Raw genomic sequence first — 57,671 nt, 5'->3', positions numbered from 1 at the left:
TCCAAAACTGCTCGGTACTTGGATTGGTAATCTTTTTGATCACGAAACTCTAGTTCCGTCTCACTCTGAATCCTATCAAGCAGATAGCCGCGGTGACATTCATCAACCACGATGCAGTCGTACTGACCAACGCCTGGTTTGGTATCACCATCATTCGGGTACAAAATACGTTTCACTAAGCCTTGTACAGTAGCGACATGGACTTTAGTATCGTCTTCAGGCTTAGCGACTGGTGGTTTATCTGCTTCCATACCAATAACATCGAATGTATCGGCAAAGGTATTTAAGTTCTCTAAGCGAACTTCTCCAAAGTCAGTGGTTGCCTGAACGCCAAGTGCAGAGCGATCAACCAAAAATAGAATTCGGCGAAAACGTTCCGCTTTGAGTAAGCGATACACTAAAGCAATACAGGTTTTGGTTTTACCGGTTCCGGTTGCCATTGCCACCAGCGCATTCGTCTTACCTTGTTTAATCGCCTGTTCTACTGACTGAATTGCCTTAATCTGATAGTCACGAAGTTTTAGGTCGTAATCAAACCCCATCTGGTCAAGTTCTTGCTCTGCTTGTTGTGGCGTTTGACGGAGGTAAGCTTTAATCTCACTAGGCGAGTACCAACCTTTCAGTGCTCTACGGCGATTAGTCGTGTCTCGAACATCCAAAAACCAAATGCCACTCTCTTGCTCTAGTTGTTCTAAGTAAGGTCGACCATTGGTCGCAAACACGACTGGCACTTTGAGCTCACCGTAAGTGGTTTCAATAACAATCCCACCTTTATTGGTTAAGCCTTTGGCATAGCGCTTTGCTTGGTCAATTGCGCCATAGACATTCTTCGCACTTTTTTTAGCTTCAACGATAGCTACAGGGGTTAACCCCATAAATAGAACGTAATCAGCCGGACCAGAGTTAGTCGGCCATTCAGCTATAGCGCGATTTTCATTGGCAACTGGTCTTGCCCCTTTTGAATATTTGAGGTTTACGCTGTCAGCTTTCCACTTCGCATCGTTAAGTTGCTCATCAATAAGAACTCGTGTTTCTTCTTCATTTAGCTCCAAACGTGACTTTTCAACTTGCTCAATGACTTTTGCTTGTGCTTGAGAGTCTTGCTGTGAAAACATCTTAAAGTACTTAACATTAGCCATGTCCATTTTGTGGCGGTAGTCAGCCAGAGTAGCTTCATGTTCAGTTGCAACCTCTTCCCATAACTGGCTTTCTGCCTGCATCTGCTCAGCTCGCTTTTTCTGCGCGTGAGCTTTTTCAGCTTCAACTTGTTTGAGTTCTTCAGCGACTTTTAATCGTTCAGAGGTTCTTTGCTGCGCAATTTCTAACGCTTGCAGTTTTTCTTCGAGCTGCCTTACATGTTCAGATGGGTCTTGAGGCTTTATAAATGGTTCCGGTTTGAATCCTTTTGCGTGAGAGCCGCCAAACAGAGTGTGGTACCAAGCACTAAGGGCATGCCCTAGCACCAAAGCTTTTAACGCATCTCTGTGACTAGAAGAAGTGAAGTCATGGTTAGCAGTGTTACCAAGCTTTCTTATTGTGTGGAAAGAATCACTAATACGCGGATCGAGGGTGAGTTTGTACTCTAGATTGCGCAAAAGGTCGACTTGTCTAATATCTCTTCCATCTTCATCTTTGCCATAACGAACGCCAACACGTGCAGCAACGTTTTGTGCTAGTGCTTCGCCTAGCTGACGAATCTTTACTAGAGTGGTGTTGGGGTCAGGAACAAAACATTGCTCTGCTCGATTTGCTAATTGAAACAGCAATTCATCATAATGCTTTAAAAACTCAAAATTACTTTTATCCACGCAAAGTTCCTTCATCAGCTCCAACAGGCTTTAACTGCAACTAGATTAGCATTTTACTATGTTTAAGACTGTTAGTTAATTCAGAGATTTAGCTAACCAACATCAACCTAACTGACACCATCGATAACGTAAAAACTAACTAATCTTGTTCTTGAGAGTACTTTTCAACATGCAGATTAAGGAAGTGCATACCTGCTGAGCTCAAAATGTAATGCTTATCACCACATTGATAGAGAAAGTTTCTGTCTGCGAGGTAGTTTAAGGCCTTATCCCATGTCTCTATTCCGAGAGCTTGACGAATATCATCATAAATCGTTTGTTCGGCGATTTCTTCTAGTGCCGTGCGCCCTAGCCCAATGACTGGCGTCATTAAATCGTCTAGGTCAAAACCTTTGTCTACCCAATAGCGGGCAATAATCAACAACATTGCCTGTATCTTAGTAGCATTTGTGTCTGCATCTTCTTCAGCTTCACTGCGGCTAATATAGAAAAACTCGCCCTCGACATTGAAGTTAAGCGTGTAACCTATATGAAGGTAGAGATCGGTAAAGTGATCTAAATTATTGTAAAGCTCGGTATAGAGTGGGCTCTCTAGAAAACTCTGCTGATAAAGGTCATAAACCTGCTTGGTGATCACCTTACCATTAACGAAGGTGGCGTATATCTGCTGGCTTTTCGCCATGTTGATTTGAGAAAAGGGGCTCATTACTGAATTACTCGCTCTGTTCGAATTTTGCGGTATAAATAAATATTGTCGCCTTGGGCGAGACGCTGACGAAAGTTAGTCATTTTGAGTGTATGTCCATCAAGCATTGCCTCACTTCGCAATATGAAGTTCAGACCTTCCAATAGGTCAACAAAGTGATAGTCAGAGAAATAATCTTTAAGGCGACGATGAAGTGAGAGTGTGAGATCCTGATACTCTGCCATTTTCATATCTTTAACTAACTCAAAGATCTGCTCTGCACGTGCAAGCCTTTGTTCAGTAGAATCATCTTTTACGCTGACTAAATCCACATAACGGCTCTGCTCTAGCAAACTCCTATCCACAACTCGCGCTTCAATATCACTGACTACGTTGTTTAAGTAGGCTTCTGAACTACTGATACGCAGCACTTTGGGCCTAGCTTGCTGCATTAAACCCATAAAGGTTCCGTTATCACGAGCAAATTGCCCATCAATCTGGCTGCGCTTGAGGTTTTGTTTTGTGGCATCTAATGCATTCACTAACTCATTAAACGCGCCTTCAATTGCATTAAACTGTTGAAGGCGTTTTTTGGAGCGAGCCAAAAACTGATCCACCGATTGAGAAACTTTGCTTATCTGTTTATGGAAGCTGTTAAAACTCACCTCATACCTTAGCATCGCATTAGCCCGCAGATGGTCTTGATGGAGGTCGAACTGACTGCGTAAGCTTTGCAGACATTCAAACAAGTTCGGGCCATCTTTCAAACGGCTTTTTTCATCCAAAAACTGCCTAGTTGGCAATATGTGGCGAGAAAGCAGTAAAGATATTTTTTCTATCGACTCTTGCTGAAGAGCAGAAAACACTTGTGGATTATGAGACTTCGCGGCAAGTTCACTCGCATCGCTGAGCTCTTGGTTGATGGTCTGCATTTTGACCAAGTTCAAGCGGATGCTGTTAAGCAGCTCACTCAATTGATGAAATAACTCGTCAATTAACTCCTTGAAATCTAGGTCACTATCGCTATACAACATCGAACCCGATTGGAGCTTTTCTAGGAGTAACCGTATGCCTCCGAGCTGGATCTTAAGTGCAACATCGGTAAGGTCTTGAAATAGACTGCGATCAAACAGACGGAATACCCCTATCACCGCACGATCAAAGATCAAGCGACTCTCGCCCCCGAACTCATCTTTATCCACCAAAATATGGGAAGCTAATAAGTTGTCGGTAGAAAAGGCTGTACGTAATTGTTTCTGCTTCTCTTTGCTTTGCCCCTTTATGTAACGGTGCAATCTAGAGATAAAGGAGGCTTCTCTCACATAAGGCTCACCGCTCTCATCCATTGTACGGATCACATCTCTCATGATGGTGTGATGTTCAAGCATTATGGCAAATGTAGGGATGGTTAGAAGTCGTTGATCACTCATATGCCTCTCCAAACATATCAAGCTGCTCTCTATCCAACGCACTTCCTTTTGTCACAAAACTTTCTGGCATACCAGTAAATGCAATGGTTCTTGCTTTGCTATAAGGTGTTGCTGTTCGCATGGCATCTAATCGAAAATGCTGCCCAAATTTGAAGATGATCTCACTGGATGCAGAATTAGTCGATGCGCTTAATACTCTAAATCCTGCTTGTTTCATATTGGGCAACAGCCAGTCAAATTGGGAGCTATCAACCGAAGCACCTTCGTCAATAACCAATGGAAACTGAGTAGAACAAGCGCTGTTTCTCAATCTACCAAGTAAAATTTCTACCAGTTTGATATTGATAAGCATAATGGTCGAAGTAGATTGTGATTTACTCTCCCAACCTTCTTGTCCCTGCTTTTTCACTCGGTATGAAATTCCAGATACTATCTGCTCCATCGTTAACAATGCGGCTGTGCCTTCTGGGAAGAACTTTTTACTAAAGGCCTTGAGACGTTCAATAAATTGTTCGGAGGCTTTTTGATCAGAATGAGTATCAAAAAACTCAATTTCATTCACCAAATCATCAAATCGAGCTTCCACTTTGATTTTGGCTTCTACTTGCGACAAATCATTAATCACTACCCCCTCAAACGCTCGATTAATACTTTGCTCAAATTGGCGAACCATTTCTCGATTGTTTTTTAGCTCATTGATAATGGCATGAACAGAGTGCTTATGTTCAATAAAGTGTTTACGCAGAATATCAAACTCCTCATCTAGGCCTTGATAGCGCGTTTGAAGCTGGTGAAATGCATGTTCTAGAAGTTCATCATCTAGGTGAGACAGCATCAACTTATCGTCATTTTCTAGCACTTGCTCTCTAACGAAATCTTGGAGCCTCTCTGTAATATCTGTCTTTGCTTGACGCTTACTGTTTAGACTCTCAATTCGCTTGTGCAGTGTTTCTTCCGACAAGTCCACTGTTTGGTCAGGTAAGACTGAAAAATCGCTTACTGGCAGATGATGCGCCTGAAGTTCCGCTTTGACCCTAACGTTGTATCTGGTTAATTTTTCTAGCTGTTCTTTTTTCTCGGTTAGTTTGTCAGTTTGCGCTCCAAACGAATGCTTCTCTTGTAACAACAGAGCATTTTGTGCATCAAACTGTTTTTTTAGCGAGTCACGAGCTTGCTCAGCTTCCGCGAGTTCTTTATTAATATCTGTAAGCTGATGAGTGTCATTGGTGTACGCAAGCAACAAACTGATTTCGTTTTGTGTACGTTTAATTTCAGCTTCAAGTGCAGATATATCTTTAACTCGCTCAAAACGGGACTGACTATCCATCGCGTTCAAGTCCAACATTCGCTTGCGTTTACGCCCTAGTGTCTCTTGTACCTTAGATAGGCGGATTTGATCTGATTCTCGATTGTCCACTTTGATAGGCTCAAGCTCTACCCCCCAAAGTGTATAATGCTGTTCTTTCTCCTCTAATAAATCCGTAAAAGATTCGATTGCCTGTTGTTCAGACAAAGTTAAAGGTCGTGTAGGGTTAGACTCCGCCACCTCAAGGTTCACAGCGGCTAATTTCATCCAGACACTCTCTGGTAACTGATTAAACAGCTTGTATTCCTGAGCGTTGACTGAAGTCAGATAGCGAGCTTCCATCTCTTCAAGTTTTCCGACTTCTTGCTTAAGAGCTTCCAATTCAGCTTGTCGCTTCTCCGCATCTTGCTTTAATGCTAATGCTTGTTCTTTGTCAGCTAAGTGCTCACGATGACCAGAGACAATTGATTCGATAGTCTCGCTTTCATCGTATTGATTAACAATTAAAATCGTTTTTTGTACGGCATCATCAAGCTTTTTCTGCCTACGAGACAGTACGTTAATTTCACCTTGTAACGTCTTTTGTTTATCAAGAGTGTCATCACACGCTTTCTTAGCCAAGTCTACCTTTCCTTTCTGTAACGTTAGCTGTATCTCTTCTTGCTTAAGAATTTGGTTTTCTTGATTAATTCGGCTACCTAGCATCATCGCGTACTGCATCAACGCATCTTCAGCATCTTTATTACTCACTAATTGTTGATGACTAAGAGCAAGCTTATCGAACTCAGGTCTTAGGCTTTCAATCTTTTTGAGTATTAGCTCTCGGCGTGACAACATGTCGTTATGATTAATAAAGGCATCAATATCGAAATTAAGCTCGTCTTTTCGCTCCTTTTTTCTGGATTCAATGATGTTGGCGACCGCTAAACGAACCGTGTCCGAACCGGTCTTCATATCGAATAACAAACGAACGAGTGCGCGAAAGGCATCGACATCTGCATCTTTAGTTGAACTCAGAGGGAACAAGCAAAAACGCATCGCATCAATATCGAGTAGTTGATTAGCGTAAATCACTTCTTTAATCGCAGATGAACGCACCAATGACTTAAAATGCTTGTCCTCACGCTTGAGAAAAGCCTGTACTTTGCTAAGCGTTAGATCATCTACTCGACCACCAATACCATCGTCTCCGGCATTGTCATCCCAAAAAAGGTGGCGTATTTGCTCATATCTTAGCGAGGTAAACATGCGGCGATAATCGAGTTTTTCTGAACTACCGCGATAAAGTATCTGACAGTGAGGTATAGGTCCGCCTAAATAGTTATCGCACTCTAAAATTAAAAAGCTGGTGCTGCTCGGAAAGTAGTGTTCAAAACACTCATCATTGGAGTAAAAGTTGCCTTCTTTATCTGAAAAGCCGAACTTGTTTTTTGAGTCTTTGAAGTTTTCTTCTGGTAATAAAAATAATCGGATCGCATTGAGGATCGACGTTTTACCAATATTCCCGCCACCAATTAAGATTCCTCCCTCTCTAAGGTCAATCTCTGCGATGGCCACCCCCGCCGAATCAATAGCAATTAAACGTGAAATACTAATAAGCAAATTGTCTATGGCATTCTTTAGCATAAATTAATCCTGTTTAAGCACAGGAAGGAAGGCTTCCTGCTCCATAAAATGACGAGTTTGGTTCATTAAATCGGCCTCAGTACTGAGATCTAGCTCTCTGGCAAGCTTAATTGCTTTAGCTAGATGGTTACTATTCTTAGGCTTTAACTTGAAGCTATCTCTGAAATCTTCCCAATTAGTGGGAGCTAACCACTTACACTGCGGCAGCGCATTTTTTAGTGACTTAAATGTAGTAAGCCCGCCAAGCTCAACATCTTGAGCACAATAAATATCTTCATAACTTGATAGAAACGAAATATTTAGGTGATGACATATTTGATTCCCAGAACCAAAAATAACATCACTCTCTTCTACCAACCTGGAGTGACCAAGAGCCTCTATAAACTCCTGGTATCTATAAAAATTTTCAATATTCTCAATCAGGACAGCTCGCTTGCCTACGAGCTTACCCCCAGCTCTGAACCCATTAACATCACATACAACGACGAAGGGAATTTGAGAGTCATTGACACGATTTAACACCAATAGATGAGAAAAATTCGTCTGAAAGTCATGAGATCGACCTAACTTAGAGGCACTCACTCGACTACTCGGTTTCTCCACATACAATTTTTTGTGAGCTTCAGTATCATCAATGGTTAACAGGTAGCCATCGCGTACTCGAACATAACTGTAAATCTTTCTCCATACGCCATCATCAGAAGATGGTAGACATCGCCGAAAATGTTCGAGATTAATTGGTTGACCTTGTTCTATCTTTCTTAAGTAACTATTTAGTTTCATTTGCTCGAACCCAAGTGATATCGAGAGTAGCGGGGAAATTATACCAAGCTCGCATAGACAGAAATGCGATCCCAGTAGATTAGAGCCAGTTGATCTCGGTTAATGATTGACTGAATTTATCGCTAAAAATAATATGACGCTATTGGCGACAGGTAAACACTGATTACATTAATTAGATGGTACGCCCCACACCTAAACTACACTCAGCATAATCGCTGCACTTCAGTCATGTCAGCTATCAAAACAATCGGTATCGATCTTGGTAAATCTACCTTTCACTTGGTTGGTCACGACCATTCTGGTCAAGAGCTTTATCGACATAAGTTCTCAAGGGCTAAATTAATTCAATTTATCTCTGCACATGAACCTGTAACTATAGTGATGGAAGCTTGTTGTGGTGCAAACTGGCTAGCTAGACGTTGCCAAGAATTTGGCCACAACGTTAAGCCTTATGTTAAAAGTCACAAAGATGACTTCATTGACGCCGACGCCATAACCGAAGCAGCGACAAGACCTAAAATGAGGTTTGTAACACCTAAATCTGAGCAAGCGCAGTTAGGAAGCGTAATTCGTCGAATTCGGACTTGCTATATAAGGGAAAGGACGGCTGTGATGAACCGAATTTCTTCAATTCTTGTTGAATTTGGTTTTAGCTTCCCTCGTGGTCATGCAAATATGAAACGGCTTTTTCAGTGGCTTGCTGACACTGGGCAGTCACTTCCTCCACTACTTGTTTTTGAGCTACGAGAACAACTCGATCATTACAACGAACTCAATGATAAGATTAAAAAACAAGATAAGAAGATTGAAACTCTTAATCATGAGAATGAACTGTTTACTTTGCTGCAATCTATTCCTGGAGTAGGTCCAATGACTGCTGCTTGTTGTCTGTCTGCCGTGTCAGATCCCAAAGATTTTTCCAACGGTCGTAATTTTGCTGCCTGGATAGGAGTAGTTCCATTTCAATATTCGACAGGGGGTAAGCCGAGGCTTCTTGGAATATCGAAACGAGGTAACAAAGAACTTCGCGAACTGTTTGTTCACGCAGCAAGATCAGTGCTGTGGCGAGATGCTACCGCGGAGAAATATTTTGGTACGTGGTTATTAGACTTGAAGCGTCGAAAACCTTTCAATGTAGCTTTAGTAGCATTGGCAAATAAGCTAGCCAAAATCGCTTGGTCAGTTATGGCAACTCATAAAACTTTCGAGATCAGAACATAAATCAAGTTTGCATATGAAAATGAAAGATGACAAAACGGTTAGACCACCAGATTGAAAACCTGATGTCCAGAACAGCAACCAATATGCTTTCACATTTTTGAGGACAATCTGGCGCGGATCTCATCGTGGAGCTGGGGCTAAAGATAAAGTCTCAATTAGACTCCGAATACATTAGCGCAAACCAGCTCCCGTTATTTTGAATTTTTACTTGCAAAACGGGGCGTACCATACATTGGACATTTATCAGTCGGAGTTAAACCCTTATACAAAACCGGTAGCATAACATTTATTTAAACGTAACGCTGGCTCTCCCCATTGTTAGATTGCATAAATATTCAAAAAAGCAAGATTCACATAGTATCCTCGTCATTACTCATACCAACCGTCAGCTATCACTTCAGCTTACTCAAGTACAAGCGTGATTGTCGATGAACAAAGTTATGTCAATCATCATCGCCAAATTCACCTACTGAGGACTAGTTTTCAATCAAAGAGCAGTAAAACACCACCTTATTTACAGAAAGGTTGGTGAGCTTAATAAACTGTACTGCATTTCCTTCGCTCACTAGATTCGCTCTTCAATGTTAAGATCGGAAGCAAGATTGACACCTCGGTGTCGAGATTGACGATGTCTTAAGGATTTCAGAGAATGGCGAGACGTGAGGAACCATTATTCAATACCCTGAATACGAAAAACACTTTGGTTGGGATTGAGTTAAAGATGAATGCATTGAGACAAACGAAGAGTCTAATTACCTATCTTAGAGAGACACTGCGTTACACCATGAATTAAAGCACTTGTTTCGGCCCTCTGCAGAAATTAGCTAGAGTAAAATGTTTACTTGTCGGAGTATTTCCCTATGACCACCACAACCCAAAGACGTGAAGAGATCCTTCACTACATTCAAAATCACCAAAAAGGCGAAGTTAACCATTTTTCTGAACTTTATAATGTTTCAGAGGTTACGATTCGCAATGATCTCAATTATCTTGAGAAACAAGGCTGTGTAAAAAGATGTTATGGGGGTGCGCTGCTAAATAATCAGTTTGCTTTTGAGCGTCCATTGAATGATAAGAAGCAGCTCAACAGTAATATCAAAGCTAAGCTCGGGAAATACGCTGCATCTCTTATTGCTGATGGCGATAAAGTCATTCTTGACTCAGGCTCGACGACCGAGCAGATTGCTTACCATCTTGACGCTAAGCATGACCTTGTTGTCATGACCAACGGTATCAATATCGCCTATCACCTTGCCAATAAAACTAATGTCACTGTTATGGTGACTGGTGGCACGATGCGTAAAAATTCCTACTCAGTTCATGGTGTCGGTGGAGAAGACTTAGTCACTGGCTATCGGTTCAATAAGGTGTTCTTGGGGGTTGATGGGTTTGATAAATCGGCAGGAATTACGACACCTCATCAAGGTGAGGCTGATATTAACCGGAAAATGTTAGAGGCTGCTCAAACCGTCATTGCGGTAACAGATTCGTCGAAGTTTGACCGTCAAAGCTTTTGTCTGATTGCTCGTCCAGAACAACTGAACATATTAATCACTGATAGCGGTATCCATCAAAGCTATGTCGACCACCTTACAGCATTGGGTGTTGATGTTCGAATCGTCGCATAATCTCACTCCTTAGTATTCCTTTATAAATCTATTTTAGTGCTTATAACGTGATTTTTTGAACCAGCCAAGCTCCGGTTGATTTAGCTGTTATTACGCTATAAAAATTCACTGATGCTCCAGTTTGTGATCTCAAACAGGTTGTATTTCGAAACCTAATCAATTGTGGCGGATTCATTCATTCTTTCAGTTTTAAAATAGTAAAAGTCAGCTTTTATGGTACTTACAAAGTACAAATTTAGACAAAAAGTGAAAGGCTAACCTTTCACTTTTTGTCAAGTGAAAGGTTTTTTGAGTCCAAACCGAAAGAAAACTGACTGTGATCCAGCTTTCACTTTTCCTCAACCCGTCCTGCTTTAATACCAATCAAAAGGAAATCGAAACATTTCATGCAGAAAATGAAATGTAACGAAAGAGGAATTGGTAGATGACCAGTGCAGAACGAAGACAGCAAATATTGGCATATATATGCAGCCATGGTTCAGGGAAAGTGGACGAGTTTGCAGAACAGTACAATGTTTCTGCGGTAACGATTCGCCATGACCTGAACTTGCTCGAGAAAGAAGGCTGTGTGTTCCGTTGTTATGGTGGCGCTACTCTCAATCCAAACTTTGCATTTGATCAGCCTCTTTATCGCAAAGATCAACTCAATCGCAGTGCCAAGCAGTCCATCGCGCAAGCCGCAGCCGAGCTCATCAATGATGGTGAGGTGGTGATCTTAGACTCAGGTACCACTATCGGTCTCATGCCTCAGTATTTAACTAACAAGCAGCAGCTCGTTGTTATGACCAATGCACTCAATACCGCTTATCAACTTAGCAAGCTAGAGAATATCGACCTCCATGTGGTTGGTGGCAGCCTGCGCCGCGCATCATGTTCACTAACGGGAAATCATGGGGAACAGCAAATTCGCTCTTACCTTTTTGACAAACTGTTTCTTGGCGTGGATGGATTCGATCTGCAAGCCGGTGTGACGACTCCTGATACTCAAGAAGCGCAAGTCAACCGAGCCATGTGTGAAGTTGCTCGCCAAGTCATCGCGGTTACTGACTCAAGTAAATTTGGTCGAAAAAGCTTTTGCATGATCCGTGCAGCTCACCAAATCGATGTGTTGGTAACTGATAGCAATATTCCCCATGCAACACATCGCGCCCTTCTTGAAATGGGTGTTGACGTGATTATTGCCGACCAAACCGTTAACTAGGAATAAAAATGAAAGCGTTACTTTCTCTAATCGAACAGCATAAGCAAGGTCAAGCAACGGGCATTTACTCTGTTTGCTCGGCGCATCCGCTAGTTCTTGAGGCTGCGATTAAGCAAGCTGCACAGGATCAACAGCTGGTGTTGATAGAAGCTACCTCAAATCAGGTCAATCAGTTTGGTGGCTATACGGGAATGACACCGCAGGATTTTTCAAACCATGTTCTCGCGTTAGCTGAGCGTCTCGATTTCCCTATTGAGAAAGTGGTGCTGGGTGGTGATCACCTTGGTCCAAATTGTTGGCAAAACTTGTCTGCAAGCCAAGCGATGGAATATTCAGCGCAAATGATCCATGACTACGTTTGTGCTGGTTTTAAGAAGATTCATCTCGACTGTTCTATGCCATGTGCTGACGATTCATTGCCTCTGAGTGAAGAGGTGATGGCATCGCGAGCCGCACAACTATGTTTGGTTGCGGAAAAGGCTTGGAAAAGCGTAGGTGGTGAAGCCCCTCTATATGTTGTCGGAACGGAAGTACCTACTCCGGGCGGCGCTCTTGAATCGTTGCAGGATGAGTGTATTGAAGTGACTAAGCCAGAACAGGCGTTAGCAACACTAGATGCTCACCATCAGGCATTCAGTGATGTAGGGCTTGGTTATGTATGGCCACGTGTGATTGGTTTGGTTGTTCAGCCAGGTGTTGAGTTTGACCACCATATGGTACACCACTATCAGAGTGATGAGGCTCAGTTGCTGAGCAAGATGATAGACACTCAGCCACACCTTGTTTTTGAAGCTCACTCTACCGATTACCAGAACCCACCGGCATACCACCAACTTGTGCGCGACCATTTCGCCATTTTAAAGGTTGGTCCTGCTTTGACATTTGCTCTACGTGAGGCCTTCTATGGTCTTGAACGAGCAGAAAAAGAGTGGCTTGGAACCCATCATTCTTCGCACCTACGCGACACCATCGAACAGGTAATGCACGAGCAACCAAATTACTGGCGTTCACACTACTCAAGCAAAGGGCATCAACAATACCTTGATTGCAGTTATAGCTTAAGTGATCGCATTCGTTACTACTGGACTCATCCAGAAGTGAAAGCGGCGCAGCAGGCTTTGTTTGACAACCTAACTGTCCATCCTTTGCCAGTGACAATCCTTAGCCAATATCTGCCAAATCAGGCTAAGGCCATTTCTCAAAATCAAATTCAAAATCAGCCCGCAGAGATTGTTATGCACAAGATTATGGAAGTGACGCAAGTCTATTCCGAAGCCTGTTATGCAAACATCGTGGCTAGCAAGGAGACTATAAAATGAGTTCATTTCTAGGCTATGAAGTTCCATGGTTAGAGCAACACAATGGTGTTCACACTGCTCAGGAAATTAGCCATCAACCTCGTTTATGGCGTGCACTGTCTGCAATATTAGAGCAGCAGTATGAAGCAGTGAGTGCATTTCTTACTCCACTGTTGCAACGCTCTGATTTGAGAATAATTTTGACAGGAGCAGGGACCTCTGCCTTTGTTGGTGATGCGGCAGCCCCATTTATTCAGCAAGGACTGGGCTTCCAAGTGGTGTCGATTCCAACCACCGATTTGGTTTCAAATCCCCAGCAGTATCTTGACCCATCGCGCCCGACTTTGTTGGTTTCTTATGCTCGCTCTGGCAACAGTCCTGAAAGTGTTGCAGCGGTAGCACTGGTCGATCAGTTGGTTACTGACTGTCATCACCTGTTTTTAACCTGTAATGGAGAAGGTGAACTTTCTCGCTATGCCCAAACGGCTGACAATGCTTACTGCATGCTGATGCCTGAGGGTTCAAACGATAAAAGCTTCGCTATGACTTCAAGTTTTACTTGCATGCTTATGGCAACGCTAACGTTATTAGGCGATCAGTCCCCAAGCCAGTGGAACGAACAAATTGAAGCGACAGCCACATTGTGTGAGCACAAGCTACATCAGTGGCAACCCGCCATTAAAGCGCTTGCTGATCTTCCTTATGAGCGTTTGATCGTTCTGGGCAGTGGTGGTTTTGCTGGATTAGCCCGAGAAGCTTCACTGAAATCACTAGAGCTAAGTGCGGGTAAAGTAATGACGACATTCGATTCCTCACTTGGTTTTCGCCATGGTCCAAAATTTACGATTAACGAAAAAGCAATCGTTATCCAACTGCTGTCCAGTCAGGCGTATACGCGCCAATACGACATGGATCTGTTCAACGAAATTCGTCGCGATAAACAGGCGCTTAGCCACGTTGCAATCTCAGAAATTGCTCTTAACGAAGAAGATGTCTTTGAACTTGGGCGACTAGGCTTGGGCGATCAGTGGCTCTGCTTCCCATTTATTCTCTTCTGCCAGATGTTGGCATGTGAAAAATCACTTCAGCTTGGCTTAGGGCCCGATAACCCTTGCCCAACTGGAGAAGTAAACCGTGTGGTGCAAGGCGTCACCATCTACCCATTCAATCAGTAAAGATTTCTATAAGGACATTAGACCATGCCAAATATCGTTTTAAGTCGTATTGATGAGCGCCTTGTTCACGGCCAAGTGGGAGTGCAGTGGGTAGGTTTTGCCGATGCCAACATCATTGTTGTCGTGAATGACGAGGTTGCTGAAGACAGTATTCAACAAAACCTGATGGAAATGGTGTTAGCCGATGGGATCGCTATCCGTTTCTGGTCAGTGCAGAAGACGATCGACACCATCCATAAAGCGTCTGATCGTCAACGAATTCTTCTTGTATGCCGCACACCAAAAGACTTCCGCCAATTGGTCGAAGGTGGCGTACCCATTAGCAATATCAACGTAGGGAACATGCACTACGTAGAAGGGAAAAAACAAATTGCCAAAACGGTTTCAGTCGGAACTGAAGACGTGGCGGAATTTGAAAAACTAAAAGCACTAGGAGTGAAATGCACCATGCAAGGTGTACCCACTGAAAGTGCCACAGACCTCTTTACTCTTATCTAATAATAAGGACACCAACCATGGAAATAGGACTCTTACAGGCGTTGATGCTCGGCATCTTAGCCTTCTTTGCTGGCCTAGATTTATTCAACGGTCTCACTCACTTCCATCGCCCTGTAGTACTTGGGCCGCTTGTTGGTCTAATTTTAGGCGACTTGCAAACTGGTATCTTAGTCGGTGGTACGCTAGAACTGATTTGGATGGGTCTTGCACCGCTTGCAGGCGCTCAGCCACCAAACGTCATCATCGGTACCATCGTCGGTACGGCTTTCGCTATCACCACAAAAGTTGAACCTAATGTCGCGGTTGGTGTCGCGGTACCTTTTGCGGTCGCTGTGCAAATGGGTATCACTCTACTCTTCTCGGCAATGTCAGCGGTCATGTCTAAGTGTGATGAGTACGCGCAAGATGCAGATATCAATGGTATTGAACGCGTTAACTACATGGCATTAGCTGTACTGGGTACTTTCTACTTCTTATGCGCATTCTTACCAGTCTACCTTGGAGCTGAACACGCAGGAAAGATGGTTGAAATCCTACCGAAAGATCTTATCGACGGCTTAGGTGTCGCGGGTGGCATCATGCCTGCCATCGGTTTTGCTGTTCTGATGAAGATCATGATGAAAAATGCCTACATCCCGTACTTCATTCTTGGTTTTGTAGCCGCAGCTTGGATAGAACTTCCAATATTAGCTATTGCTGCTGCTGCAACGGCTATGGCAATCATCGACTTTATGCGCAAAACCGAACCAACACCTGTAACTGCACCAGCTGAGGACTTTGAAGATGGAATCTAATGTAAGCAACGAACTCGACCTCCGTAGCCAAAACGCTGATGTGCAACCCGCTCCAGGCGTGGCTCAAGATGAATATGAAAACAAGGAAATTGGCGCAGAGCTAACCAAAGCGGACATTAACCGCATGGCATGGCGCTCACTACTGCTCCAAGCATCTTTCAACTACGAACGTATGCAGGCTTCGGGCTGGCTGTATGGCTTACTCCCTGCACTGAAAAAGATTCACACCAATAAAGCGGACCTATCTAAGGCAATGCAAGGTCACATGGGCTTCTTCAATACCCACCCATTCTTGGTGACATTCGTTATGGGTATCGTACTGGCGATGGAACGTTCAAAACAGAACATCAACAGTATCCAAAGTACCAAGATTGCGGTTGGTGCACCCATGGGTGGTATCGGTGATGCGATGTTCTGGCTAACCCTTCTTCCTATCTGTGGTGGTATCGGTGCTGACCTTGCGCTGCAAGGCTCGATCATGGGCGCAGTGTTCTTCATCGTACTGTTTAACGTGGTGCACTTTGGTCTTCGTTTTGGCTTGGCACATTATGCGTACCGAATGGGGGTCGCCGCCATTCCAGTTATTAAAGCAAACACCAAAAAGGTAGGGCATGCCGCATCAATGGTCGGGATGACGGTTATCGGTGCTTTAGTTGCAACATACGTTCGTTTGTCTACAACTGCAGAAATCACAGCGGGTGATGCCGTGGTTAAGTTGCAGGGCGACGTTATCGACAAGTTGATGCCAGCATTCTTACCACTGGTTTACACCTTGACCATGTACGCATTAGTTAAGCGCGGCTGGAGCCCTCTGAAGTTAATCGGTTTGACTGTGTTACTCGGAGTTGCTGGACGCTTTATGGGCTTCTTGTAAGGCATTGTTAACACAAGATAAACGGGGCTGAGCGTTCAGCCCCACTAAGGAACATAAAAATGATTGCAGTAATTTTATCTGGTCACGGTGGCTTCGCTTCAGGTTTAGCAAAAGCGGTGTTTCAAGTTATTGGAGAGCAACCTCAGTTCAAGTTTATCGACTTTCCAGAAGAGGCCACTACACCACAACTTGAACAAGCAATGCGTGAGGCGATTGAAGAGGTCGATTCTGGCGAAGGTATTGTTTTTCTGACTGATTTATTAGGTGGTACGCCTTTTCGTACCGCATCACTTCTAAGTCAAGAGCGAGATGACATTGAAGTTGTTACAGGCACCAATATGCAGATGGCAGCGGAAATGTTACTTGAACGAGATGAACTCAGTCTGGTCGAGTTTCGCAAGCAAGCTGTTGAATGTGGGTATAGAGGAATCACTTCATTGGCTGCGGAAATGGAACAAAGAGCGCTAATCGCGGATACGGTAGAAGAAGATGGAATCTGAACAACACACTAATGTGAAGCGGAGCTATCGTGCTCAGCGGATATTACATGGTGATAACTGGCTTAACGATGCCTTAATTACCGTTAATGTTGACGGAGTTATTGATGTTATTGAGCAATTCGAACCTCAGCAGCATGTAGATTTTATAGATTTGGGCGCCGTGAGTTTGCTTCCTGGCATGATTGACAGTCATGTCCACGGGGCACAGGGCTGCGACGTCATGGATGCCAACCATGATAGTCTAAATACTATGTCACGTTACTTTGCAAGTCTTGGCGTTACAGCCTTTGTTGCTACAACCGTGACAGCGCCAGTGGCAAAGATTCGATGTGCGCTAAAACAAGTTGCGAAAAGTAAGCGGCAGGGCGTTGACGGTGCTGAGCTTCTTGGGGCGTATTTAGAAGGGCCATATTTTACAGAGAAAAATCGTGGCGCACACCCTACAGCATGGTTTCGAGATTTATCAGTTGAAGAGCTTGATGACTGGATTTCTTATAGCGATAACCAGTTACTTAAGGTCGCTCTGGCTCCCGAAAAGACGGGGGCTTTGAAGGCTATCCGCCACCTCAATGAACAAGGCGTGCGAGTGATGCTTGGACACACTGATGCCAGTTACGATCAAGCTCAGAAGGCTCTCGATGCAGGGGCATGTGGCATCGTCCATTGCTACAACGGTATGCGTGGTTTGCATCACCGCGATCCGGGCGTGGTTGGTGCCGGACTTCTTAATCCTAACAGTTATGTAGAGATGATCGCCGACGGCCATCATGTTCACCCTGCGGCTATCGACGTCGCTCACCGTTGCTGTGGCACTCGCATGACATTAATTACCGATGCGATGTGTGCAGCGGGCATGCCAGATGGTGAGTACACCCTCGGCGAATACCAAGTGCAAATGCGAGATGGGGTCGTCACAACAGATTCTGGCAGTCTAGCTGGTAGCACACTGACCTTGTTAACGGCAGTACAAAACATTCAGCGCTGGCTCAACATTCCACTTGAGCAAGCGTGGCTGATGGCGTCTTTGACCCCAGCTGAATCATTAGGCTTACAACATCAATTAGGCACTTTAGAAATGGGTAAACGCGCTTCTATGGTGGCAATTCAATCAGATTTCTCAATTACAAAAACTTGGGTTAACGGACGTCTTGTATTCGAAACTAAACCCGTACCAAGTCAGGAGGCTTTATGTATCTAATATCTTCTCGTGAAATGCTAAAACGTGCTCAACTCGGTGGCTATGCAGTTCCTGCATTCAATATTCATAACTTAGAAACGGTACAGGTTATCGTCGAGACAGCATCAGAGATGGGCTCTCCCGTGATCCTTGCTGGCACACCTGGCACTTACGATTATGCAGGTACCGATTATCTAATTAGTATCTGTAAAGAAGCTGCGCATAAACACTCAATCCCACTCGTTTTGCACCTTGATCACCATGAAGATCTGCAGGATATCCGCACTAAGGTGGATCACGGCATTCGCTCTGTGATGATCGATGGCTCTCATCATGCCTTCGACCAAAACATAGAAATCGTACGTTCCGTAGTTCAATACTGCAACCGCTTTGACGCGAGTGTTGAAGCTGAGCTGGGTCGTTTGGGGGGACAAGAAGATGACCTGATCGTCGATAGTGCCGATGCGCTAATGACAGATCCTGCATCGGCAGCAGAGTTTGTGCGTCGTACTGGGATTGACTCATTAGCAGTGGCAATTGGGACAGCCCACGGCCTGTACAAAGCAGAACCAAAACTTGATTTTGACCGTCTGGACAAGATCCATTCAGTGGTTGACATTCCGCTTGTTTTACATGGTGCTTCAGGTGTGCCTGATGAGATGGTTCGCCGCTGTATTGGCTTAGGTGTGTGCAAAGTCAACGTTGCAACTGAACTGAAAATCGCCTTCTCAAATGCTGTTAAGCAGCATTTTGCTGAGCATCCGGATGCGAATGATCCGCGGAAATATATTACTCCAGGTAAAGCAGCGATGAAACAAGTCGTGATGGATAAGATTCATATGTGTGGCAGTGAAGGGAAACTTTAACTTTTATGTAATTTGGTAAACTCCCCCTATAACGTGTTTACCTGGGTGCTAGGATTTCTAGCACCCTTTTATTCTTTGGTGTCAGCCAGAGTCCAAGAAAGCATAAACATTATCCCCTTCGTAATAAACTTCAAGGAAACAGTTTGTTAGAAATAACTACTACACGTTATCACCTATCACACTCCTATCGCATCCACCTTCAGTTATATGTTATCTAGAAAAACGCAAATAACAGGCAATAGCGGCTTGTAGGTATAAATCTAAACCCTACAAGCCGTATTGTTACATCAATCGATATCGCTTCTAGCTGCTTCAACTGCTAACGAATCCGCTATTTCATTCCCTCTAACACCAGAATACGCTTTGACTTTAAGTACCTCAACACACTTTCTAGAACGTAATTCATCGACTTGCTTCCAGAGTTGACGATGCTCAACCGGTTTCTTATCCGCTCGACGCCAACCTCGGTCTTTCCAATCGTCCATCCAGATGTTGAAACCTTTCACACAATAATCTCTGTCCAAATAGATAACATCCCCATCTTCTGCGTATTCCAATGCTTCAATTAAGGCCAGTAGTTCTAGCCCAGTATTGTCGGTTTTTCGATTGATGGTAAAGCTCTCTTCATGAACAATCTCGTTGTCTTCATCCATGACCACCAGCCCAATGCCACCTCGTGTACATCCGTGTTGGTTGTTTGGTGCAGCGCCGTCTACGTAAATTGAATAGCTCATTTTTTATCTCTCTAATTGCAAAAAGGGCGCATGACTTTGCTTAGCCAGCGCCCCGTTGATGATGTGATTTGATGTTTGTGCTACTGAAAGGATTCTTGGTTGTCTCGCATGCTCAGACGAGATTCCATCCACTCCTGCACCTCACTCTCAACCCAAGCAACAGCACGCCCACCAAGCTGAACTTGTTCTGGAAACTGCTTTTCTTCAATCGAACGGTACATACTGGAACGAGACAGTCCCGTCATGGCTAGAACTTCGCTTAAACGGATCAAACGAATCGCGGTATTAGGCATAGATACCTCTCTGTGTAAGTTAATATCACAGATATGACATATGCCTGATTTTATTTAGATTCGATGGATATCTAAGCCTTGATTAAATGTAAGTACCCAGCACCAGCAACACTATAGCTTCCGTAGCTCGATTTTTCGATATGCTCACTCCACCAGCTCATTAACCTACGTCGTGAATCTAAATAATCTGTACGGTTGTATGCTTTACGTATTTGATTCTTATCAGTATGAGCAAGCGCTGCCTCAATGACATCAGGCTCAAAACCCTGTTCATTAAGAGTGGTGCTAGCCAAAGCACGAAGACCATGCGCAGTAGTTCTATCTTTGAATCCCATTCGGCTCAACGCTTTATTGGCCGTTTCTGAATCGGTAGGTACCTTCGGATTGCGACTGGATGGGAAAACAAACTCTCTATGACCACTGATAGGCTTAATCGCTTCAAGAATAGCCATTGTTTGGTCTGTTAGAGGCACTAGGTGCTCGCGGTTCATCTTCATTCGTTCTTTCGGGATGATCCATAGTCGATTTGCTATGTCGATTTCATCCCAACGAGCACCAGAGGCTTCATTAGGTCGCACCATCGTGTGAAGCTGCCATTCAATTAAAAATCGCGTCACGTGCTGTATATTCGCTGTAGCAACGGTGCGTATAAGCTCATGCATTTCATGCGGCTGTAACGCTTTCATGTGCACTACTTTGTGCTTCTTGAATACGTCACGGATACCAGATAGTGGATTAGAATGAATCACACCGCTGTTTACAGCATAGTTCATGATCTCGTTCATCAGTTGGGCGGTACGTTTTACGGTTTCTAGTAAGCCTTGTGTTTCAACGGGACGCAACGCCGCTATCGCAATAGGCGCCGTAATTTTGCTAACGGGTATCGTACCTAGCTTGGGAAAAGCATAGAGCTCCAGTTTGCGCCAGTTGCCATTGAGAGTCTTCTCTTTTATCTGCCCTTCTTTCGTAGCCTTCCACTGCTCAGCGACAAACTTGAACGTCGCATTTTGCTCAACAATAACTTTGGCTTTTTGCTCTTCTTTGGCCAACTGGGGATCAATACCATCCGCAAGCATCTTTCGAGCCTCTAGCGCTTTCTCTCGCGCTTCTGCCAATGACATATCTGGATAAGTACCAAAGGAAAGATAAGTGATTTTGTCCTGACCAGGTCGTTTATAACGAAACTGCCAAGAACGTGAATTGCTTGTACGCACACAGAAGTAGAGATTGCCGCCATCAGATAAGCGATAGAGCTTATCTTTGGGCTTTGCCGTTTGGATTTGCCTAGCCGTGAGATTATTCGCCATTTTGATCCCTCAAGTAATACCTGAACAAAGCTCAATTTTCGAAAAATCTAGGTATTACTTTTGGTCGATAACTGCTTAAATTACATCAAGTTAAAGATCGAACTGATAGGGGAAATGACAACAAAGTAATACCTGATTTAGTGCTCAAAAGTAATACTAGCATCAAGTAGGAATACTGGGTATTACTTTAGGTATTACTCTAGACAAGCGCTTTCACGACACTTTATGGAACGCTAAGAAACCATAACTCATTGATTTTATAATCTTTAGATAAGAAAAAAGACGTCCTGAGACGTCTTTAAACTTGAATTTGGCGGTGAGCAAGAGATTCGAACTCTCGATACGTTGCCGTATACACACTTTCCAGGCGTGCTCCTTAAGCCACTCGGACAACTCACCGTATTTGATTGTGTCAACTGCATCAGTCAACGAGGCGCTAATTTAATGATTATGGAGAGGCAGGTCAAGCCAAAATCTTAAAAAAGTCCACACCATCAGCGCGTTTGGTTACTTATTAGCTTATTAGTTGAAATCAACGACAATAGCTGCGTGCTAAATATGCAGTTACATACTTTGGTAATAGCCTGGCACACGAAACCATCGGCGGCACATATCCAAGAAATAACCATATAACACGCCCATTCCACATGAAACGATAGCGTTACTTGAAACAGCCGTAATAATTTGTTCTGTTGATGCCCCAACAACCAAAAGAATGGCCGCATAAACAGGTGATTGGAACAAAACGAATGCAATTAAATCTGAAATGCTCTTCATTAGGTTTGAATTCGACCACTTCCGCCCTAAACGTAAAACGAAATCTCGAAACACGCCATAAGGCCATGCGATAGCAATGTTGACAGGAATCGATAATGTTCGAGATGCTAACGATTGTTCAAAAGTCATCCCAGAGATAAAAATCTCAATGATCATCCCAGAAACAAAGCAAAAAACGACCATTGCAAATGTGTCAGCAGCAGCATGACGAATACAAAATGGGCCACGAGCTTTCATTACCTTCCTCAACAACATATATATCTACAAAAATCACCCACAGGCAATACATAAAACTGGGTCATAGCAAAAGCCCAGCCGATAAGGCAATTAGAACATATAAATTGTAGATTTAATCTCCAATTTTAATTGAGTTAGGTAAATTTATAACCAGTTTTGAAATTAAAACTAGAATCTAACGCTAATTTTTAAATAAATGTTAAATTAAACAATATTTAAGTCACTTATTAGTAAGTTAATTACAAAAATCAGCAAGTAAAACGGTTAAGACATCCACTTGTTGTGTATTGGGTAGCTTATCGTTTTCTAAGCTAATTTGGATACTCTGCAAAGCATCATGCAATGGCGATGACTCAGCAACGCAAACGTGCGCGGCTAACTTTTTGACGGTGGTTAATGCCAACTCAATTTCTTGATTTTCAATCGCCATATGAAAAGTAACCAGTGACTCTTCTATCGAACCAGCAGCCATCTGCATTGAGGATTTTGGCTGAAATTGGTACAGCTTTTCAGCGTATTGATAAAGTGCGTCATCAAGTTCATTTTCATGAACTGGCTTAGCGATAATATAGTCTGCACCCGCTGCTAGCATTCGCTCTCGAGTTTCTTTAAATACATCAGCGGTACAACCAAAAATTAATACATTATGATTAATTTCTGATAGAGACCTAATACAAGAAATGGCTTCGATGCCATCCATTACTGGCATATGGTTATCCATTAAAACAAGATCGAATCGCTCTTCAGTGAGTGCCTGTACGCCCAGTTCACCATTTTCAACACAGCGGCAAATAAAACCCTTATTTTTCATAAAAGTCTCAATGATGATCGAATTCGTTCGATTATCTTCGACGATTAATGCTTTAAGGCCTTGATAATCAAGTTTACGATGAGTTTTAACTTCGGTTGGACCTGCAGAAGCCTCTTCGATAGCGAGCATGACATGAAAACTACTACCGATACCAACCTCACTTGCTACCGTTATATTACCGTTCATAAGCTCTGTTATCTGTTTGACAATTGCCAGCCCTAAACCTGTACCACCAAAGCGCCTTGTGGTTGACGATTCAGCTTGTTCAAAGGGCCGAAATATCTTTTCTTGCGCTTCTTTAGCAATACCAATCCCAGAGTCTCTAACACGAATAGATAAATAGAGTTGCTCATCGACCCACTCTTCTTTTAAGTAGACATCAATGAAACCACTTGATGTGAATTTAACGGCGTTGTTCAGTAAGTTAAATAAGATTTGTCTCAGTCTCGCTTTATCCGAGAAGTACCAGCGATCGCTCGCTACCTCGTTATGGATATTAAATTGAAGCCCTTTTTCATTACACAAGGTGTGATAGACACTTTTGATACTGCCAATCAATGAATCAAGTGGGAAACGACTATTATCGAGTTCTAAATGACCTTGCTCGATCTTTGAAAAATCAAGGATCTCATTCAATAAGGTCATCATATGCTCACCTGACTCATACAAACTATTCAAGTTCTGTCGTTGTTGAGCCGAAAGTTGAGTTTTCAATAATATTTGCGCTGTTCCGAGTACACCATTCATTGGGGTTCGAATTTCATGAGACAACGTCGCTAAAAATGCGCTTTTAGCTCGGGTTGATGCTTGAGCTTTCACCTTTTCCGCTTCAAGGTAGACCGTTTTCTGATTAAAAGTATCAACTAACTGCTGTATTTCATCATTACTGCGGTAAGGTATCTCGATAATGCCACCTTCTTTTGAGTCAGCAACCTTTTTCGCAATAACGACGATTGGTGTAATCAAGTATTTGTTTAACAAGTAATAACCAATCATTACACAGGCTAAAAGAAAGGGAATAATACGCGCTTCTACATTAGTGACCAACTCATAAACCTCATCATTCACTAAACGGTTAGCGTTTATCACGTCAACTTGCCAGTGAAAATCACCAAAATCAAAACGACTGATATATGCTCCATTGCGAATGTGGAAGTTATGTTCAGAGATGATGGATCCATCAGAATCACTGAGCGACATACCGAGGTCATACCGCTCAGCTTGAGCAGCAAGAAGCTTAGTCAAGCCATGTAACGAGATATCAACAGTAGCGACACCAGCGAACTCTCCGTTGACATAGTATGGCGAAGAAGCGGTGATCATTTGAATATGGGTATAAGAATCAACGTAAACTTGTGACCACGCCACACTTCCTAATGGCTGCCCTTTTACCTCGGTATACCATGTCTCTTTATCGTACCCGCTCACTGCTGGATTATTCCAAGAGAGTAACTTGTCGACTTGACCATCAGATGCTCGGTTATAAAACAGGCTACTATATTGTTGAGCGGGATCGACACTATAAGGTTTTGGCCATAGCCCGCCACTCACAACGATATTATCGAGTATCGAGAACAGTGAATGTAGCAGACGGTCTTGCTCTGCTTGGCCGTTTGCAGACTGTCCAATGCTGACGACACTTTGCAGTATGCCTATTGAATTATTTAGTGGTTCTCTAATTTGTGCAGACAATATTTCAGCACGTAAATCTAAATTTTGTTTGAGTTCAGCACGCAGAGGAGATTCGACAACCCAGTAGGTAATCGTTCCGATGGTTGCAATAAAAAAGCAAAGATAAAACGCCAATGCGGTGATGCTTTTCTTTCTAAGTGAGCTACGTACTTTCATAAGCCTTTGAACTTTTTCTTTTGTACAAATTATAGTGAAGAATCCTGCCAAGCAAGATATTGATTGTATGAAACAAGTCTTTACCGCAATAACTTTTGTTAAATTGGCATACAACGACTATTTAGAGTTAAGATACTGCTAATTATCTAACAACTCATGGACTTTGTTTTGACCTTACAAACACTCCTATCGCAACCTGAATTAGAAGATAAGCTATTAAACGAAGCGAAAACACGTGGTTTTGTGACAGCAATGGCTTCTGCTCCTAATATTCTACCTCCTGAAGAATGGTTACCCTTCTTGTGGGGAGGTGAAGAAGTTGCACCTTTTACAGATGGTGAACAGCTAGAAACGTATTTTCAGCTTGTTATTGATATATGGAACTTATATCGCCCTGCTTTATTGAACGCCAATTGGACATGGCCAGAAGGCTGTTCCTTAGATGAAGAAGAAATTGTTACGGATGACGTCCGTGATTTTTGTGAAGGCTTTTTACAAGGTTGGCAACTGGCACGAGACGACTGGGAAACCTTGATGCCTGAAGATAGCCAAGACAATGCACTACTTGGTGGCGTACTACTGTCTTTAAGCATGCTGTATGACCCAGAAACATCATTAGTAACGCTTGCTGAACAAGGCCTACAAGGGTTAGATCAATTTGAAGAAATCTACAATGCAATACCTGTAATGTTGTGCGGCTTAACCCAACGCGGTGTACAGTTAGCTGAAAACCAATAACGGTAGCTTTAATTAACTTCGTTAATGGTACTCACATAAAAAGGCTCCAAGGAGCCTTTTTTGTATTGCTTCAAGTTAAAACTAAGCATTACCTTTAACTTGAAGGTTTAACTGTTCAGCGAAATCCAACATGCGATTAAGTGGGATCAGTGATTTTAATCGCAGTGCTTCATCGACAAAAATTTCGTGATCATCACCACCTTCTTTGAGCGCAGCTTCAATGGCTTTAAGGCCATTCATTGCCATCCAAGGGCAATGCGCACAACTACGACAAGTCGCCCCCGCTCCTGCGGTTGGTGCTTCAATAAGCTCTTTTTCAGGCACTAACTGCTGCATTTTAAAGAAAATGCCTTTATCCGTTGCTACTATCATCTTTTGCTGAGGAAGAGATTTTGCCGCTTTGATCAATTGGCTTGTCGAACCGACAGCATCCGCTAATTCAACCACGCTGGCTGGCGACTCTGGGTGCACCAATACGGCCGCATCAGGATATAGAGATTTCATTTTGCGTAAGGCGTCTGCGGAGAATTCATCGTGGACCACGCATTCACCTTGCCAAAGCAGCATCTCTGCACCGGTTTTATTAGCAATGTATGACCCCAAATGGCGGTCTGGTCCCCAGATAATCGGCTTATCTTCTGCATCTAGGTGTTCTACAATTTCAAGAGCAATACTCGATGTCACCACCCAATCAGCTCTTGCTTTTACAGCAGCAGATGTATTGGCATAAACCACGACGGTATGATCAGGATGAGCATCGCAGAACTCAGTAAATTTATCAGCAGGACAACCCAAATCAAGAGAACATTCAGCTTTTAGTGTTGGCATGAGAATGCGTTTTTCTGGGGTTAAAATTTTCGCAGATTCTCCCATAAAACGAACACCAGCAATGATTAGCGTACTTGCTGGGTGACGGTTGCCAAACTTCGCCATTTCTAATGAATCACCGACAAATCCCCCCGTTTCTTCTGCCAATGCTTGAATTTCAGGATCGGTATAATAGTGTGCAATTAGCACTGCATCTTTTTCTTTTAATAACTGTTTGATGCTAGCGGTATAAGTTTGCTTTTCTTCAACCGTCAAAGGAATAGGTTTAGGTGGAAAAGGATATACAGTTTCAATGGTGTCTAAAATGTGGCTCATTGCTCTTGCTCTATGCAACTTCCAAGAATTCGAGCATTGTACACCCGAACCTAAGTGTGAATCAAAAGTGATTCTTGTAACAATAAGCAAAAAAAAAGAGGCCTTCACGACCTCTTATTATTAATTCAAATTCTCTTTTGCAACATTTGCCGAAGCACTGGTCGGGTATTCATCAATAACTTGTTGATAATACTTGTTCGCTTGGGCTGAATTATTGTTACGTTTAGCAATATCACCTAACTTCACCAATGCGTCTGCACGTTTATTGGATTCGCTATAGGTGAGCACGGCTATAAAGCTTTGCGCTGCTTCCTTGTCTTGCTTTTTAGCAAAATAAAGCTGTCCTAACCAATAATGTGCATTAGGGGCAAAGTTTGAATCAGGATAATCTTTTTGGAACTGTTGGAACGCCGCAATGGCACCGCTGTAGTCACGCTTCTTCAGAATCAAATCAACTGCATTCTGATACGCTGTTTGTTCGTCCACATTGCTGCTGAATGTACCTTCCACTGCCGCATCAGGTGATGTAGTAGGAGGTGCACTACCCGTAGTTTTCATTTCACTACGAATACGGTCTAGTTCAATGAACAATTCACGTTGGCGCTCTAGCATTTGCTGCATATCATAGCTATTGCGCTCAAGCTGCCCACGTAATTCACTGATTTCTAAGGTCATATCGTCAAGCTGCTGCTGCATTTTCAACTGCACACGATTGCGGTTTTCAAGTAAGCGTTCAAGACGCTGTACATCCGTTTCAGACGAAGAGTTTTGAGCGCGAGTGGCGCTAGAAGAAGAGCTATTGCTGAGGTCAGATACTGGAGCTGGTGCAGCGAGCGTAGTGCTCGCTGCACTTGCCAGTAACGTAAGCGTAACAATGCGCTTTAAGTTACTGAACATGAGGCAATCCTCGATTAGTACACTAGAACAGCGCGGCGGTTCTTCGCGTATACATCTTCAGATTGACCTAGAAGAAGCGGTTTTTCTTCGCCGTAGCTGACAATAGCGATTTGATCAGCTTGAACACCTAGCGCTTGCAAGTATTTAGCAACAGCTTGTGCACGACGCTCGCCTAGTGCGATGTTGTACTCAGGAGTACCACGCTCATCAGCATGACCTTCGATAGTCACTTGCATCGCTGGGTTTTTGCTTAGGTAAGCCGCATGTGCAGCTAACATGTCTTCGTAGTCGCCAGCAATTGTCGCGTTATCGAATGCGAAATAGATGGTTTGAGTTTCACGAAGAGCTTGCTCTTTTAACTCTTGTTCAGAAAGTTGTGCATTCTCATCGATCGGAGAAACAACCGTTGTATCAACGTTGTTTGCTGAACCTGAAGTAGACTGGTTAGTTTCAGAACCAGAAGCGTTAGTTGCTTCATCGCTTGAACTACATGCAGTTACTGCAAGTACTGGTAGCGCAATTAGTAGCCCTTTAAGAACTTTGTTAAGTTGCATCTTATTTTCCTTACTTTTTATTACTTACTTGCTATAAAAACGGAGACCACGCAGGAGCTCTAACGCGCCCATTTGTTGCCGGTAATCTAGCTTTGAAACGCCCATCTATAGACACCATCGAAAGTACATTCGTTTGGTTATAAATTGAGCTGTATATGACCATACCGCCATTGGGTGCAATACTTGGAGACTCATCGAGCAAAGTCTTGGTAAGAATTTGCACTGAACCTGTTTCCAAGTCTTGTTTTGCCAGATTAAAACCAGAATTACTTCGATTCACCATCACTAAGAACCGACCATCAGGCGTAATTTGACCACCTAAATTTTGGCTGCCTTGCCACGTAATACGGTTGGTCGAGCCATTGGTCAAATTTACTTGATATATCTGTGGTTTACCACCCCGATCCGAAGTAAATATTAGAGATTTACCATCAGGATGCCAGAATGGTTCCGTATTATTTGATCTGCCACTCGTTATTGGTTTCAGTTTACGAGTAGCCAGATCCAAAGTGTAAACCTGCAAGCTGCCGGTTTTTGAAAGCACAAGAGCTAAACTCTTACCATCAGGTGAGAACCTTGGAGCGCCATTATGACGAGGATAAGACGTGATTTTTTCTCGTTCGCCAGTGTAGATATTCATTAAGAATATTTCTGCTTGGCCATTTTGAAAACTGACATAGGCTAATTGCTTGCCGTCTGGTGACCATGCAGGAGACATTAAAGGTTGCTTAGAACGTAAAACCAATCGCTCGTTATAGCCATCATAATCAGCAACCCTTAGCTGATAAGGGTACTGCTCTTTATCGTTTACCACGACGTAAGCGATACGCGTTAAAAATGCACCTTTATCTCCAGTTAACTCTTCATAAACAAGATCTGAAATTCTATGCGCGTACTCGCGCATGCGGTTCGCAGGAACTGTCGCGACTTTATTAAATAGCACATGATCTTTAGAAAGTACTAACTGTCCGTCATTGCTCAGAGCTTTGCTTTGACCTTGGGTCAATTGACCGCGCACTACGTCAACTAACTGATAGTTAATGACGTACTGACCATCCGCATTTTGCGTAATGCTGCCAGTCAATAGTGCATCCACCCCAATGCGGCTCCAAGCATCGAATTTGATATCTGTTTCGCTGTATGGCGTTTGCGGCATTTTACTGGTCGCAACAGGGCTAAATTTACCACTGCGTTGTAGATCAGAAGCGATAACTCCTGAAATATCTTGAGGAAGTTTTGTTTTACCTTCCCACTTAAACGGTACTATCGCAATTGGCCTTGCCGAGTTGATACCATCGGTAATAACAAGCTCCAATGCTGCGTTAGCAAGCTGTATACTACTTGTCAGTACAAGTAAGCACCCTAACATCAATCGCTTTAACACAAGCTCTTCCTTATTTACTCTGGTTCTACAGTTAAATTAATGTTCTTTAATTTCTCGACTACATCGGGATCATCTTTTGGTAATGGAAACGTCCCCACTTGGGCAACTGCACGCTTTGTTGCAGCGCACAATCGTGAGTCTCCATCAACAATGTTTAAGTTACCAACAATCGCCCCTGTTCCTGTTGGAATTAGGCGTAAATTCACCTTGCACTGTTTACCTTTAAAGCTATCTTCTAGTAGTAAGTTTTGCTGGATAAGCTGGGTGTATATTGCTCCATAGCGTTGCGCTTCAGTCATTACAAATTGAGAACGTGCTGAGCTATTTAGCTCGGTCTCCGTTTCTAAACCTGAAAAAATACTATTTAAAGCCGCTTCTTGCTCTTTACGTTCACGCTCTAGGCGTTCTAGACGTGCCTTTTCTTTGAGGGCTTTTTCTTGAGCCTCTTTAGCGGCCTTCTCTTTAGCTATACGCTCCTTCTCGGCTCGCTCTGCCGCTTCACGTTCTTTGCGCGCTTTCTCTTTAGCTTCAGCGGCCGCTTTTTCTTTCGCTATACGTTCTTGTTCTGCTTGTGTAATTGCGGCCTGCTTCGCTAGGCGTTCTTGCTCGGCCTTCTTGACCGCCTCTTCTTTGGTTTTTCGTTCTATTTCGGCTTTAGCAGCTCGTTCCTTTTCTTTGCGTACTCGCTCTTCTTCAAGTTTACGCTCTTGCTCTTTTTGAACGCGCTGCTTTTCTGCTTCTCTCGCCGCTTTTGCTTCTTTCGCTTGCTGCTCTTTGAGCTTTCTAATCCGCTCTTCTTCTGCCTTGCGATTTTTTTCCAACTGTTCACTTTCTCGACGTAATTTATCGAGTCGGTCTTGCTCTTTTTTCGCTGCGGCTTCACGTTGACTACGAATTTGCTGAGCTTGCTTTTGAACCAATTGAGGATCAATCACAACAGCCTGCACCATTTGTCCCGTTGGTTCCGGTTTCGATAATGTGAAATCAGTGCCCCACAACAAAACAACAATCAGAACCACATGCAAAATAGTGGAAATGATGATTGGCTTTTTGTAGTCGTTGTTTTTGGACTTATTATCTTTCATGAACAGTACAAACTATCCCTTTATATCGGTTAGTAGACCCACTTTCGGAATACCTGCGCGACTCAATTCATCTAAAACTAGTACGACTTCCGCATAGGGTGTTGCTGCATCACCGCCCACAGCAACAGGTGAGTTTGGTTTTAGTGAGAGTTCAGCTTTGACTCGAACAATAACGTCCTGTAATGACAAGCCTCTTTGAACCTCTTCATCATTGACGCTAAGCCCTAAATTACCTTCTTTATCTATCTCTACGATAATAAAGCTGCTATCGCTATCCCCAGCAAGTTCGGATGCTGGCTTTGCAGCAGAGGTTTTAGGGAGCTCGACATCGACACCTTGTGTCACAAATGGCGAGGTCACCATAAAAATAATCAGTAAAACCAACATCACGTCGATGTATGGCACAACATTAATTTCCGCGGTCAATTTGCGTTTTTTACGCTGATAACCCACCATGGTTTATTCCCTACCCGCCATAGCTTGGCGATGAAGAATACTGTGAAACTCTTCTGAAAATGTCGCGTAGTTATGCTCTAACTTACTCACTTTATTGCTTAATCGGTTGTAAGCCATCACCGCTGGTATTGCAGCAAATAGGCCCATAGCGGTTGCGATCAGAGCTTCAGCGATACCTGGGGCAACCATAGCAAGTGTTGCCTGCTTAACTTCACCTAACGCAATGAATGAGTGCATAATTCCCCATACCGTACCAAAAAGGCCAATGTATGGGCTGATAGAGCCAACGGTGGCTAAAAATGGCAAGCTCGTTTCCAATTCATCCACTTCGCGAGCAACAGCAACGCGCATTGCTCGACCAGTTCCTTCCATAATGAAGTCTGGTGAGGTCGCATTGGTTTTGCGTAAACGCGCAAATTCAGTGAAACCTGAATAGAAAATTTCTTCAGTACCTGAAATTTCATCTTTGCGCTTCTTCACATCTTGGTAAATTGCAGATAAATCGGTTCCAGACCAAAACTTATCTTCAAACGAATCTGCACTTTTCTCTGCTTGAGAAAGAATTTTGCTGCGCTTTATGATCATCGCCCATGAGACAATAGACATGCCTAAAAGAATAAGCATCACCATTTTTACTAATATGCTGGCTTGCAAAAACAGATCAAGAATTGAAATATCAGCGGTCACTAGGGGTTAACTCCAAAATTATTGATTGAGGCATCGCCTTGGGCCTCATGCTCTGATTGTCGACACATGCTACCTTAACCACGGCTTTACACAACACTTTACCTTCAGGATTGACGAGCTCTTGACAGAATGTCAGAGAGGCTTTTTTCAGCTCAGAAATGTTTGTTACAACATTCAGCATCTCATCCAAACGAGCCCCTCGCAAAAAATCGATGTCGATATGTCTGACGACAAAACCAATATTCTGAGTAAGAAGAGTATGCTGAGAGACACCAATAGAGCGGAGCAGTTCGGTTCTCGCACGTTCAAAGAACTTAAGATAGTTTGAGTGATACACGACACCACCGGCATCAGTATCTTCATAATAAATGGTTACAGGCCACTGAAAGGCCGAGGCTGTATTTTGCACAAACATTCCAATACATATACAGATTGAGTTCGTTACTATAACGCAACTCGTTACTGTTAGTACAAGGATTGAATAGACTTTTCTTAGAATGGATACAAAAAATTAGTGCTGCCTCAAAGAGACAGCACTAATGTGGATATTTAATCGGCACTGAATCAATGCCGAGACATAAGTAACATCTGCTCTACTATCCTCTTCCGACCTGCAACCACAGTTTTAAGTTGGAAAAGGCTCAATCAAACCAGTCTAACAACCGTTAGGTAGGTTAATATTGAAAGAGAGATATAAGGGCTAAACAACATTTGCCAAACCCATTTACGAGGCTTAAAGCCAACCCCAAACACCATGCTTGAGCACAATGCCCAAATCAGCAAGGGGCTGATAATGGCGTTGAACCCACCAATACTATGAGAATATTGTTCCGGGTCCCACATCACCATCGCAACATGATAAAAGCCTAACACCAATGACAAGACCCTTAATGAGGTCTTGTTAGTTGGCTGATGAAGTTGAGCCACTTGCAAAGCAAGTTTACTCACTGTCTTTATCCATCATTTCTGTATGCTCTAACCAAAGAGCGTTGATGATACCGAATGCACAAGCTAGCAGTACACCTAGAATCCATGCGAAATACCACATATCTATCGCTCCTTAGTAAAGTGAGTTTTTGTTTTCTTCGATGAACTTGCTGTCAAGACGACCAAACATCTTGTAGTAAGTCCATGTCGTATAAGCCAGGATGATAGGAACCATCACAAAAGCTACTGCAGTCATCAAGTTCAGTGTTAACTCACTTGAAGTCGAATCCCACATCGTCAAACTATTACTTGGTACTAAGCTTGAAGGCATAATGAACGGGAACATAGCAAAACCAGCGGTGAAAATAACACCCGCATTCGCCAAGCTAGAAGCCAAGAAGGCAATACCACCTTTTTCAAAGCGAGAAGCCAGCACGGCAATTAATGGCATCACAACACCTAAAGCAGGCGCAGCCCACAACAATGGATAAGCTTCAAAATTAGCCATCCATGCGCCAGCTTCACGAATCACTTCTTTGTTTAAAGGATTCGATGCAGCACTGGTGTCAATCACGCTTGTGATCACATAGCCATCGATATTTTGAATCCAAAAACCCGCTGCAACAAAAGTAGCTACAACGAGTAAACCCATGAGCTGTGCAACATTACGTGCACGCACATGAACTGCATCGGTCGTTTTCATCTGTAACCACGTTGCACCTTGTAGCACAATCATGAATAAGCTAACCAAGCCACAAAGCAGTGCGAATGGGTTCAACAAACCAAAGAATGATCCATGGTATGTCGGCATCAAGAAATCATTCAATTGGAATGGTACACCTTGAAGTAGGTTACCAAACGCTACACCAAAGATAATTGGCGGAACGAAACCACTGATTGAAATACAAATATCCCAAGTGCTGCGCCATTTTGGATCTTCAATTTTTGAACGGTAGTCCAAACCAATCGGACGCAACCATAACGCTGCTAGGGTTACGATCATCGCTAAGTAGAACCCAGAGAATGATGTTGCATAAACCAAAGGCCAAGCTGCAAACAGCGCACCACCAGCAGTGATAAGCCAAACTTGGTTACCATCCCAGTGTGGAGCAATAGAGTTAATCATTACTCGGCGTTCGCTATCATTTTTACCGATAATTGGTACAAGAGCGCCAACGCCCATATCAAAACCATCGGTAATCGCAAAACCAACAAGCAGCACGCCAATAAGCACCCACCAGATTAGTCGCAAAATTTCGTAATCAAACATAATCGTATCTCCCTGCCTATGCTTCTACTTGGCGGCTAACTTTGTCTTCAACAGAGTTTGCATTTTGCTCAAAATGGTAACGGCCAGTTTTTAGGCTGCTAGGCCCTTTACGAGCAAATTTCACCATCAGGTAGACTTCGGCAATCAAGAACACTGTGTAAAGTGCAAGAATAGCAAACAGTGAAGTCCATAATTCGCCAAGAGTCAGCGCTGAAGCAGCGACATTGGTCGGTAATATTTCACCAACAGCCCATGGCTGACGGCCATATTCAGCAACAAACCAACCCGCTTCAATCGCAATCCACGGTAGAGGAATACTGAACAGCGCCGCTTTAAGTACCCATTGTTTTTGTTCGATTTTTTGACGACATGTTTGAACAAATGCCGCACCAAACACAAACAACATCACAAAACCAACACCGACCATCAGGCGGAATGACCAGAATAGAGGCCACACAGTCGGAATTGAGTCATCGGCGGCCGCTTGGATTTGCTCTTCAGTCGCATCAGTCACTTTGTCGGTATAACGCTTAAGAAGTAAGCCGTAACCCAAGTCACCTTTCACTTCATCAAACGCATCCATATTCGCTTGAGATTTTTCACCCGCACGCAGCTTTTCAAGTAGCTCATAGGCATACATACCATTACGGATGCGATCAACGTGTTCATCGCGTAAGTCACGTAAGCCAGTGACTTCGGTATCAAGCGAACGAGTAGCAATAATACCCATCACGTAAGGAATTTTAATCGCATAGTCAGTGTGCATTTCGTCTTGATTTGGTAAACCAAACAGAGTGAAAGCGGCAGGCGCAGGTTCAGTGTGCCACTCAGCTTCAATAGCAGCGAGTTTCACTTTTTGCACTTCGCCTACTTCGTAACCTGATTCATCACCAAGCACGATAACCGACAAGATAGCCGCCATACCAAATGAGGCAGCAATAGCAAATGAACGACGAGCGAACGCAACGTCACGACCTTTTAATAGGTAGTAAGAGCTGATGCCTAGAATGAACATTGCACCCGTGGTGTAGCCAGAAGCAACCGTGTGAACAAACTTCACCTGTGCGACAGGGTTAAATACAACTTCCGCAAAGCTGACCATTTCCATGCGCATGGTTTCGAAGTTAAATTCGGCACCAACAGGGTTTTGCATCCATCCGTTAGCAATCAGAATCCAAAGCGCAGAGAAGTTAGAGCCGAGCGCAACCAACCAGGTCACGGCTAAGTGTTGACGTTTTGATAGTCTATCCCAGCCAAAGAAGAACAAACCAACAAAGGTTGATTCCAAGAAGAAGGCTACAAGTGCTTCAATTGCAAGAGGGGCGCCAAAAATGTCACCTACATAGTGGGAATAGTACGACCAGTTCGTACCAAACTGAAACTCCATCGTAAGGCCGGTGGCCACACCTAGAGCGAAGTTAATACCAAAAAGCTTACCCCAGAACTTTGTCATGTCCTTATAGATTTGCTTATCGGTCATTACATACAAAGATTCCATGATGGCTAAAAGAAAAGCCATACCTAGAGTCAATGGAACGAACAGGAAGTGATACATCGCTGTGAGTGCAAACTGCAACCGCGATAGATCAACTACGTCAATCATGGTAACTCCTTTGTGCCGGCTGAATGACACTTTTGACATACATTGCAAAAACAAATCATCTAATATTAAACAAACTCAACAAGTGTTGAAAAATAACATTAATTTGTTGCAAGTATGTACCGTTATGGTTAGTTAATTGTTAAGCATCAGCTAATATAGCTAGAACTAATATTACTGCTAAACAGTGATTGTTTCAAAAAATTTATAGGAGAAAAAAGCCTTGATTTACATCAATTTTCACAATACATGCCTGCACATAAAACAAACAACCTGATCTAAATCAATCAAATATCACATGTATTGTAGTTTTTAGGTAAACACCATAAGAAAATAGCAATAATGAATTAACAATTTGGTACGTATATTAACTCTTGGAAGAAATATGGGATTTGATAAATGCTACTTAAGTCACAATTTTGTCTTCGAAAATAAAAAGAAAACAAAATTGTAAACTTACTTCTCAATTCCGAAATGTAGATAAGCGCGATCAGTTGCAATGCGTCCCCTCGGTGTCCGCTGTAAATAACCTTGCTGAATAAGAAAGGGTTCAAGTACATCTTCAATCGTATCTTTTTCCTCACCGATTGCAGCGGCTAGGTTATCTAGGCCTACGGGACCCCCACCGAATTTATCAATGATTGCAAGAAGCAGCTTACGATCCATATAGTCAAAACCTTGGCTATCCACATCCAGCATATTCAGGGCTTTGTCAGCCGTATCGACACAGATGTGACCATTGCCTTTGACTTCAGCATAGTCACGAACACGTCTTAATAAACGGTTAGCGATACGAGGCGTTCCACGAGCACGTCTTGCAACTTCAAGCGCCCCCTCAGCTTCCATTGATAACCCTAAACAATCGGCGCTTCGTTGAACAATATGTTGTAAATCTGCAATGTTGTAGTACTCAAGTCGCTGAACAATGCCAAAACGGTCGCGCAACGGTGAAGTGAGTGAACCGGCCCGCGTTGTCGCGCCGATCAAAGTAAAAGGAGGGAGATCGATTTTTATGGAGCGTGCAGCCGGGCCTTCACCGATCATGATGTCGAGTTGGTAGTCTTCCATTGCCGGATACAATACTTCCTCAACCATAGGACTCAAGCGATGGATTTCATCAATGAATAGTACATCGTTCTCTTCAAGATTGGTCAACAAAGCCGCTAAATCACCCGCTTTCTCTAACACTGGACCCGAGGTAGTACGAATATTCACTTCCATCTCGTTTGCCACAATATTAGCTAATGTAGTTTTACCAAGACCTGGAGGGCCAAAAATTAGTAGGTGATCTAATGCTTCACTGCGCAATTGTGCAGCTTTGATAAAAATTTCCATTTGATCACGCACGTGGTCTTGGCCACGATAATCCGCCAGTCTTTTAGGACGTATCGCGCGATCAATAATTTCTTCGTCTTTTGGGATAGGGCTATTTGGAGCAATCAAGCGATCAGCTTCAATCATACCATTGCTCTCAAGGCTTCTTTAATCAACGCTTCACTTGTCATATCAGGCTTGGCCACTTGTGAAACAACCTTCGAAGCTTGTTGTGGCTTATATCCCAAAGAAAGTAGCGCACTAACCGCCTCTTCTTCTGCATTTTGAGCCACAGATTCAAGGTGATGGACATCCATTGGTGCAGCATCGGTTGCCGGTGTGAAAAGATCTCCCGCACCCCAACCTTTAAGACGGTCTTTCATTTCAACAACTAAACGTTCTGCCGTTTTCTTACCGACCCCAGGCAATTTCACTAATGTGGATATATCTTCACGTTCAACACAAGCAACAAACTGGCTCGCCGTCATGCCTGAAAGTATGCCTAAACCCAATTTGGGTCCTACGCCATTGGCTTTAATGACTTCTCTAAATAAAGCACGTTCTTTCACTGTGTTAAATCCATACAAAAGTTGTGCATCTTCACGTACGACAAAGTGAGTATAGATGATCGCTTCATCACCGACTTGAGGCAATTCGTAGAAGCAACTCATGGGCATTTGAACTTCATAGCCGATACCAGCAACTTCAATCAGTAACTCGGGGGGCTGTTTTTCAATTAGAATGCCGCGAAGACGTCCAATCACAGGAAATTCCTTTGAGAATAGGGTTAATGAACTGAGATAATAATAAATAACTGGATGGATAGCCAGTAGAAAAACCACCCTGGAATGCACTGAGTTATCAGCGATAACGGCCTTTTTTAGCGCCAGTTGCTTGGCCTGCTAATGCTATCAGCGTTTTATTAGTGTTGGCATGACAGATAGCAACCCCAAGAGCATCGGCCGCATCCGCTTGCGGCTTTGCTGATAATTTCAGCATATGTTGAACCATGTGTTGGACTTGAGATTTATCTGCCCCACCCGTACCAACGACCGCTTGCTTAATAAGCCTTGCGGCATATTCATAGACAGGTAGATCGGCATTCACCGCGGCAACAATGGCGCTTCCTCTGGCTTGCCCTAGTTTAAGCGCTGAATCTGCGTTTTTTGCCATAAAGACTTGTTCAATAGCGAATACATCAGGTTGAAACTGCGTGATAATTTCACTGACACCTGCATAAATTTGTTTTAAACGTCCGGGAAGTTGTTTTTCAGAGGTACGGATACAGCCACTACCTAAATAGTATAAGTGGCGACCTTGCTGCTGAATCACTCCGTAACCCGTAATACGAGAACCTGGGTCTATCCCCAAAATAATTGACATGAATACCTTTTTTCGTAAACAACGCTTGCTGCTACTAACAATAAAAATGGGCTTAACTTACGAAGTTTAAGCCCATTTTCAATACATTAACGAACGTAATTATTTACGGCGCCACGTTGTACCACTTGGCCCATCTTCAAGGATGACACCCAGCTCATTGAGTTTATCGCGCGCTAAGTCTGCGTTTGCCCAATCTTTAGCAGCGCGAGAGTCGTTACGTAATTTGATCAAGGCTTCGATCTCAGCCGCTTGTTCATCATCACCGGCATCCCCTTTAAGGAAAACCTCAGGGTCTTGATGCAAAATACCTATTACGTCAGCCAACTCACGCATTAATGCACCTAGTTGGCTTGCTTGATGAAGATCTTCCGTTTTGAGCTTGTTGATATCGCGTGCCATATCGAACAACACTGAATAAGCCTCAGGCGTATTAAAGTCATCATTCATCGCGGTGGCGAAGCGGCTAACATACTCATCACCACCAGCAACAGCGACCGAAAGGTCAAGGCCTCTTAACGCGGTATATAGGCGTTCTAATGACGCTCGCGCTTGTTTCAAGTTGTCTTCGCTGTAGTTGAGTTGACTGCGGTAGTGGCCAGACATCAAGAAATAACGAACCGTTTCAGGGTCATAATGAGCCAAAACATCACGAATGGTGAAGAAATTGCCGAGTGATTTAGACATTTTCTCGCGGTCAACCATCACCATACCGCTGTGCATCCATGTGTTCACATAAGTAGTATCGTGTGCGCAGCATGATTGAGCGATCTCGTTTTCGTGGTGCGGAAACTGAAGGTCAGAGCCACCACCATGAATATCAAAATGATTACCCAAAATCGCCGAGTTCATTGCAGAACATTCAATATGCCATCCAGGACGACCATCTCCCCATGGCGATTGCCATGTTGGCTCGCCTGGTTTAGACATTTTCCACAACACAAAATCCAGTGGACTACGTTTTGCTAATTCCACATCAACACGAGCACCAGCTTGCAGCTGATCTAAATCTTGTTTCGATAACTTACCGTATTCATCAAACTTGCTAACTTCGAACATTACATCGCCATTATCTGCGACATAAGCAAAGCCTCGTTCGATCAAACGTTCAACCAGTTCAATAATCTCTTGAATGTAGCCCGTTGCTCTTGGTTCAACATCAGGGCGCTTCATATTCAGTGCATCGAAGTCGGCATGCATATCAGCGATTAAACGCTCTGTAAGTGACTCACAAGATTCACCATTTTCTGCCGCACGTTTGATGATCTTGTCATCAATGTCAGTGATATTACGTACAAATGTTAAGTCATAACCTAAATAGCGCAAGTAACGTGAAACCACATCGAAAGAAACAAAGGTACGACCATGACCAATATGACAGAGATCGTATATGGTGACTCCACAGACATACATGCCAACTTTGTTAGCACTGATGGGTTTAAATTCCTCTTTTTGTCTTGTGAGTGAGTTATATATTTTCAGCATGATCTCTATCTAATAACGGTTTGAACTAAAACAGTTTCACAGTATAACAACTCTCTCCTAGCTAGGTCATCCTTAATCTCGACGAATATTCCCAACAACAAACAGATTTGTTGATTTGAATGTGTCGAAAGTTCAGTTAAAATCCGTGCTTCAATAAAAATAGATATAAGGTAACCATCATGATCATCCTTCACACGAATTTTGGTGATATTAAAATTCAACTTAATGAAGAAAAAGCACCAGAGACAAGCGCAAACTTTCTACAGTACTGCCGTGACGGTTTTTACGATAACACCCTATTTCACCGTGTTATCGATGGTTTCATGATCCAAGGCGGTGGCATGACTTCAGGCCTTAAAGAGAAAGCAACTCGCGCTTCGATTAAAAATGAAGCGAATAACGGCTTGAGCAACAAAATCGGTACACTAGCAATGGCTCGTACCATGGAACCGCATTCAGCAAGTTCTCAATTTTTTATTAACGTGAACAACAACACCTTCTTGGACTTCCGCTCAGAAAGCTTAGATGGTTGGGGTTACTGTGTATTTGGCGAAGTAATCGAAGGCATGGACATCGTAAATAAAATCAAAGGCGTTAGCACTGGCTCTATGGGTATGCACCAAGATGTACCGCTAGAAGAAGTATTCATCACTAGCACGACCATCGAAGAGTAACGGTAGAAGGAGCGCTTGGCGCTCCTTAATTTTAATTATGCATACACTATTTATTTCTGATTTACACCTTAGCCCTTTTCGCCACGATATTACCGACTGTTTTGTACGTTTTATGCGCGAAGAAGCGATTTATGCCGATGCATTGTACGTGCTTGGTGATCTATTCGAATTTTGGATTGGCGATGATGATGGCTCCCCTTTTGCGGATCAAATAAAAGCCGAATTTAGCCGTCTTACAGGTCGAGGCATCCCTTGTTATTTTACCCAAGGTAATCGCGATTTTTTACTTGGGAAACGTTTTGCAAAAGAAACGGGCATTATCCTTCTCGATGAAGAGCACGTTATCAACCTGTATGGCACAAAAGCCGTGGTATTGCATGGTGACACCCTGTGCACTCAAGACATAAAATACCAACAGTATCGCAAGAAAGTACACCAACCTTGGTTACAGTGGATCTTCAACCGATTACCTTTTTCGCTAAAAATGCGTATTGTTGGCAAAGTTCAATCTGACATTAATAGTGATAAACAGATGAAATCGCTTGATATTATGGATGTTACGCTTTCAGAGGTCGATCATGTTATGCGTAAGCATAATGTAGATTTAATGATCCACGGCCACACCCATCGACCTGACGTTCATCACACAAAACAATTAAATAAAGAAACAACGCGGATTGTGCTTGGCGACTGGTATACTCAAGGCTCAGTCTTAGTCTATGCTGATAATGGCTTCAAACTTGAAACCCGACAGTTTAAATCAGATAGTTAGAAATTAGTCACATCTTGTAGTGTTATCGCTGCAATTAAAAGTTAGGAATTCAGCTATAATCACTACTGTTAAAATCATCAAATAATTAAAAGAGTTTTGCATTGAAATATTCGTATGTTGCCAGGCAGCCTATACTAAATAGTGACCGCGAAACCATAGGTTATGAGTTACTTTTTAGGGATGGACCAAAAAATACATTTCCGGATATTGATCCTGATTTAGCGACCAGCCGTTTACTATCTGACCATTTCTTATCGACTCATTACGAGACCCTCGGTGATCGCCTAGGATTTGTTAATTTTCCTTATCAAAGCCTTATCAATCAAGTCCCGACACTATTTCCAGCAGGTAGCTTGGTTGTCGAAGTGTTAGAAGACTGCCAACCAACCGCAGAGTTACTGGAAGCGATCAAAAAAATTGCCCATTTAGGTTACCAAATTGCGTTGGATGATTTTGTTCCGCGCAAAGAATGGCTACCCTTCTTGCCTTATGTTTCTATTATAAAATTTGATATTCGAATAATACCGATTGAAAAGGCGAAACTTTTTATTAAAAAGTTAGGCGCGACTAAAATTGCGTTCCTAGCTGAAAAGGTAGAAACATACCAAGAATTTGAACAGGCAAAGTCTGCTGGTTTTAAATACTTTCAAGGCTATTTCTTTAGCAAGCCAGAATTACTACAGCGTAAAGCATTAGAGCCCTCGTTTCTGACCGTCGTTCAGCTATTTAAAGAAATAGCGAAACAAGATCTTGATTATTCGGCCATAGAAAGCTTGGTCGCCACTGATGTAACGCTGTCATATAAGCTTTTAACTTTTGTTAATTCATCGGCAATGGTATGCGCAAAAATACATTCATTTAAGCAAGCTTTGGTGTACCTCGGTGAGCAGCGCTTACGCAAGTTTGTTTCTTTAGTCGCGATAGCGTCTACCCAAGAGTCAAAACCTGACTACCTTTATGGTCTGTCTATCCAACGAGCCAGATATTGCGAGCTCGTTGCAGTGAAAGCTAAATTGACCTTAGCGCCCGGTGCAGGCTTTTTAACTGGCATGTTTTCACTACTAGATAGCCTGCTTGATCAATCACTCGAAAGTATAATGGACGAGATGCCGATTGAAGAAGAGGTCAAGTTAGCGCTGACTCAAGGAAAAGGCGTGTTAGGTCAACTTCTTAACCTCACAAAAGCTTATGAACACGCGCAGTGGGATACTGTTACTCAAATTGCACAACAGCTAAAGCTGAGCGACGAAGATATTGCTGCTTGCTATGATGAAGCGGTTAAATGGACAGCAGACTTATTTACAGCCAGCGCATAATCGGGTTGTATGCTCTCAATCGAAGCATATCCTAGACACTTCACCTGTTAATCTCTACACTTCGGCGTTGTGTAAACCCAATTGTAGAGATTGAAATGACAACCTGTTACTGCGGTAATGTCGCCAGTTATGAAAAATGCTGTAAGCCCATTCATGATAACCACAGCTTACCTATTCACCCTGAACAACTGATGCGCGCACGTTACAGCGCTCATGTGCTTGGTTTAGTCGATTTTGTCATCGCAACTTACCACCCTAGCTGCCAAGCAGAGCGCCAGCGCACTGAAATCGAACAATCGATTAATAGCAACTGGTGTGGCTTAGAGGTTGTTGATACGACATCAGGCAACCATGCTGATGAAGGGTTTGTCCATTTTAAAGCTTACTTTGAGCAAGATAACCAACAATTTTGCTTAGAAGAACGTTCTCGTTTTATCAAACATAACGGCCTTTGGTTTTATATCGATGGTCAATTTCCTGAGCAATACCAGCAAAGCAAAATTGGCAGAAATGACCCGTGCCGGTGTGGTAGCGGTAAGAAGTTTAAAAAATGTTGTGCTTAAAAGATAAAACGCCACACTAGAGAGGGTGGCGTTTTAATCATTGAGGTCGATTATTCTTGGTCGATCATCCATTTACGGAACGTTTTGCGTTGTTCGGTATTCGCTTCAAGATATAAATTTTTCAATTTATCTACCACGGTCGCATCTTTTCCTTCAGCTAGCTCAGCAACATTTTCTAATTCACCGTTAGAAAAGCTAATTTTATTATTTTGATTATAAGCTGTTACTAAGAGCGGAACATTTGCATAAGGTAAATAATCACTAACAGGAGGCAACAATTCTTGTTGGGATGATAGCTCAGAACCATTTGAACGAATATCAAAAATAGGCATGTCGTTGTCTATTGCCTTTTCTACATCCTTAAATCTTCGGCTAATTAATGTAAGATCAACATCGTCTGATGTTACTTCAAATAAAAGCACATAAGGCTTTGTGCTCAAATATTCAGATTTTGGTCCATTCGATAATTTACCAGAAAAGGTAACCGCAAGCTGATTACTACCTTCAATTAATGAATATGTTCTAGCATCGATTTTTTCCACTGTTTTACCGTTAATGGTATGTATATCAATGCCATTAGCTACGCTCAAATTTGCAGCTGAAACTAAGCATGGAGTAAGAGTTATCAATAGCATCAGTACTTTCTTCATCTATCCTTTCCCTGTTTTCACATTTAACTATAAACTAAAAAACCAGCGCAATGCGCTGGTTTTATTATATGACGTTTCAATTCTGATTAGAACGTTAGGTATAGACCTAGAGCAGCAAAATCAGCTTCTTGCTTTTTAACAACATCACTGCCAGAAAGTTCAGCACCATTGTATTCAACAAATGCTGTTAAATTGCTCATCACTGCGTATTCGAAACCGATGTACCAGTTATCTAAGTCAGCATCAATGCTAGCACCTGATGTTGTTTTGTCTGCCATGATGGTTTGGTATGCGCCATAAACTTTGTAAGCATCCCAAGAGTAAGACATAGCTAGAGCAGCAGAGTTACCATCGTGATCACCAAGCGATGCAGTACTTTCACCACCCTCAACGTTTACATCACCTTGACCTTTGTAGTCTGTATATGTAGCGGCAACGTAGAAACCTTCTATTTCGTAAGATGCAGAAACACCTACAGATGTAGAATCATACCCTGCAGACTCATCCCCTTGGAAGTATGCAGCACCAATAGTGAAGCCCGCTACTGCGTAATCAGCAGAAATAGACCAATCAGCATCTTTATTTTCATCTTTGTTTGTTTGGTAATCAGCCGCAAGAGCTAGACTATCTAAGACCGTGATATCGTAGCGAATTCCGTGACCAGCTGATTCAGTCGTATCATAAACAACGTCAGTATCAGCACCTTCATTAGTTAACTCAGCTTTCTCTAGGATGCCATAAGCAGCTCCAGTTTCACCAAATGTAAATTTACCAAAGTCGCCTTTAAAGCCGATTCTTGCGTCATCAACTTTTACATTTTCACCGTTATCTGCTTCAACTTCGAATGAACCAAAAGCTGTTACTGAATCAGAAAGTTTATGATCGATATCAAACTGTGCATTAGCCCACGCTGTAACTTGAGCATCATTATCAGTAACTTTAGTGCCACCTGATTTAGTCGTTAGCTGTTTAAGCACTGTATCAACTTCACCAGAGATGTTTACTGAAGTTACATCGTTGTCGTAAAGGTTACCAGCTTGAGCTGAACCAGCTGCAGCCATAACTGCTAATGCTAATAGAGTCTTTTTCATAATAATCCACTGCCTTTTCTTAGTATGGGAATTCCTTGTCCGGTTCCCTTATGTTGTTTTTGATGGCAACTTCTAAATTTCAATTTAGTTCATCACCGCCATTAAATCTCGAGAGCTAGATTGCAAAAGATTATCCTGCATGTCAAATATCCTAAAAAATAAACCTAATTTTTTGTAAATTACAATAAAAACAATGAATTACACTTAATTTTCATAAAAACGCGAGTGACTTACAAGCCTAAATATCACAAAATATAAATGATAATAAAAATTTAACATAAGAGTTATTGACTAGTAAATCAGTGTGATTTCCATATATTTAGAATAAAAAACCACAGAATGGACCAAGGCGTAGTTTTATATGTTTCACAACCTAAATTAAATATAAGTTCCTGAAGGTTCAGTTTTTTTTTGTGAAGGAGATCTAGATTTAATTGAAAAGCATACGATTTCGTGAACTGCGTATACTTTAGCAAAGTGTGCTACCATCGGATTTCCGCAATTTAGGTCCAACTATGCTTACTACCAAAATCCAACAATCCATTCGCACCAGTTATCAAAACCTGCAATTTCAATTGGAAAATTTCATTCCTCGCCGTGGCCAAAACTTCCTCGTCGCAGAAATTACCAAAACGCTTTGTGGTTCATATCACAAATCAAATCGAATTTTGGTCGCAGAGGCTGGCACTGGTATTGGCAAATCACTCTCTTATTTAATGGCGGCTATCCCTGTTGCGGTGTTAAACAATAGAAAAGTTGTGATCTCAACGGCAACTGTTGCACTACAAGAACAGTTGGTTAGTAAAGACTTACCTCTATTTCGCCGTATTACTGACCGCGAATTTTCTTTTATTTTGGCAAAAGGTCGACAACGGTACTGCTGCGCTGAAAAACTGGCAGCAGCATGTGGCGAAAATGAAAGCCAAATTGCGCTTTTCGAAACCAAACCGCAGAAAAAAGATATCGACCTTTTAGCCACTTTGTACGATAGATTGACCAAAGGTAAATGGGATGGCGATAGAGATTCATGGCCAAAGGCGATAAAAGATGAACTGTGGCGTTTAATTGTTAGCGATAAGCATAGTTGTAATGGTAGTTTCCCAGGTCACAGGGATTGCCCTTTTCAAAAAGCCCGCTCAGAGCTCGACAAAGCTGATGTCATCATCGCAAACCACAGTTTAGTGATGGCTGATGCTGATCTAGGAGGTGGCGTTATTCTGCCCGAGCCTGAAAATACTATTTATATTTTTGATGAAGCGCATCACCTACCTCACGTGGCCCGTGACCATGCATCGGCATCGGCCAGTTTAAAAGGGGCGGCAAGTTGGTTGGAAAAGCTCAACCAGTCGGTCACCAAGTTTGCTAATTTAGCAGAAGAAAGACGAGTAGCTCGTTTTAGAAACGAGCTACAAGAATCCATTCAGCAGTTGATCCCAAGCTTAAACCAACTGGCGAAACAGTTTGTTCCTGAACAATTTGTAGAAAAACGCTATCGATTCGAGCACGGTGAACTTCCACAATGGCTTGAAACCGAATCAAAAGATCTAAAAAAGCTCTCACAAAAAGCGAATCAGTCACTAGCAAAAATAGCGGACCTTATTGGAGAGCGCGTAAAGGAAGGCGAACTGGCCGCCAGAATTGCCGAGCCAGCATTGACCGAACTCGGTTTTTATAGTCAAAGATTAGATAACTTGGCACAAGTTTGGGCATTAATGGCTGAACCTCAACGAGAAAAAGGAGCCCCCTTAGCTCGCTGGCTAGAACTACACCCAGAACGGGACGGTGACTTTGTTGTTAGTGTTTCGCCCCTTGAAATAGGTTGGCAACTGGATAAACAAATTTGGAGCCGTTGCATAGGCGCTATTTTAGTCTCAGCGACGATGCGAGCACTCAATTCATTTAGCTACTTCTGCATACAAGCGGGGATCAGCGAAAAAGCTGAAGACGGCACACGCTTTTTGGCCTTAGCTTCTCCTTTTGACTACCAAGGTCAAGCTGAGTTGTTGATCCCTACTATGCGTGTCGAACCTCAAGCCAAAGAATTTACTGATTATCTTGTCGAACGTTTACCGGAATTTATTACCGATGGTAAAGCTAACTTGGTATTGTTTGCCTCTTATTGGCAAATGCGTGAAGTAGCAGAAAAACTGGCAGCCGATTTTGTAAAAAAAGGTTGGGCCTTACAAATACAAGGCGATTCATCGCGCTCAGAAATTCTAAATAAACATAAAATGCTAGTGCAGTGCGCAAAAACAAGTGTGTTATTTGGAACGAGTAGCTTTTCGGAAGGTTTGGACTTACCGGGAGAGCTGTTAGAAAACTTGGTGATCACTAAAATACCTTTTGCGGTTCCGACTTCCCCCGTCGAGCAAGCGCATGCAGAATATATTGAAAAACGGGGAGGAAACTCTTTTATGCAAATTACCGTGCCAGAGGCTAGCAAAAAGCTGATTCAAGCAGTGGGTAGATTGCTGCGTAAAGAAAGAGATTCTGGTAGAGTCGTCATCCTTGACCGACGCATTGTGTCCAAACGCTATGGCAAGTCACTACTCGACTCTTTGCCACCCTTTAAACGAAATATCGAATATTAATTAAGGCTTCAAGGTTGCGCCTTTTCATCCAATAACTTAGGGCCTATTTTATTCATGGAACTTGTTGAACCAACCATGTTGGTTGTATTAGCACTCGTCGCCTTTGTGGCGGGGTTTATTGATGCTGTCGCAGGCGGGGGCGGCATGCTAACCGTACCTGCATTGCTGTCTATTGGTCTACCACCACACATTGCATTGGGTACTAATAAGCTAGCTGCTACCTTTGCTTCATCGACCGCAGCTTTCACCTACTACCGCAAAAAACTATTCCAACCTCGCTGCTGGCTACGAGCCTTTGTGGCGACATTTATTGGCGCGGTTATTGGCACCTTTGCGGTTGATGCCATTAGTACTGATTGGCTACAAAAAGTGCTACCACTGATTATCTTGGCGGCAGCGGTTTATACGATTTGGCATAAAACGCCAGATGCGAAGCAAAATGTCAGCCCGCAACCTTGCCCGACTTTACATAAGAAACAATATATTCAAGGCTTAACACTAGGGTTTTATGACGGCCTTGCCGGCCCCGGGACGGGGGCATTCTGGACCGTTAGTTCAATGGCTTTGTATCGACTGAATATATTACTTGCTTCTGGGTTGGCAAAGGCGATGAATTTCACCAGTAACCTTACCTCATTGGTGACTTTTGCTATATTGGGCCATATCGATTGGGTTTTAGGCCTAACCATGGGGGTTTGCTTAATGGCTGGAGCATTTGTTGGCGCACATTCCGCCATTCGCTTTGGGGCTAAATTTATTCGCCCTGTATTTGTTAGCGTGGTCAGTGTTCTCGCGCTTAAACTCGCCTATGACGCATGGTTTGTCACCTTATGAATCATTTTTCAAAGCTTAAGACCTTAATCGATGAGCTTAAACAGCAGGCTGCGCAAGTTGACCGTTCTCGCGGTGAACATCACCACGTTTTATTCGATGAGCGACTGTTTCGTTGCAAAGCTCATTTATTAGTACCTTGTGTGCTGGAAACACAGTCGACTTATGATTCCATCATGCGCGAGCAAGAAACGAATCGTTTAACAAGCCAACGCGCCGAATACCTGACCGAACGTTTACTGGCCCAAATTTCAGCGATACAAAGAGAAATCTCTACCCTATCAATTAGAAAAAGCGAACCCAAACATAGTAGCTACTACCGAAAACCAATTAATGCCTTATATCAAGAGCTTGCACAGCACCAAGAGTGGGAGCGACGTTTGATGGATATGGTCAGAGATAAAGAACTTAGTTTGCGACAAACCTCTGCCTTTAATCAGCAACAAGCACAACAGGCATTGATAACCGCCGAGCAACGACTTAAACGCTGCCAAGAAGCAAAAGCAAAAATTGAAAAACAAATCACCTTCAGAGAGAAAAACCAATAACATGGACTCAGCTTTAGACACCGCACCCGCAGAGGTTAAGCTCGCCGTTGACCTCATTTATTTGCTTGAAAGCAATGAAATCGCGCCAGAGATAGCACTAGCTGCCATGCAAATCGTACAACAAGATTTATTGCGTAAGATTGAAGCAAATAAAAATTGAGGAGCGAGAACTCGCTCCTTTTAGCTTAATGTGCTTAACGCTAAACTTTGAATTGCCCAACCAATTGCTGCTGCTTAGCAGAAAGCGCACTGATCTGAGAGCCGACCGATTCTGACTCACCGGCTCTTTCGAGTATTTGCGCACTTAAATCACGAATATTCGATAAGTTTTGGTTAACCTCACCTGACACCGCTTGCTGCTCTTCAGCCGCTTTCACTATCTGGCTGTTCATGTCATTAATGGCAGAGATTGACTCAAAAACTGTACTTAACTCGGCAACCGCTTTCTGCACTTGATCAGCCGTACCATTTGCCAATTCATTACCTTGCTGGATAACCTCGACGACCCCTTTCGTGCCTTGCTGCACCTTTTCGATAACTTGGCGGATCTCTCCGACCGAATCTTGAGTACGTTGCGCTAAGTTACGTACTTCATCAGCAACCACTGCAAAACCTCGTCCCTGATCTCCAGCGCGAGCCGCTTCAATTGCCGCGTTTAAAGCGAGCAAGTTGGTTTGCTCTGAAATACCTTCAATGACCGTTAAAATTTCGGTGATATTGGCATTGTTGCGTGCGAGTTCTTCTACGACCGGAACCGCATCGCTCATCCGTACCACAAGCTTATGCATTTCAGCTTCAGAGGCGCGAATCACCTCCTGACCAACCAATGCTGAATTATTGGCTTGAGAAGCCGCATTAACCGCAGCTTCAGCATTTTGCACCACAAGACTGGCCGTTTGCGTCATCTCTTCAGAGGCGGTAGCGACTAAATCCATCTCTTTAAACTGAGACTCGCTACTACTGCGTGTTTGTACAGCTGCGTTGCGTGCTTGATCTGTCGTTTGAGCCACTTGATTAGCCGTTTCGATCACTTGTTGAATGATCGACTGCAATTTATCTAAGAATTGATTAAACCCATTTGCCAGTTGGCCAATTTCATCTTGTGACGTCACCACAAGACGTTGAGTTAAATCCCCTTCTCCTGAACCAATATCTTGTAAACGTAATGCTACTTCTCTAATTGGTTGTACGATTTTAGCGGCACTTAACGCAATAACACCTAAACCAAGTAACACTAAAATAGTACCCACCAGCAGTTCAGTTTGGACGCCCCTCTCTACTTGCTGAGTAATGATTTGATCGAGTTGACTCGCATCTGCCAATACACTCGCTTTAGGCATTTCAAATATCACTCCCCACGTTTGGTTAGCAACATTAATTGGAGCAAAAACAGTTAGCCATTGACCATCGTCACTCCATTTCGCTTGTACCTTTTGGCTAGCGCGAAACTCTTGCATTTCCCGAGCCGTCAAAACAGCGCTAGATAATGGTTTACCTAATGTGAGCGATGAATCGTCGCTCGCGATCAACAAGCCTTCTGCACTGGTAATGAATACTTTGCCGCTACCTTCGAAAAGGCTGCGATCAGAACCTAAAGCAATATCAACTAATGGAGTGAGTGTTAGGTCAATACCAAAAAACCCTATCGGCAAGCCGTCGATCAAAATAGGCACAGATATTGAAGAAGAGAGAAAGGAACCATCGTCATTTTGAATCATTCTTGGCGAGGAAATGCAGGTTTCGGCATTAGATAATGGACAAGCAAATCGTTCGCTCTCTTTCACATCTTTTAACGCTTGTTCACTTAATACATTGGCAACAACATTTTCACCATTAGCTGCCGTTAGCCAATAGGCTGCAAACCGACCAATTTCATTTGAACCTACATAGGCAGCATTTTCATAGTTTGCATCTTCCCCGTCGAGCATATCGGGCTTAAATACAAGGTAAGCTCCTTGAATACTTGAAAAACCCACAACTGACTTGCGCACCATTTCATCAAGTGCCGTACGTAGCACTTCACTTTCACCAAAGTTCTCTTCGGTATTGGTTTTAAAAAACAGGGCATTCGCTGCCAGCATTTCTGCTCTAAACATCGCCTCATTTAGGTATTCCGACACTTCGGTTGCATTGAGTAATGCTCGTGTTTGCAACAGTTGTTGTGACTTAATGGTTACTGAGTCGGAACTTTGCTGCTTAATAATATGCTGGTTATTAACGGCGTTATAAACCGAGAAACCAATGAGTGATAGTGAAGTGATCAACAAGCAAAAGCCTGCCAAAAGTGTAATTTTCCACTGAACCGATAGTGTTCGCATACAACATCCCTATGTTTGCGTCAGCTTAATTTTTTAAAGAATGAATGATTCAACTAAATTAGACCATATTCACCCAAGAGATCAATCGTAAGTTTATAAAAATGTTAACAGAAAACTCAGGAGCCGCTTACCTGTTTACCATATGCACTGTTTACTAGGTTTTCATCTTGTCCTCACGTTTCTAAATGGTAACATCTTCTTTAACAGACCAACGAAAGGATCAGCAATGAAAGTCATTAGTTTTAACATCAATGGGTTGAGAGCACGCTTGCATCAGCTACAAGCTATCATCGATAAACATCAACCTGATGTTATTGGTCTCCAAGAGATCAAAGTTCATGATGAAGCCTTTCCAATTGAAGATGTCGAAGCGATGGGCTACCACGTTTATTTTCATGGTCAGAAGGCGCACTATGGTGTTGCTATGCTATGCAAAAAGCAGCCAATTTCTGTTCAAAAAGGTTTTCCTACCGATAATGAAGACCATCAAAAACGAATGATCATCGCGACATTTGAAGATAATTCAGGTGAAAAAGTAACGATATTAAACGGCTATTTCCCACAAGGCGACAATATTGCCCATGAAACTAAATACCCATACAAGCGCCAGTTTTACCAAGACTTAATGGGTTATTTGACGGAATATCACTCTCCAAGTGAGCAAATCATTGTGATGGGCGATATTAATATCAGCCCTATTGATTTAGACATAGGTATTGGTGAACCAAACCGTAAGCGTTGGTTGAAAACTGGCAAATGTTCTTTTCAACCGGAAGAGCGCGAATGGTTAAAAACACTTAAAGACTGGGGGTTGATTGATACCTTCCGTCAATTGCACCCAGAAACTAACGACCAATTCTCATGGTTTGATTACCGTTCTCGAGGTTTTGATGATAATAGAGGTCTGCGTATCGATGTGATTCTTGCCACCTCGAGCTTAGCAGCCAAATGCCAAGAGTCCGGCATTGATTACGAGCTAAGGGGCATTGAAAAACCGTCTGACCACGCCCCTATCTGGTCTACTTTTTCCTAAATCATCATCAGAAGAGCGCTCGAAGCGCTCTTTTTCATTCATTAAACCTTAATTAACTGAGCGGTCTTAAATATGCCAAAAAGCGTTTTTCTGCCTGCTTGAAACAAAACAAAATAATAAACGTGAGGCCCATATAAAACAGCCCCGCCGTAAGAAATGATTCAAAAGGCGCGTAGTAGCGCGAATTGACTAAACGTGCAGCACCGGTCAAATCCATGATGGTCACAATACCTGCGACCGCAGAACCATGTAGCATGAATACCACTTCATTACTGTAGGCGGGTAAAGCACGGCGCAGTGCACTAGGTAAAATGATTCGACGGTACGTTTTCCAGGTGCTCATGCCATATGCTTTTGCCGCTTCCACTTCACCTTTAGGTAAACCGTTAATCGCACCGCGGATAATTTCTGCGGTATAAGCTGATGTATTTAATATAAATGCCACCAGTGCACAGAACCATGCATTTTCCCACAGGGTATCCTTCACTGGGAAGAACTGATCCATGCCGTAATAGATGAGATAAAGCTGAACCAATAAAGGTGTTCCACGGAAAAAGTAGGTATAAGCCCAAGCAGGCATACTAATAAAGTAATTATGGCTGTTTCTAGCCACGGCTAATGGTATGGCCACACTCAAACCAATAATCAATGACAATGCTACCAGCCAAACCGTTGTCCACAACCCACTAAAATAGATAGGCAGACTTTGAGTAATAAGGGAAAAGTCCATATTTACCTCGTGTGAATGCTGAACTTGCGTTCAACCAGTTTGAGTAGGCCGGTTGATACACTGGTAAAGAAAAGGAATATCACTGAGACGGCCATATAAAAAGTGAACGGCATTTTCGTCGAACCAGCGGCTAATGAACTGACCCGGACCATATCTTCCAATCCAATAATGGAAACAAGCGCCGTCGTTTTCAGCAGAACTAACCAGTTGTTACCAAACCCTGGCAAGGCGTGGCGGACCATTTGAGGTAGCAAAATGCGTCTAAATGCCAAAATAGAACTCATACCATACGCTTTAGCTGCTTCTAATTCGCCTTTATCAACCGCCATAATTGCACCGCGGAAGGTTTCAGCCATATAGGCACCGAAAATAAAACCGATTGTCAGTATCCCTGCGACGAACGGGCTGACATCAATGTAGTCTGGTAGGTAAGAAGTCCATTCATGGCTTGGATCGCTTGCCATAAACCAATTGTTTAACCACTCGTTAATTGAATAAAGACTATTATTCAACAGAATTTGACCACCAAAGAAAATAAGCATCATCAATACGAGGTCGGGGATACCACGAATAATCGTCGTATACAGAGTCGCGATCGCCCTTGCCCAACGATATGGTGCAAGCTTTGCCAACGCTCCGAGCATGCCAAGTATCACTGCCAATATCAAAGATAGAACGGCCACTTCTATGGTTAATACCGCCCCTTTAAATATCGAGGCTTCATATCCTTGTAAATCCAACATAATTCGTTCCTAGTCCCTGAGGAATCTAGCTGCTGGGTACTTCTGGAACTAGGCGCCAGCAGCTAGGAATTGGTGAAGAAAAAGCTATCGCTTATTCACCATAAACATCATAGTTAAAGTATTTAGCTGCAATTGTGCTGTAAACGCCTTTGTCACGTAAAGATTGGATTGCCGCATCAAGTTTTTTGGTCAATTCTTTGTCTTGTTTACGAACCGCAATACCCATTCCATCACCAAACCACTTAGCGTCAGTGAGTGATGGGCCAACAAATTCATACGCCTCGCCACCCGCTTTATTGATCACGCCTTCTTCTAATGCAGAAGCATCACCCAATACAGCTGCAATACGGCCGTTAGCTAGGTCAAGGTAGGCTTCATCAAATGAACCATAACGAACAATTTCAACCGCATCGCCGTAGTTATCTGTTAGATATTTATCGTGTGTAGTTGCACGTTGCACACCAATTTTAACGCCTTTTAAACCTTCTTTAGAAAAGTCGAGGTTTGCACCTTTCTTCGCAATAAACTTGTTAGGGATTTGCGCGTATTTACCAGTAAAATCGACCTTTTTCTTACGCTCTTCAGTAATGGACATTGCCGCAATGATAGCATCGTATTTACGAGCAAGTAGTGACGGAATAATCCCATCCCAATCTTGTGGCACAATCTTACATTCGACTTGCATCTCTTGACATAAAGCATTGGCCATATCTACATCAAACCCTTTCAAAGAGCCGTCTGCTTCAGTCCAACTAAATGGAGGATAAGCACCCTCGATACCAAAGCGAACCGTTTTCCATTCTTTCGCTTGAGCCATACCCGTCATTGCGCTAGCAGCAACAGCTGCAACTAATAACCACTTTTTCATTTCCATACTCCTGTGATTGAAATATTACTTTTTTGATAATGTTGTGTTGCTTTAATTAATTGTGGCGGTAAAAGTAACAGCCACAAAAGTGACCATACCAACTAATAGATTGAAGAAATAAATTGCTTGAGTCTTTCAGACTCAGGAGCCGTGAACAATTTTGCCGGGTTACCCTGTTCTTCAACTCGTCCTTGGTGTAGGAACATCACATGGTTGGAGACATCACGTGCGAAAGCCATTTCATGCGTAACAACCAACATAGTACGGCCTTCTTCTGCCAAGTCTCTCATAACCCCTAATACCTCACCGACCAGTTCAGGATCTAAGGCTGATGTTGGTTCGTCAAACAGCATAACTTCTGGCTCAACAGCAAGTGCTCTTGCAATTGCCGCACGTTGCTGCTGACCACCTGATAAGTGTCCTGGATAATAGTCTTTGCGCTCATACAAGCCTACTTTTTTGAGTAGTAACTCTGCATTTTCTAAAGCTTGAGCTTTAGGCACACCAAGGACATGGACAGGTGCTTCAATGACATTTTCTAAAACTGTCATATGAGACCAAAGGTTGAATCCTTGAAAAACCATCGCTAAGCGAGAACGAATTCGCTGTACTTGCTTTTCATTAGCTGGAGAAGATTCTCCTTGACGATTTTTCTTCATCTGAATGAGTTCACCATCCACCCAAATTTCTCCAGACGTTGGTGTCTCGAGTAAGTTGATGCATCGGAGAAAGGTACTCTTACCGGAACCTGAAGAACCAATTATCGAAATAACATCGCCTTTATGCGCTTCTAGTGATATGCCTTTAAGTACTTCGTTTTGCCCAAAAGTTTTGTGCAGTTCTTTAATATTCAGCGCGGGTACATCATTCATGCGCTTAACTCCCTGTATTTTCCACTGCTAGAGTATTCCAACTCTTGTTTTCGATACAAACTAGCATTCACACCAGAAACATGCAACAAATTATTAACCTGCAAATAAGGGATATTTAGTTATATTATGTGACTATATATTCACATTTTAGCCAATACTTCTTTATATGACGCATATAAATGGCACAACAAAGAGTTAACGGGCAATGTATTTTATTAACAAAGCTGTAAAGAAAAGCATTCTCTCTATTTATAAATCATACATATAGACACATAAAATTTTGTGACAAAATGCCATGACTATTAATTTATACAACATCACAATCTGAAAAAATCTTTCATGGTTTTTTGTGCTAAGCGCCCGATTTTATTGGGTTGACGTAGTTTTCTTTCACAATTATTCGTAAAGTGATCAAGATCAATCACGCTGTAGATTAAGCACGTTAAACTCGCCAACAAAGATAAGGCCATAAAAATGACCAAATTTTCTTTTTTAGTTGATACTGTTCAAGCACGTACAAAATGTGCAGCATATTCAATTAAAGCGTTACCGCAACGTGCGGATTACTAGCGATTCATTACGAATTACTAACTTTTTAAAATATGAGGAATCTATGTCAGACGCAGTGAAAAATACTCACTCTGATTCGGATATCGAGAGCAAAAGCTATCGTGAGCTACACCGACCAGCATCTGAGTTTGCAAGCCGTTCAGATTATTTAGATCATGAACTGCAAATCATGAAACCACGCCGCTTTGGTCTAAACCTTCCTGGTCGTGATTTCCGTTTTGAACTCGAAGATCTTGTTCCTGCGCTTGCAGGTACCATCGGCATTATCGCGATGTACTCAGCAGTAATGATGTCTTGGGCTCAAGGCCTAACCGAGGCATGGGACCACGTAAACCTTGGCAAAGAGTTTGCTATTGAAGTCGCTCGTGTGGAAATGCTTATTCCAGCACTCCTTTTCTGTATCATTTCTTCTGGTTTCTTAAATCCACGCGCAAACCTTGCCGGTAACCACGGTCCAATGATCCCACTCATCGGTACGATTGCATTGGCGGGTGCTCACCCACTTGCTCTAGCGATTTTGATCGGTGTTTTCGGCTTGATTCTGAGCTTTCTGAAAGGGGGTTCAAAACTAGTCAACCTTACCTCGGAAGGTACAGCGGGTGGCTTGCTGATATTCCTTGGTTTAACTGGTACCATGAGCCAAATTAGCTCTATCCAAGATTGGGCTACAGGTCTGCAATCTGCGGATGTCGCAGCTGGCAGCATGGGTTACGTTGGTCTTATCGTTCTCGGTATAACCGTTGGTATTTACGCATACCTAGCAAAAGTTAACAAACGTTGGTTAGCAATTCCTGTTTGTGCGTTCACTGGTCTGGCTATCGCTTTAGTACTTGGCGCAGGCTTCGATATCAAATTTGAAACTCAAATGGGCCTACCAAATCTAAATCCTGTGTACTGGTGGGGTTCAACTTCTGAAGGTTGGATGCTAGGTTTGCCAAACCTTGAGCACTTCATTGCTTCTCTTCCTTTTGCGATTTTAGCCGTAGCAATGTGGTCACCAGATTTCTTAGGTCACCGTATTTTCCAAGAACTTAACTACCCGAAAAAGACTGAAAAAGTATTAATGGACGTTGATGACACAATGACTATGTGTTCTGTACGTCAAATGGTTGGTACTGCGGTTGGTGGTGGTAACATCACTTCTTCTTGGGGTACTTACATGATCCCTGCTGCGATTGCTAAACGTCCTATCCCAGCGGGAGCAATTTTGCTCGGTTCATTATGTATCATTGTTGCGGTACTTGGCTTCCCTATGGATGTTGCGGTATGGCCACCAGTAATGCGTGTTGCACTTTTAGTGGGTGTATCTCTACCGCTTCTAGAAGCCGGTATGCAAATGGTTCGTGACACAAAAGATTCACAGGCGGCTGGTATCTGTATCTTTGCTTCTATTGTTACCAACCCTGTGCTGGCTTGGGCATTAACAATGTTCCTAGATAACAACGGCCTTATCGGTGATAAAGAGCGTGCATCTCGACTATCGTTTGCCGATAAAATTATCATCCCTGTCGGGGTGTTTATCATCTGCTTGGTTGCTATGCTTGCTGTCGGTATGTTAGAAAGTCAATATGGTCTGAAAGCTTGGCTATAATGAACTAATACAGATTTGGGTCGGTCTCTTATCCACATCTCCGAGCCAACGAGACTAAGGCGAACCTCGTATGCTGACTTTTGCTCTCAAAAAAACACATTCTGAACTGCTCA

General features: G+C 42.9%; 55 protein-coding genes and 1 tRNA gene (1 of these 56 running past the window's edge). 22 read left to right on the top strand and 34 right to left on the bottom strand.

Annotated elements, in window-relative coordinates; all coding sequences use genetic code 11:
- From hsdR to HGG78_RS12165, 5 genes are all read right to left on the bottom strand, one after another.
- On the bottom strand, window positions 1-1,808 hold the 5' portion of the coding sequence (hsdR, locus tag HGG78_RS12185; protein WP_338326137.1) for a type I restriction-modification system endonuclease. Its footprint begins 1,675 nt before the window's first position; only the first 1,808 of its 3,483 coding nucleotides appear in the window; the start codon lies at window positions 1,806-1,808; its stop codon lies off the left edge, out of view.
- 139 nt (window positions 1,809-1,947) lie between these two features.
- Window positions 1,948-2,514 carry a condensin complex protein MksE gene (locus HGG78_RS12180; RefSeq protein WP_172533021.1) on the bottom strand — a complete coding sequence of 189 codons (567 nt, stop codon included), beginning with the start codon at window positions 2,512-2,514 and terminating at the stop codon, window positions 1,948-1,950.
- Window positions 2,514-3,923 carry a hypothetical protein gene (locus HGG78_RS12175; protein WP_172533020.1) on the bottom strand — a complete coding sequence of 470 codons (1,410 nt, stop codon included), beginning with the start codon at window positions 3,921-3,923 and terminating at the stop codon, window positions 2,514-2,516. The genes HGG78_RS12180 and HGG78_RS12175 overlap by 1 nt, the downstream gene beginning before the upstream one ends.
- Window positions 3,916-6,855, bottom strand: coding sequence for a coiled-coil domain-containing protein (locus tag HGG78_RS12170; protein WP_172533019.1), 2,940 nt, complete (start codon window positions 6,853-6,855; stop codon window positions 3,916-3,918). The genes HGG78_RS12175 and HGG78_RS12170 overlap by 8 nt, the downstream gene beginning before the upstream one ends.
- A 3-nt stretch (window positions 6,856-6,858) precedes the next feature.
- On the bottom strand, window positions 6,859-7,638 hold the full coding sequence (locus HGG78_RS12165; RefSeq protein WP_172533018.1) for a hypothetical protein: 780 nt from the start codon (window positions 7,636-7,638) through the stop codon (window positions 6,859-6,861).
- Between the two features lie 228 nt (window positions 7,639-7,866).
- On the opposite strand from HGG78_RS12165, the gene HGG78_RS12160 reads away from it, so the two are divergent.
- From HGG78_RS12160 to HGG78_RS12110, 11 genes are all read left to right on the top strand, one after another.
- A complete protein-coding gene (locus HGG78_RS12160; protein WP_170901430.1) occupies window positions 7,867-8,859 on the top strand; it encodes an IS110 family RNA-guided transposase in 993 nt (330 codons plus the stop codon).
- A gap of 860 nt (window positions 8,860-9,719) precedes the next feature.
- Window positions 9,720-10,487 carry a transcriptional repressor AgaR gene (gene agaR, locus HGG78_RS12155; protein ID WP_172533017.1) on the top strand — a complete coding sequence of 256 codons (768 nt, stop codon included), beginning with the start codon at window positions 9,720-9,722 and terminating at the stop codon, window positions 10,485-10,487.
- Between the two features lie 424 nt (window positions 10,488-10,911).
- Window positions 10,912-11,688 (top strand): transcriptional repressor AgaR, encoded by a 777-nt coding sequence (gene agaR, locus HGG78_RS12150; protein WP_170901426.1) that lies wholly within the window; start codon window positions 10,912-10,914, stop codon window positions 11,686-11,688.
- An 8-nt stretch (window positions 11,689-11,696) separates the two neighbouring features.
- On the top strand, window positions 11,697-13,007 hold the full coding sequence (locus HGG78_RS12145; protein ID WP_170901424.1) for a D-tagatose-bisphosphate aldolase, class II, non-catalytic subunit: 1,311 nt from the start codon (window positions 11,697-11,699) through the stop codon (window positions 13,005-13,007).
- A complete protein-coding gene (locus tag HGG78_RS12140) occupies window positions 13,004-14,161 on the top strand; it encodes an SIS domain-containing protein (protein WP_172533016.1) in 1,158 nt (385 codons plus the stop codon). Before HGG78_RS12145 ends, HGG78_RS12140 begins: the two co-directional genes overlap by 4 nt.
- Window positions 14,162-14,185: 24 nt before the next feature.
- Window positions 14,186-14,659: a PTS N-acetylgalactosamine transporter subunit IIB gene (gene agaV, locus HGG78_RS12135; protein WP_170901422.1), complete on the top strand. Its 474-nt coding sequence runs from the start codon at window positions 14,186-14,188 to the stop codon at window positions 14,657-14,659.
- Between the two features lie 17 nt (window positions 14,660-14,676).
- Window positions 14,677-15,453, top strand: a complete 777-nt coding sequence (gene agaW, locus HGG78_RS12130) for a PTS N-acetylgalactosamine transporter subunit IIC (protein ID WP_172533015.1) — start codon at window positions 14,677-14,679, stop codon at window positions 15,451-15,453.
- Window positions 15,443-16,327 (top strand): PTS N-acetylgalactosamine transporter subunit IID, encoded by an 885-nt coding sequence (gene agaE / locus HGG78_RS12125; protein ID WP_172533014.1) that lies wholly within the window; start codon window positions 15,443-15,445, stop codon window positions 16,325-16,327. Before agaW ends, agaE begins: the two co-directional genes overlap by 11 nt.
- A gap of 59 nt (window positions 16,328-16,386) precedes the next feature.
- Entirely contained in the window at window positions 16,387-16,827 is a 441-nt protein-coding gene (gene agaF / locus HGG78_RS12120) for a PTS galactosamine/N-acetylgalactosamine transporter subunit IIA (RefSeq protein ID WP_172533013.1), read from the top strand.
- Entirely contained in the window at window positions 16,817-18,025 is a 1,209-nt protein-coding gene (nagA, locus tag HGG78_RS12115) for an N-acetylglucosamine-6-phosphate deacetylase (RefSeq protein ID WP_172533012.1), read from the top strand. Before agaF ends, nagA begins: the two co-directional genes overlap by 11 nt.
- Window positions 18,016-18,870: a tagatose bisphosphate family class II aldolase gene (locus HGG78_RS12110; protein WP_172533011.1), complete on the top strand. Its 855-nt coding sequence runs from the start codon at window positions 18,016-18,018 to the stop codon at window positions 18,868-18,870. Before nagA ends, HGG78_RS12110 begins: the two co-directional genes overlap by 10 nt.
- A 287-nt stretch (window positions 18,871-19,157) precedes the next feature.
- On the opposite strand, the gene HGG78_RS12105 is transcribed toward HGG78_RS12110, so the two are convergent.
- The 6 genes from HGG78_RS12105 to HGG78_RS12080 form a co-directional block, all read right to left on the bottom strand.
- Entirely contained in the window at window positions 19,158-19,604 is a 447-nt protein-coding gene (locus HGG78_RS12105; RefSeq protein ID WP_172533010.1) for an RNase H family protein, read from the bottom strand.
- An 80-nt stretch (window positions 19,605-19,684) separates the two neighbouring features.
- Window positions 19,685-19,897 carry a helix-turn-helix transcriptional regulator gene (locus tag HGG78_RS12100; RefSeq protein WP_216835564.1) on the bottom strand — a complete coding sequence of 71 codons (213 nt, stop codon included), beginning with the start codon at window positions 19,895-19,897 and terminating at the stop codon, window positions 19,685-19,687.
- 71 nt (window positions 19,898-19,968) lie between these two features.
- The gene (locus tag HGG78_RS12095) at window positions 19,969-21,204 is read right to left on the bottom strand and encodes a tyrosine-type recombinase/integrase (RefSeq protein ID WP_013856583.1); all 1,236 of its coding nucleotides are present in this window, start codon (window positions 21,202-21,204) and stop codon (window positions 19,969-19,971) included.
- A 311-nt stretch (window positions 21,205-21,515) separates the two neighbouring features.
- Window positions 21,516-21,603, bottom strand: a tRNA-Ser gene (locus HGG78_RS12090).
- A gap of 165 nt (window positions 21,604-21,768) precedes the next feature.
- Window positions 21,769-22,218 (bottom strand): L-alanine exporter AlaE, encoded by a 450-nt coding sequence (locus HGG78_RS12085; RefSeq protein WP_168522506.1) that lies wholly within the window; start codon window positions 22,216-22,218, stop codon window positions 21,769-21,771.
- Between the two features lie 235 nt (window positions 22,219-22,453).
- Window positions 22,454-24,877 carry a hybrid sensor histidine kinase/response regulator gene (locus tag HGG78_RS12080; protein WP_172533009.1) on the bottom strand — a complete coding sequence of 808 codons (2,424 nt, stop codon included), beginning with the start codon at window positions 24,875-24,877 and terminating at the stop codon, window positions 22,454-22,456.
- Window positions 24,878-25,033: 156 nt separating this feature from the next.
- Between HGG78_RS12080 and HGG78_RS12075 the strand changes: the two genes are divergently transcribed.
- Window positions 25,034-25,615 (top strand): UPF0149 family protein, encoded by a 582-nt coding sequence (locus HGG78_RS12075; RefSeq protein ID WP_420895669.1) that lies wholly within the window; start codon window positions 25,034-25,036, stop codon window positions 25,613-25,615.
- An 81-nt stretch (window positions 25,616-25,696) separates the two neighbouring features.
- On the opposite strand, the gene nadA is transcribed toward HGG78_RS12075, so the two are convergent.
- The 16 genes from nadA to cysS form a co-directional block, all read right to left on the bottom strand.
- Window positions 25,697-26,758: a quinolinate synthase NadA gene (nadA, locus tag HGG78_RS12070; protein ID WP_053310047.1), complete on the bottom strand. Its 1,062-nt coding sequence runs from the start codon at window positions 26,756-26,758 to the stop codon at window positions 25,697-25,699.
- 120 nt (window positions 26,759-26,878) lie between these two features.
- Window positions 26,879-27,655: a tol-pal system protein YbgF gene (gene ybgF, locus HGG78_RS12065; RefSeq protein WP_053310048.1), complete on the bottom strand. Its 777-nt coding sequence runs from the start codon at window positions 27,653-27,655 to the stop codon at window positions 26,879-26,881.
- Window positions 27,656-27,669: 14 nt separating this feature from the next.
- Window positions 27,670-28,209 carry a peptidoglycan-associated lipoprotein Pal gene (gene pal / locus HGG78_RS12060; RefSeq protein ID WP_053310049.1) on the bottom strand — a complete coding sequence of 180 codons (540 nt, stop codon included), beginning with the start codon at window positions 28,207-28,209 and terminating at the stop codon, window positions 27,670-27,672.
- 31 nt (window positions 28,210-28,240) lie between these two features.
- Window positions 28,241-29,578, bottom strand: coding sequence for a Tol-Pal system beta propeller repeat protein TolB (gene tolB, locus HGG78_RS12055; protein WP_216652953.1), 1,338 nt, complete (start codon window positions 29,576-29,578; stop codon window positions 28,241-28,243).
- A gap of 29 nt (window positions 29,579-29,607) precedes the next feature.
- A complete protein-coding gene (tolA, locus tag HGG78_RS12050) occupies window positions 29,608-30,678 on the bottom strand; it encodes a cell envelope integrity protein TolA (protein WP_172533008.1) in 1,071 nt (356 codons plus the stop codon).
- A gap of 12 nt (window positions 30,679-30,690) precedes the next feature.
- Window positions 30,691-31,134 (bottom strand): protein TolR, encoded by a 444-nt coding sequence (tolR, locus tag HGG78_RS12045; protein ID WP_053310052.1) that lies wholly within the window; start codon window positions 31,132-31,134, stop codon window positions 30,691-30,693.
- Between the two features lie 3 nt (window positions 31,135-31,137).
- Window positions 31,138-31,821 (bottom strand): protein TolQ, encoded by a 684-nt coding sequence (tolQ, locus tag HGG78_RS12040; protein ID WP_053310053.1) that lies wholly within the window; start codon window positions 31,819-31,821, stop codon window positions 31,138-31,140.
- Complete coding sequence (ybgC, locus tag HGG78_RS12035) at window positions 31,811-32,236, bottom strand: tol-pal system-associated acyl-CoA thioesterase (protein ID WP_053310054.1); 426 nt, start codon at window positions 32,234-32,236, stop codon at window positions 31,811-31,813. The genes tolQ and ybgC overlap by 11 nt, the downstream gene beginning before the upstream one ends.
- A gap of 230 nt (window positions 32,237-32,466) precedes the next feature.
- Window positions 32,467-32,769: a cyd operon protein YbgE gene (gene ybgE / locus HGG78_RS12030; protein ID WP_172533007.1), complete on the bottom strand. Its 303-nt coding sequence runs from the start codon at window positions 32,767-32,769 to the stop codon at window positions 32,467-32,469.
- Window positions 32,762-32,869, bottom strand: a complete 108-nt coding sequence (cydX, locus tag HGG78_RS12025) for a cytochrome bd-I oxidase subunit CydX (RefSeq protein WP_000270285.1) — start codon at window positions 32,867-32,869, stop codon at window positions 32,762-32,764. The genes ybgE and cydX overlap by 8 nt, the downstream gene beginning before the upstream one ends.
- 12 nt (window positions 32,870-32,881) lie before the next feature.
- Window positions 32,882-34,018: a cytochrome d ubiquinol oxidase subunit II gene (gene cydB, locus HGG78_RS12020; RefSeq protein WP_053310056.1), complete on the bottom strand. Its 1,137-nt coding sequence runs from the start codon at window positions 34,016-34,018 to the stop codon at window positions 32,882-32,884.
- A 16-nt stretch (window positions 34,019-34,034) separates the two neighbouring features.
- A complete protein-coding gene (gene cydA, locus HGG78_RS12015; protein ID WP_053310057.1) occupies window positions 34,035-35,621 on the bottom strand; it encodes a cytochrome ubiquinol oxidase subunit I in 1,587 nt (528 codons plus the stop codon).
- Between the two features lie 453 nt (window positions 35,622-36,074).
- Window positions 36,075-37,079 carry a Holliday junction branch migration DNA helicase RuvB gene (gene ruvB, locus HGG78_RS12010; protein ID WP_053310058.1) on the bottom strand — a complete coding sequence of 335 codons (1,005 nt, stop codon included), beginning with the start codon at window positions 37,077-37,079 and terminating at the stop codon, window positions 36,075-36,077.
- Entirely contained in the window at window positions 37,076-37,696 is a 621-nt protein-coding gene (gene ruvA, locus HGG78_RS12005) for a Holliday junction branch migration protein RuvA (protein ID WP_053310059.1), read from the bottom strand. The genes ruvB and ruvA overlap by 4 nt, the downstream gene beginning before the upstream one ends.
- 97 nt (window positions 37,697-37,793) lie before the next feature.
- Entirely contained in the window at window positions 37,794-38,315 is a 522-nt protein-coding gene (ruvC, locus tag HGG78_RS12000) for a crossover junction endodeoxyribonuclease RuvC (RefSeq protein ID WP_053310060.1), read from the bottom strand.
- 99 nt (window positions 38,316-38,414) lie between these two features.
- Window positions 38,415-39,797, bottom strand: a complete 1,383-nt coding sequence (gene cysS, locus HGG78_RS11995; protein ID WP_053310061.1) for a cysteine--tRNA ligase — start codon at window positions 39,795-39,797, stop codon at window positions 38,415-38,417.
- A gap of 179 nt (window positions 39,798-39,976) precedes the next feature.
- On the opposite strand from cysS, the gene HGG78_RS11990 reads away from it, so the two are divergent.
- From HGG78_RS11990 to HGG78_RS11975, 4 genes are all read left to right on the top strand, one after another.
- The gene (locus HGG78_RS11990; protein WP_053310062.1) at window positions 39,977-40,471 is read left to right on the top strand and encodes a peptidylprolyl isomerase; all 495 of its coding nucleotides are present in this window, start codon (window positions 39,977-39,979) and stop codon (window positions 40,469-40,471) included.
- A 37-nt stretch (window positions 40,472-40,508) separates the two neighbouring features.
- Window positions 40,509-41,243, top strand: a complete 735-nt coding sequence (lpxH, locus tag HGG78_RS11985; protein ID WP_053310063.1) for a UDP-2,3-diacylglucosamine diphosphatase — start codon at window positions 40,509-40,511, stop codon at window positions 41,241-41,243.
- Between the two features lie 101 nt (window positions 41,244-41,344).
- The gene (locus tag HGG78_RS11980; RefSeq protein WP_053310064.1) at window positions 41,345-42,559 is read left to right on the top strand and encodes an EAL and HDOD domain-containing protein; all 1,215 of its coding nucleotides are present in this window, start codon (window positions 41,345-41,347) and stop codon (window positions 42,557-42,559) included.
- 95 nt (window positions 42,560-42,654) lie between these two features.
- A complete protein-coding gene (locus tag HGG78_RS11975) occupies window positions 42,655-43,122 on the top strand; it encodes a YchJ family metal-binding protein (RefSeq protein ID WP_172533006.1) in 468 nt (155 codons plus the stop codon).
- A gap of 50 nt (window positions 43,123-43,172) precedes the next feature.
- On the opposite strand, the gene HGG78_RS11970 is transcribed toward HGG78_RS11975, so the two are convergent.
- On the bottom strand, window positions 43,173-43,772 hold the full coding sequence (locus HGG78_RS11970) for a DUF2057 family protein (protein WP_172533005.1): 600 nt from the start codon (window positions 43,770-43,772) through the stop codon (window positions 43,173-43,175).
- 86 nt (window positions 43,773-43,858) lie between these two features.
- The gene (locus HGG78_RS11965) at window positions 43,859-44,863 is read right to left on the bottom strand and encodes a porin (RefSeq protein WP_172533004.1); all 1,005 of its coding nucleotides are present in this window, start codon (window positions 44,861-44,863) and stop codon (window positions 43,859-43,861) included.
- Between the two features lie 515 nt (window positions 44,864-45,378).
- On the opposite strand from HGG78_RS11965, the gene dinG reads away from it, so the two are divergent.
- From dinG to rsmS, 4 genes are read left to right on the top strand one after another with little or no spacing between them, the layout of a single operon-like run.
- A complete protein-coding gene (gene dinG, locus HGG78_RS11960; protein ID WP_216835562.1) occupies window positions 45,379-47,454 on the top strand; it encodes an ATP-dependent DNA helicase DinG in 2,076 nt (691 codons plus the stop codon).
- A gap of 54 nt (window positions 47,455-47,508) precedes the next feature.
- Window positions 47,509-48,288 (top strand): sulfite exporter TauE/SafE family protein, encoded by a 780-nt coding sequence (locus tag HGG78_RS11955; RefSeq protein WP_053310068.1) that lies wholly within the window; start codon window positions 47,509-47,511, stop codon window positions 48,286-48,288.
- Window positions 48,285-48,833, top strand: a complete 549-nt coding sequence (locus tag HGG78_RS11950) for a primosomal replication protein (protein ID WP_053310069.1) — start codon at window positions 48,285-48,287, stop codon at window positions 48,831-48,833. Before HGG78_RS11955 ends, HGG78_RS11950 begins: the two co-directional genes overlap by 4 nt.
- A 1-nt stretch (window position 48,834) precedes the next feature.
- Window positions 48,835-48,993, top strand: a complete 159-nt coding sequence (rsmS, locus tag HGG78_RS11945) for a pleiotropic regulatory protein RsmS (protein WP_053310070.1) — start codon at window positions 48,835-48,837, stop codon at window positions 48,991-48,993.
- A 40-nt stretch (window positions 48,994-49,033) separates the two neighbouring features.
- Here the strand turns inward: rsmS and HGG78_RS11940 are convergent, their stop codons facing one another.
- Window positions 49,034-51,151, bottom strand: coding sequence for a methyl-accepting chemotaxis protein (locus tag HGG78_RS11940; RefSeq protein ID WP_172533002.1), 2,118 nt, complete (start codon window positions 51,149-51,151; stop codon window positions 49,034-49,036).
- 226 nt (window positions 51,152-51,377) lie between these two features.
- Here HGG78_RS11940 and xthA point away from each other — a divergent pair, with 226 nt between their 5' ends.
- A complete protein-coding gene (gene xthA / locus HGG78_RS11935; protein WP_053310072.1) occupies window positions 51,378-52,184 on the top strand; it encodes an exodeoxyribonuclease III in 807 nt (268 codons plus the stop codon).
- 52 nt (window positions 52,185-52,236) lie between these two features.
- On the opposite strand, the gene HGG78_RS11930 is transcribed toward xthA, so the two are convergent.
- The 4 genes from HGG78_RS11930 to HGG78_RS11915 all read right to left on the bottom strand — a co-directional run bounded on the left by HGG78_RS11930 (window position 52,237) and on the right by HGG78_RS11915 (window position 55,397).
- Entirely contained in the window at window positions 52,237-52,914 is a 678-nt protein-coding gene (locus HGG78_RS11930; RefSeq protein WP_053310073.1) for an ABC transporter permease, read from the bottom strand.
- 2 nt (window positions 52,915-52,916) lie between these two features.
- Window positions 52,917-53,657: an ABC transporter permease gene (locus tag HGG78_RS11925; RefSeq protein ID WP_053310074.1), complete on the bottom strand. Its 741-nt coding sequence runs from the start codon at window positions 53,655-53,657 to the stop codon at window positions 52,917-52,919.
- Window positions 53,658-53,748: 91 nt separating this feature from the next.
- Window positions 53,749-54,525, bottom strand: a complete 777-nt coding sequence (locus tag HGG78_RS11920; RefSeq protein WP_168522643.1) for an ABC transporter substrate-binding protein — start codon at window positions 54,523-54,525, stop codon at window positions 53,749-53,751.
- Between the two features lie 101 nt (window positions 54,526-54,626).
- Window positions 54,627-55,397, bottom strand: coding sequence for an ABC transporter ATP-binding protein (locus HGG78_RS11915; protein WP_053310076.1), 771 nt, complete (start codon window positions 55,395-55,397; stop codon window positions 54,627-54,629).
- Window positions 55,398-56,010: 613 nt separating this feature from the next.
- Here HGG78_RS11915 and HGG78_RS11910 point away from each other — a divergent pair.
- Window positions 56,011-57,558 carry a DUF3360 family protein gene (locus HGG78_RS11910; protein WP_053310077.1) on the top strand — a complete coding sequence of 516 codons (1,548 nt, stop codon included), beginning with the start codon at window positions 56,011-56,013 and terminating at the stop codon, window positions 57,556-57,558.
- Window positions 57,559-57,671: the final 113 nt, after the last annotated feature.

The sequence above is a fragment of the Vibrio aestuarianus genome, assembly GCF_012395185.1.
Classification (GTDB): Bacteria; Pseudomonadota; Gammaproteobacteria; order Enterobacterales; family Vibrionaceae; genus Vibrio; species Vibrio aestuarianus.
This window is presented reverse-complemented; position numbering and strand designations above follow the sequence as displayed.

What these genes read in the sequence shown, in the direction of transcription:
- ybgF (WP_053310048.1), bottom strand. Translation starts at nt 27,655, where the DNA reads ATGTTCAGTAACTTAAAGCGCATTGTTACGCTTACGTTACTGGCAAGT.
- rsmS (WP_053310070.1), top strand. Translation starts at nt 48,835, where the DNA reads ATGGACTCAGCTTTAGACACCGCACCCGCAGAGGTTAAGCTCGCCGTT.
- cydA (WP_053310057.1), bottom strand. Translation starts at nt 35,621, where the DNA reads ATGATTGACGTAGTTGATCTATCGCGGTTGCAGTTTGCACTCACAGCG.
- nagA (WP_172533012.1), top strand. Translation starts at nt 16,817, where the DNA reads ATGGAATCTGAACAACACACTAATGTGAAGCGGAGCTATCGTGCTCAG.
- ruvB (WP_053310058.1), bottom strand. Translation starts at nt 37,079, where the DNA reads ATGATTGAAGCTGATCGCTTGATTGCTCCAAATAGCCCTATCCCAAAA.
- ruvC (WP_053310060.1), bottom strand. Translation starts at nt 38,315, where the DNA reads ATGTCAATTATTTTGGGGATAGACCCAGGTTCTCGTATTACGGGTTAC.
- lpxH (WP_053310063.1), top strand. Translation starts at nt 40,509, where the DNA reads ATGCATACACTATTTATTTCTGATTTACACCTTAGCCCTTTTCGCCAC.
- tolR (WP_053310052.1), bottom strand. Translation starts at nt 31,134, where the DNA reads ATGGTGGGTTATCAGCGTAAAAAACGCAAATTGACCGCGGAAATTAAT.
- HGG78_RS11925 (WP_053310074.1), bottom strand. Translation starts at nt 53,657, where the DNA reads ATGTTGGATTTACAAGGATATGAAGCCTCGATATTTAAAGGGGCGGTA.
- agaR (WP_172533017.1), top strand. Translation starts at nt 9,720, where the DNA reads ATGACCACCACAACCCAAAGACGTGAAGAGATCCTTCACTACATTCAA.
- HGG78_RS12095 (WP_013856583.1), bottom strand. Translation starts at nt 21,204, where the DNA reads ATGGCGAATAATCTCACGGCTAGGCAAATCCAAACGGCAAAGCCCAAA.
- HGG78_RS12165 (WP_172533018.1), bottom strand. Translation starts at nt 7,638, where the DNA reads ATGAAACTAAATAGTTACTTAAGAAAGATAGAACAAGGTCAACCAATT.
- HGG78_RS12110 (WP_172533011.1), top strand. Translation starts at nt 18,016, where the DNA reads ATGTATCTAATATCTTCTCGTGAAATGCTAAAACGTGCTCAACTCGGT.
- HGG78_RS11990 (WP_053310062.1), top strand. Translation starts at nt 39,977, where the DNA reads ATGATCATCCTTCACACGAATTTTGGTGATATTAAAATTCAACTTAAT.
- HGG78_RS11915 (WP_053310076.1), bottom strand. Translation starts at nt 55,397, where the DNA reads ATGAATGATGTACCCGCGCTGAATATTAAAGAACTGCACAAAACTTTT.
- HGG78_RS11920 (WP_168522643.1), bottom strand. Translation starts at nt 54,525, where the DNA reads ATGAAAAAGTGGTTATTAGTTGCAGCTGTTGCTGCTAGCGCAATGACG.
- HGG78_RS12180 (WP_172533021.1), bottom strand. Translation starts at nt 2,514, where the DNA reads ATGAGCCCCTTTTCTCAAATCAACATGGCGAAAAGCCAGCAGATATAC.
- dinG (WP_216835562.1), top strand. Translation starts at nt 45,379, where the DNA reads ATGCTTACTACCAAAATCCAACAATCCATTCGCACCAGTTATCAAAAC.
- nadA (WP_053310047.1), bottom strand. Translation starts at nt 26,758, where the DNA reads ATGAGCCACATTTTAGACACCATTGAAACTGTATATCCTTTTCCACCT.
- cydB (WP_053310056.1), bottom strand. Translation starts at nt 34,018, where the DNA reads ATGTTTGATTACGAAATTTTGCGACTAATCTGGTGGGTGCTTATTGGC.
- HGG78_RS12100 (WP_216835564.1), bottom strand. Translation starts at nt 19,897, where the DNA reads ATGCCTAATACCGCGATTCGTTTGATCCGTTTAAGCGAAGTTCTAGCC.
- HGG78_RS12175 (WP_172533020.1), bottom strand. Translation starts at nt 3,923, where the DNA reads ATGAGTGATCAACGACTTCTAACCATCCCTACATTTGCCATAATGCTT.
- HGG78_RS11910 (WP_053310077.1), top strand. Translation starts at nt 56,011, where the DNA reads ATGTCAGACGCAGTGAAAAATACTCACTCTGATTCGGATATCGAGAGC.
- HGG78_RS11965 (WP_172533004.1), bottom strand. Translation starts at nt 44,863, where the DNA reads ATGAAAAAGACTCTATTAGCATTAGCAGTTATGGCTGCAGCTGGTTCA.
- HGG78_RS11975 (WP_172533006.1), top strand. Translation starts at nt 42,655, where the DNA reads ATGACAACCTGTTACTGCGGTAATGTCGCCAGTTATGAAAAATGCTGT.
- agaF (WP_172533013.1), top strand. Translation starts at nt 16,387, where the DNA reads ATGATTGCAGTAATTTTATCTGGTCACGGTGGCTTCGCTTCAGGTTTA.
- HGG78_RS12140 (WP_172533016.1), top strand. Translation starts at nt 13,004, where the DNA reads ATGAGTTCATTTCTAGGCTATGAAGTTCCATGGTTAGAGCAACACAAT.
- HGG78_RS11970 (WP_172533005.1), bottom strand. Translation starts at nt 43,772, where the DNA reads ATGAAGAAAGTACTGATGCTATTGATAACTCTTACTCCATGCTTAGTT.
- HGG78_RS12105 (WP_172533010.1), bottom strand. Translation starts at nt 19,604, where the DNA reads ATGAGCTATTCAATTTACGTAGACGGCGCTGCACCAAACAACCAACAC.
- xthA (WP_053310072.1), top strand. Translation starts at nt 51,378, where the DNA reads ATGAAAGTCATTAGTTTTAACATCAATGGGTTGAGAGCACGCTTGCAT.
- agaW (WP_172533015.1), top strand. Translation starts at nt 14,677, where the DNA reads ATGGAAATAGGACTCTTACAGGCGTTGATGCTCGGCATCTTAGCCTTC.
- cydX (WP_000270285.1), bottom strand. Translation starts at nt 32,869, where the DNA reads ATGTGGTATTTCGCATGGATTCTAGGTGTACTGCTAGCTTGTGCATTC.
- agaV (WP_170901422.1), top strand. Translation starts at nt 14,186, where the DNA reads ATGCCAAATATCGTTTTAAGTCGTATTGATGAGCGCCTTGTTCACGGC.
- HGG78_RS12080 (WP_172533009.1), bottom strand. Translation starts at nt 24,877, where the DNA reads ATGAAAGTACGTAGCTCACTTAGAAAGAAAAGCATCACCGCATTGGCG.
- HGG78_RS11930 (WP_053310073.1), bottom strand. Translation starts at nt 52,914, where the DNA reads ATGGACTTTTCCCTTATTACTCAAAGTCTGCCTATCTATTTTAGTGGG.
- ybgC (WP_053310054.1), bottom strand. Translation starts at nt 32,236, where the DNA reads ATGTTTGTGCAAAATACAGCCTCGGCCTTTCAGTGGCCTGTAACCATT.
- HGG78_RS11950 (WP_053310069.1), top strand. Translation starts at nt 48,285, where the DNA reads ATGAATCATTTTTCAAAGCTTAAGACCTTAATCGATGAGCTTAAACAG.
- cysS (WP_053310061.1), bottom strand. Translation starts at nt 39,797, where the DNA reads ATGCTGAAAATATATAACTCACTCACAAGACAAAAAGAGGAATTTAAA.
- HGG78_RS12085 (WP_168522506.1), bottom strand. Translation starts at nt 22,218, where the DNA reads ATGAAAGCTCGTGGCCCATTTTGTATTCGTCATGCTGCTGCTGACACA.
- HGG78_RS11955 (WP_053310068.1), top strand. Translation starts at nt 47,509, where the DNA reads ATGGAACTTGTTGAACCAACCATGTTGGTTGTATTAGCACTCGTCGCC.
- agaE (WP_172533014.1), top strand. Translation starts at nt 15,443, where the DNA reads ATGGAATCTAATGTAAGCAACGAACTCGACCTCCGTAGCCAAAACGCT.
- HGG78_RS12170 (WP_172533019.1), bottom strand. Translation starts at nt 6,855, where the DNA reads ATGCTAAAGAATGCCATAGACAATTTGCTTATTAGTATTTCACGTTTA.
- HGG78_RS11940 (WP_172533002.1), bottom strand. Translation starts at nt 51,151, where the DNA reads ATGCGAACACTATCGGTTCAGTGGAAAATTACACTTTTGGCAGGCTTT.
- tolA (WP_172533008.1), bottom strand. Translation starts at nt 30,678, where the DNA reads ATGAAAGATAATAAGTCCAAAAACAACGACTACAAAAAGCCAATCATC.
- HGG78_RS12160 (WP_170901430.1), top strand. Translation starts at nt 7,867, where the DNA reads ATGTCAGCTATCAAAACAATCGGTATCGATCTTGGTAAATCTACCTTT.
- agaR (WP_170901426.1), top strand. Translation starts at nt 10,912, where the DNA reads ATGACCAGTGCAGAACGAAGACAGCAAATATTGGCATATATATGCAGC.
- HGG78_RS12145 (WP_170901424.1), top strand. Translation starts at nt 11,697, where the DNA reads ATGAAAGCGTTACTTTCTCTAATCGAACAGCATAAGCAAGGTCAAGCA.
- pal (WP_053310049.1), bottom strand. Translation starts at nt 28,209, where the DNA reads ATGCAACTTAACAAAGTTCTTAAAGGGCTACTAATTGCGCTACCAGTA.
- tolB (WP_216652953.1), bottom strand. Translation starts at nt 29,578, where the DNA reads ATGTTAGGGTGCTTACTTGTACTGACAAGTAGTATACAGCTTGCTAAC.
- HGG78_RS12075 (WP_420895669.1), top strand. Translation starts at nt 25,034, where the DNA reads ATGGACTTTGTTTTGACCTTACAAACACTCCTATCGCAACCTGAATTA.